Here is a 57,671-nt window from a genome sequence, read left to right as displayed (position 1 = left end):
TGAAGTAGTTAGGAGAGCAAGCGATCATCCCGATGACTATCGGTTATTGATTGAACGTCTAAGCGCGATGATCGCCACGAGCAACCACCTAAAGGAACGCGAGCTACTGGCGCTCGCAACGCAGGTTCCTCAAACAACTGTAACAAATCACGATCTTGTTCAGGCTGCCATCCTGAAAGGAATGGCGCGGGGTCGGTCGGCTAAAAAGCAGTCAGCTTCTCCTCCGGATCAAACTGCTCTGACCAGAGTGATCTTCAATCATCCTTCCACCGACGTTGGAAATGCCGCCCTGAGATTATTAAGGACTACCCAATTGCAGCGAGACGCTGCGCTTGAGGACGCAGTGCGAAAGGCGTCCAGCCTTGCCGTTGACAATAGTCAGCCCGACCTTCGCCGTGCTCTGGCCATAGACTTCCTCGGCCTGCTTAAATCTGCAAAGCAACAAAATGTCTTTCTCGATCTGTTGGCACCAGGACAGCCCATGCCTGTACAACTCGCTGCACTGAGATCTCTAAGCGACATTCCGGGAACTACAGTGTCAAAGGCAATTATCTCACGGTGGTCAACACTCACACCCGAGGTCCACGACGCTGCGGTTGGAACATTTTTAGAAGACGACGACCGTATTGATTTATTGCTTGGCGCTTTGGAAGGTAATAAGATACCCGCATCGGCAGTTGCCTGGCCGAGGCGCGTGGGACTGATGGCACAATCCAACGTGCCGCTCCGCGACCGCGCAAGAAAACTCTTTACCGCAAATGATGAAGCTGAAGTGCGCAGTAGCCTCTCCGATGTGCTTACGTTGAAGGGCGATGCACAGCATGGAAAGGAAGTATATCAGCAGAACTGCGCATTGTGCCATCAGGTGCGGGGACAGATGGGCGTAAGTGTTGGACCAGACCTGGGAACCGTTCACAACTGGTCAGCCGAAGCAATACTATCCAACATCATCAAACCAAGTCAATCGATCTCCAGTGGGTTTGATCTTTGCAGCGTCGAACTTCATGATGGCACAAGTGTGCAGGGTATCGTTGCCAGTGAATCACCTGGTGCAATAACTCTGAAGAATATCGGCAGCGCAGACAGAACCATCAACCGCTCAGATATCAAATCCTTAAAGTCACTAAACATGTCCGTGATGCCCACGGACTTTGCAACTAAGATCGACCACAAGCAAATGGCCGACCTTCTCGCTTTCCTGAAACAAAATCACTAGAGCTATTAAATCATTCAACATCCAACCACTTAAACCACTAAATTGTTTTAAACCCGCAAACAGGAATTCACAATCATTATGAACAAGAGATCCGATTCACTAATTCTTACCTTCATTCTATTCATCGCCTGTTCTCTGGCCGCTCATGCCCAGGATAAAACATTTGCCTGGCCCGAGGGAAAACAGATGGCTCTCTCCCTCACATTTGACGATGGACGGTTTAGCCAGGTTGAAGGTGGTACTGCGCTGCTGGACGAGTTTGGCACAAAGGCGACTTTTTATGTGGTTCCTTCTGCTGTCGAACAACGACTCGAAGGTTGGAAGAAGGCCGTCGCCAGCGGCCATGAGATCGGCAATCACTCATTGAATCACCCCTGCACCGGTAACTTTCCCTGGGCACGGCAGAAGGCGCTTGAAAATTATAGCAGCAAACAAATGAAAGACGAGCTTGTTGAAGCCAACAAAAAGATACAGCAGCTTCTGGGCGTAACGGCGAAACAATTCGCCTACCCCTGCGGACAGAAATTTGTAGGCCGAGGAAAAGAAACCAAAAGCTATGTACCTACCGTTGCAGAATTGTTTCAATCCGGAAGAGGATGGCTCGATGAAGGCCCGAACGACCCGCAGTTCTGTGACTTTGCTCAGCTCACAGGAATGGAATCAGACGGAAAAGATTTCGAAGAAATTCTTTTGCTGCTGAAACAGGCCAGAAACAATAATCAATGGCTTGTACTAGCAGGCCATGAAATGGCTGAAGGCGGAAATCAAACGACGCGGCTATCCATGTTGAGACAACTACTGGCCTATGCTAAGGATCCCGCGAATGGGATCTGGATTGCACCTGTGGGTGAGGTGGCGACGTACGTCAGTTCAAAAAAGGGCCCGTCCAAATAGCAACACGGCAAAGGTCCACGTACACTGCCTCTCGTTGATCGGGATTGCGGTGCATCTTTGATCAACGCGAAAAGGTCCGAAAGCACAGGTAAGGATCTTCCGGACCAGATCAAAAGTCCGATGAAGACTGGACGAGTCCGATTAAAGTCCGATTCGACTCCGATGCAACTCCGATGCGACTCCGATGAAAGTCCGATGGAAGTCCGATGGAAGACCGATGACAGGCCGATGAAGGACAAGTCGTCCGGGCGCCGCAACAAAAAAAAAGGCTGCCTTTCGACAACCTCTTTTAATCGTTGTGATCCTTCGATGGTCAGTGATCAGACTGGGCTGCTTATCGCTAAACCACGAACAATTTTACAACGGCCTAGATCTTACGGGTTCCAACCTCCGCCCAGTGCCTGGTAGATATTGATCACCGCGTTCATTTGACGCATGCGCGTCTCGACCAATTCGAAGCGAGACTCGAGCGCGTCGCGTTGTGTTAACAACACTTCCATATAGTCGGCACGCGCCGACTTGAACAATCCCGTTGAAATGTTAATTGATTCTGTAAGAGCCTGTACCTGCTGCTGCCTCAAAGCATAGCTTTGCTCCAGGTTGCTGATGTTCGACATCTGGTTTGCAACTTCGACGTAAGCATTTAGTATAGAACGCTCATAGTTATAAACGCTCTGTATCTGCTTCGCGTTAGCCGAATTGTAGTATGCTTTGATTGCATTTCTGTTAATAATCGGAGCGATGAGCTCACCTGCTGCCGAATATATTAACGACGACGGAGACTTGAAGAAGAACTGCGTATTGAATGCATTGTATCCCGCTCCCGCTGTTATGCGAAGATTGGGATAAAAGTTTGCACGCGCCGACTTCACATCAAGTTTTGATGCCTCCATTTCCTGCTCCGCACGACGAATATCAGGACGATTCGTTAGCAATTGTGAAGGTATACCCGCCTGGATCACGGGTGGCACGAGCAATGCAAAGTCCTGAGTGTTGCGCTGCACGGGTTGTGGATAACGGCCTACAAGGAAATTAATCCTGTTCTCCGTTTCCACGATGCGCTGTTGTATATCGAACTGTGTACTCCTGTTCTTTAACACTTCGGCCTCGAACCTGCGTACAGCCAGTTCGGTAACCTTCGCTGCCTGCTTTTCAAGCCTTACGATTTCGAGTGCATTTGTCTGGATCTCGATGTTGCGTCTCAGAATCACCAATTGATTATCAAGAGCCATCAACTCGTAGTAAGAGCTGGCGATCTCTGCCACCAAGTGCGTAACCATGAAGTTTCTGCCTTCAACGCTCGCCAGGTAACGGTGTGCCGCTGCCTTCTTTGCATTGCGCAACTTCCTCCAGATGTCGGCTTCCCATGAAACATTTGCTGACAGCATCAGGTCTGGCAACGGCTCAGGAAAAGCCTTGCCGGGAGCAATCTCCAGATTTTCTTCTACCGCCCCGTTGCGGGTATACTTACCCACCTTATCAACACCGGCACCAGCGCCGATGCTAAGGAATGGAAGGTACTCCCCTTTGCGTGCCCGAACTTCGTTTTGCGCAATCTGTATCTCCTGAGTAACAATGTTGAACTCCTGATTGTTGTGCAAAGCAGTATCGATGAGCGCTGTCAGATTGGGATCTGTAAAGAACTCCTTCCAGTTCACCCTTGCTGAGTTCACGCTATCGCGGGAACCGGTTGAATACTGATCAGGCGTCGTAGTACGCTCCTTCCTCGGAACAACGGTAGGGACACAGGCCGATGCCATCAACAGCAAACAGCCGATTAACGATCTGTGCAAATTATTTCTTAGCGTCATCTTCATTGCTTTTAACGTCGTCTTCATTGCTTTTAACGCCAACTTCTTCGGCATCTTCTTCCGTCTCAGACCAATCATCTATAGCACGTACGAGATCACCCGTGAGTGAGTCTTCCTCTTCGTGCTTGATCAATCGTCGTCCGTCCGCCAGACTTCCAAATATGAAGTACAGACCCGGTATGATGATGACACCGAAAATTGTTCCGAACAGCATACCACCCAACGCAGACGAGCCAATGGTACGGTTACCGATAGCGCCGGCACCTTTTGCTATGATCAATGGAATCAAACCAGCCACAAAGGCAAATGACGTCATGAGGATAGGACGAAAACGTACTCTTGCTCCTTCAATAGCCGCATTCAAAATCGTAGCTCCTTCGTGACGCTTCTGAACAGCAAACTCCACGATCAGCACGGCGTTCTTACCTAAGAGACCCACAAGCATGATAAGACCGATCTGTGCATAAATGTTGTTCTCGAGTCCCATCATCTTAAGCATAAGGAATGATCCGAACACACCAACGGGAAGCGACAACACCACAGCAAGTGGAATGATGAAGCTTTCGTATTGGGCTGCGAGCACGAAGTACACGAACAACAATACGACTGCAAATACATAAATAGCTTCGTTACCTCTGATCGATTCATCGTACGACAAACCTTCGAAAGCGATATCGTAATCCTTGGGCAGCGTCTGGGCTGCTACTTCTCGGATGGCTTCAATAGCATCAGCAGTCGTGTAACCCTTTGCCGGCAAACCCTGGATAGCCGCTGAGTTGTACAAATTGAAACGGGTAATTTCGTTCGGTCCCTGACCCTTCTTCAATTTCATGAACGACGAATAGGGTACCATGTCACCGTGATCATTCTTCACAAACATGTTAAGGATATCAGACGGCAACCTTCTGAATTTGGGATCCGACTGAACATAAACCTTGAAGAACTGATTGAACTTGATGAATCCCTGTTCATAAGTACTGCCAATCATGATGTTCAGGTTCTCCATAGCCCTGCCGATCGAAACACCCTTTTGCATAGCCAGTGAGTTGTCAATCTCCAGCTCGTACTGCGGATAGTTCGCGGCAAAGAAGGTGAACAGACCTGTAAGCTCTTTTCGCTTGCGCAGAGCGTCCATGAAGTCCTTGTTGATTTTATCAAATTCCTGATAGTCTGTATCCGTTGTCTTGTCAAGCAAACGCATCGAGAAACCACCAGACGTACCGAAACCTGGAATCGCAGGAGGTTCGAAGAACTCCACGATAGCACCGAGGCCCTTGGATTTCTCTTCAAGCTCTTCCATGATCTCCTTCACCGTATGATGACGCTCCGACCAGCTCTTGAGGTTGATAAGACACGTGCCTGCGTTGGAACCACGACCTTCCGTCATGATTTCATATCCCGCCAGCGACGATACTGATTCAACGCCATCGATCTCCTCGCATATCTTCTGCAAACGCTGTGAAACCTGGTTCGTCATTTCAAGTGTTGAACCGGGAGGTGTTTGAATGATCGCATAGATAGTACCCTGATCTTCATTCGGAATGAAACCCGATGGTACAACCTGATTCTCGTACCAGATACCCACGCAAAACAGCAATAGTACTCCAAACGTCACCACTCTTCTGCTCACGATATGCTTCAGCAAACCGACATAACGACCAGTAAGCTTTTCGAAACCAGAGTTGAAACTGTCAAGCGCTTTAGAAACAAGGTTCTTCTTCTTATGACCGTGAGAGTGACCCTTCAGCAACATCGCGCAAAGCACGGGGGTCAGCGTAAGGGCAATCAGGGCGGAGATCACAATGGCGCTCGCCATGGTAATGGAGAACTGCCTGTAGAATGTTCCCACAGGACCTGACATGAATGAAATAGGAACGAACACCGACACCATCACCATCGTAATGGCAATGATGGCACCACTGATTTCACCCAATACTTTCCTTACGGCATTGTAAGGACTGATCCCTGGTTCTTCTTCCATCTTGGCGTGAACCGCTTCCACGACGACAATCGCATCATCGACCACAATACCAATCGCCAACACAAGTGCAAAGAGAGTTACGAGGTTGATCGATAGTCCGAAGAACTGCATCACAAAGAAGGCACCTACCAGTGATACCGGTACCGCCAGAATCGGAATGAGTGTCGAACGCCAGTCGCCCAAAAAGACGAACACCACGATAGCCACCAGGATGAAGGCATCGCGCAGCGTTTCAATAACCTGCTCAATGGAAGCATCGAGGAATTGTGATACGTCGTAGCTGATTTTATAGTCGATACCAGGAGGGAAATTCTCTTTCATCTTCTCGAGCTTTTCCTTCACGTTTTCGATAACGTCGCTGGCGTTACTACCGTAGTTCTGCTTTAACACGATAGCGGCGGATGCACGGCCATCGAGGTTGGAATAAATATCGAAGAACTCGCTTCCGAGTTCCACCGTAGCAATATCGCGCAGGTGAATGCTTTGACCCTCTGAGTTGGCACGAATGATAATGCCCTCGTATTCTTCAGCCTTATTGTAGCGCCCTTTATAAGTGAGCACATACTCCAGCGACTGAGCAGCAATACCAGAGCTTTGACCGATACGACCGGGACGACCAATGATACTCTGTTCGGCGATGGCGTCCATCACTTCCTCTACGGAAATGTTATAGGCGCGCATCCGTTCAGGGTTAAGCCAAACGCGCATCGCATAACGACGGCTACCGAGGATCTGCGCCCTGGCCACACCTTTCGTTCGCTGTATTTCGGGAATCATCTTCACCGTAGCGTAGTTGAACAGGAACTTCTCGTCCATGCTCTTGTCTTTCGAATAGAGGTTGACGTACATCAACATACTCGGCTGAATGGGTGTGATGATTACACCTTCGCGTTGTACCAGTGGAGGCAGCAGAGGCATTACCTGGTCCACCCTGGTCTTCACGCGAATCACGGCATCGTTCGGATCGGTGCCGGGTTCAAAGATGATACGAAGCGTAGCTTCACCGGCGCTGGTCGCATCCGTAGCTATGTAACGCATGTCCTGAACACCGTTGATGGCCTGCTCGAGCGTGATGAGCGTAGACTTCACCAGTACATCCGCGCTGGATCCTGGATAGGCGATAAAGATATTCACCGTAGTAGGTGCAATATCCGGGAACTGAGATATCGGAAGTTTCTTGATTGCCAATATCCCAACAAAGACGATTACAACCGATATAATGATCGCGAATACCGGTCGGCGTATAAACTGACTAAACATGATTGTCGGTGATTAGTGATCGGTTATTCGGCATATAGATTCAAGTGGCTCAACACGGAGTCAGGTTTCACCATGGTGAAATCAATCCTCTCCGCCTCGCGCACCTGACGCAAGCCTTCCAGCAAAATCTTATCGTCTTCGCTGAGACCACTCTTAATTACAAAAATGTGTGGCAATTCGTCTGCTACGATTATCTCCCTCGAACGGATCTTATTGTCCTTATCAACAACATAAACAAACTTCTTCTCCAGTACCTCGAACGTTGCTCTTTGAGGAATGAGAAGACCGTCCTTAACAACCTTTCTCACTTCAATATTTCCTGTTTCTCCATGACGGAGCAGTCCGGTTGGATTTGGAAATGTGGCGCGATACTGGATGTTTCCGGTTTCATTATTGAAATCGGCCTCTATAGTTTCAACAACTCCCTCATACGGGAATTTCTCGTGATCGGCCATTTCCAGGCTGACCTTCATCGGACTGTCTTTTGCTGCCTTCGATTTGTACGCGAGGTATTCAGCTTCAGGTACGTTGAAGTAAACCCACATCTTGCTGTTGTCAGACATTGTGGTAAGCAGGTCGCCTTCATCTACCAAACTACCGAGACGGACCTGGAAGTGGTCCATGATGCCATTAAACGGAGCTCGTATCTCCGTGAATCCGAGGTGAACTTCAGCCAGTGATTCTTCTGCCTTCGCCTTCTCATACTTTGCTTTGGCAAGCGCCAGTTCATTTGGAGAAACGACGTTGCTGTCGGCAAGTGACTTGGTATTCTGATATTCGATCTCAGCAAACTTTACTTCAGCCTGAGCTTTCTGAAGCTCGGCCTTGTAGAGCATTGGCATGATCTGGAACATTGGCTGTCCCTGCTTTACAAAATGACCTTCGTCTACGAAAATGTGTTGGAGATAACCACGCTCCAGGGCACGCAATTCGATATGCTGAAACGCCCGGATCTGGCAGACATACTGCTTTACAGTAACCGTGTCCTTCTTAAGAGGATTGGTAACCAGAAACTTAACTTCTTCTTCTTTTTCTTCTTTCTTGGATGCGCAGCCTGTGTAAGTAAGCAGTGCACAACATGTCACGAACATGAGGATTCCTCTCATAAAACGCCTAATTATTTTTTAATTGATGTTGGGAAAAAATGGGGTAGCGACCAGATGGTCATTAAGAAACCGAAACATCTTGGGGATCGTACGGCTTCCCTTTAATCAAAGGACCTGGCCTTTGAAGTGACAAAAAAGTGAAATCAGATTCTGAATACCTGAAGCATCAGGTAACGACCCGATGAAGGAAGAGAAAATAAGTCACAATAACGGAAAGCAGACCTGTGCAGGTCATGCTTGTCGGATGATAAGGCAAGAAATACGGAGGTGATACACGCCGGGCCAAAACGGGTAAGAGAACGAAACTCATCTTCGTCTTCTTCGTTCTCGCGACGTTCAAGGACAGGTACCTGGATGACGTGCGTGGTCTTTTCACGACCAATCCACACATGGGTACACCAGGTTTGCTGGTCAGTCAACTGGACATCTGAAGCAGAATGGGCGGGACAGATCACTTCTGCGGAATCTGATCCGCTGTCCAACCCATGCGCATAGGCATTGCGTAGCGTATAAACGCTCGAAACAAGCAAGCATATGGAAAGGAAGTACTTGAGAAGTGTCTTCATCAATGAACCCATAAAACTACACCACGAATGCCAACCACACAAACTCAGTTCCGTGAAAACCACAAGTTATTTACGTATTCGACTCCTATGATTTTTTCAAACGTTGCCGACGCAAACATAAAAACGACGAATGGTCTGATTATCAAGTCAGACGAACATTCATATGGAATTAAGTCTGGTGTCATCATGTTCAATCAAGGTTCTTTCTTTTAATTGCTGTTAACGTTTGCATCCCCATTCTTAACGCACACTTTCATGTGCTACTATGCTCACATTAAACAATTGCCATTATGATGACGAACCAGCCAAAAAGTAACGGAGGAATGGCGATTATTTTAAGATATTTTCACCAGGTCGGGTGCCACTTGAGCCGGTATCGAAACCGGAAATGTTAGCAGAAATTACCCGCCTACTGCTTCACATCTACGTTGCGCTGCCGCAGCAATTTTACCCAGCGTTGAAGCTCCTGCTCATCCCCGATCGGATTTCCAAATATGTACAGGATCCGCAGGTTCGGCATTGCCAGGATCTCCTCGCCAATACGGGTGATGTCATTATTGTTAACGTATAGTTCCTGGATACCCGCGCTCTGGAATACCCACGCCGGAATAGTTGTCAACCTGTTGTACCCAACATCCAGTTTCACCAATGGCAACCTCGACAGGCTGTCCCCCAGATAGGAAAGTTGATTGTCCTGCAAATAAAGCGTTGAAAGATTCGGAAGCCGGCTGAGTTCATCAGGAAGTTGACTTACCTCGTTGTCCCACAGCGACAGTACATTCAGTGCTTTCATTTTTTGTATCGACGGCGGCACCGCCGTGATTTCATTGTGACTGAGGTCAAGATTGACCATCCCGGGAAGACTCAGAATACTCCCGGGTATTTTTTTCAGCCTGTTGTTATAGAGATTAACAACCAGCAACTGTCGGCCTCCGATCTCTCGTTCAATTGTCGCAATTGAATTATAAGACAGGTTAAGGGTGATCAGCTTATTAAAACCACCCAGAGAGAATGGCATGTTCTTTAAACCATTATGCGATAAGTTGATACTCTTCACATTGTCGTTGGTCTTCATCCGGTTATGCCGGACCCGATTGTAGCCAAGATTTACATAGGCAAGGCTGCGCGGCCTGGACAAAGCTCTGGAAAGCGTCTTCAGCCGGTTACCCGACAGGTTCATCTCCTCCAGCGAATCATACTCAGCCAACCCTTTGGGTATGCGGCGCAGGTCGTTGTAGGCCAGGTTTAAAGTTTTTAACGATGACTTGTTTACGTACCGAAGTTTAAAGCGCTTCAGTTCTGACCTGGATATTGTGAGAACTTCAAGATGCGCCAGTTTGCCTAGCCATACCGGTAGTTTTTGGATATGGCAGCCGCTGATGTCCAGTTCTTTCAGATTCACGCATGAGGCGACCTTTGCCGGGATCTCGCTGCCCTCCAGAAGATACAGGCCCAGATGCGTGATGGTGTCGGGTCTGTCAGTACGCATGAGATCATCATAAAACGAATAAACACCGAATTGATAGGACGGAATTATCTTGACCAATAACTTTTCGCCTTTCACATGTAAGGCATTGTTGTCGGATTTGATATCGGCCTTAAGGTTGTCAAGGATTTGCTGCCTGATTGATTCGTATTGGACCGAATCTGCAGCCGTTCTAAAAATCCTTTTCGCAAATAGACGCTGACCGCAGGCGGCAAAAGGCAAGAGCCATGCGAGTATGAAACATACAGCGAAGGAGCGCAGGGTATCAGATAGGTGCATGTCGTTGGCTCTGCCTTTCAGCATAGTGGTGCAACCGCAAAATGTAAAACTCTAAATGTAAAATGTAAAAGTCATGGCTCCACGTCAAAGACGGACTGCCCGGAGGTAAATTAACTAAATATTTAGTTTGAAACAGGATTACACACAATTGTTTCTCACGTCAGTCTGTTGGTAATATCAAGGTGCTCACCAGAGGAGAGCGTGATGAGCGTGGCGCGTTTCAGCGCATGGAATGATCCCATGTCGCTGTCGCTGTTGATGAGTATTGTGCCTACCAGTATTACGTGCTTGCAATGGTATGAAGTCTGGGCTACGAGCTGTTTAATTCGGGCGTCGCTCGCTTCGTAAATGACTTCTGTTGCCTCGAACATTGGTTCCCTGGCGCTTAGGATCCTGTCCTTTTGAGCGTAAAGAATTTGTTCTATCGTGTTCATCTGGTAGTCCAGCTCTGTGACGTGACCGGGTATGATCTCGTTTTTCAATAGCCGGTCCGTTGCTGCCTTTGCCGCACCACAACAGGTACTCCTCCGCTCCTGGCCAAGGCGATGAATTTCGCCGAGTGTACCCTGTCGCGTTATCCCTATGTGCGGACCATAATAGATCAGCACCGCGCCGTTGTCGGGTACGTGACTGGCAAATGCTCCCATCCCGGTAAGGCCGGTGAACGGAAAGCCATCGAGGCCTCCCATTTTGAAGGGACCGAGAAACTCCCGGGCCCGCACCGGGTATTGAATGCTGTTAACGTCGTCGCTGCAAATGCTGTCGGCAAGCATGACTTGTGAAGGCTCGAGTTCAAGATCACCCTCAACAAAATCAACGAGGCGGTTTACGGCATCGATAGTCGTGACGGCGTTTGGGTACCATCCGCGTATGATCTTTAATCTCTCGCTTTTCAGCATAACAGCACTTTAATGTTACGGGAATACTTCTGGTGACGATGTTCTCATCTCAATGTAAGCAAACACTTTCTCTGCCCGGCCTCACAGCACAATATTGTTTTTGGGAACAATTGGTTCCGGAAGGGCGTCATTGAGCATGTCCTTCATATCAATTTCGATCATGCGACTGATCTGGCTAATAGGCACATCGTTGGCGCTACCTTCAAAAGGGTTTACGGAACTCTCTCCCACCGTGTCCAGCGTATGAAAGGCCCAGGTCACCATTGCGGAAAATGGGATATTGAACCAGATAGTATACCCCTCAAGGAATGTGGAATCGCCAAGTCTGTCCAGTTCTTTTAACATGGCAAAAGGAACCGTTACCACAAACAGGAATAAAAGATAGGTGGCTATCGACGAAAAGTTTCTGGGATAGGGAAAGTTTTTGATTCGCTCAGCCCTGCCCTGATTGTCGGTGAATCGCATAGCCAATTGCTGCAACTGGGTCCATTGAAAGTCGTTTATACTTCCACTGCTGCGCAATGAAGAAAGTTCCGCCGACTGCATGGCCATTAGCTGCGTGGCCCGGTTCTTCTTACTCAGAATATATTGTCGATCTTCTTCTGATAAATATGCCTTCAACTCATCTTCCAGCTTACTGTTACGTTCGGGGATTTCATAGTGGCCCTTCAGGAATTCGCGGTTGTTTGCGCGCTGCATGTTCTCCCAGGTACGCGGATCGCGGAGTTGATATCTCAGGGCAGTAAGCCATGCAAAATGAACTCCAAACATGCGTCTGACAATGCCCACATCGTTACGCAGCGAGTCGCGCAGCGTATATCCAAAGCTTCTGCTGTCATTTACAATGGAACCATAAATCTGACGCGCCTCCCATAACCGGGAGTAGCTTGCGTTGTTCTTGAAGCCCACGATAAAGGCAACAGAAGTACCCAGGATGGCAACCGGTGGCCAGGGCAATGCAATGAAAGTGAAGCCCAGTGTATAGATAATCGTAGGTATGGCAGCGAGAATCAGCATCCAGTAAAGATCCCTCCTCGTCCATTTAAGAAACTCTCCAGGGGTAAACCGTTTTCCAGTATGCACGGATTATTTATTTGTTGATTGGTGACTTGCTGATCCCGCCATTGGCTGGACAGGTTTGTTGATTGCAATGGCGGACCACACGTATCTGTTAGATCTCATTGTCATTAAAACAAGATGGGGGCCCGGTAATGCCCAATTCGTTTCCAGAGTTTCAATTTATAAAGGAATGGGGAGAAAAAAAGAACGGAGGCACATGGCCTCCGTCATTAAGATTAAAACAATTTCTCCTGCGGAGGCGTGCCCTTGGCAAGACGGATATAGACCGTGGTCTGACCGCGGTGATGTGTCTGATGCTCGAATGCCTTCGCGATGACCATCGCCTTAGTCATTTCAAAACGATCGAACAGTTTGGTGGTTTCTGCAAGCTGCGCGGGTGTCATCGTCTTGATAGCGGCGATAGCAAAATCATAACCGGCCAATACGAGTTTGGTAACATTGGCTTTTGACTTGTCTGTCGTTTTCTCTGATTCGCCGAATCCGACCGGGCTCTTCTGTCCGGATGCCATAGCTGTGAAACCATAGTTGGCATCCGTAAGGTGAAGCATCTGATCAGCAAAGGAGCGCATTTCCGGAGTAGGCTTCAGCGCGTATCCGGCTTCCGGCATCGCGTCGAGATACTCCTTTGTATAGGCCTTAGCGCGCTCCCAATCTTTTACCATGTCATCGATGGAGCATTGTGCATAAATGGTGTTGACGCTCAAAGTGAGCAATAGTGCGAAAAACACGCGGGTGATTCCTGTAAATTTCCTTGTCATTGGTGGATTATTTGGTTGGTTAGTTTTCATGTTAATTGTCATCTGCAATCCTGATGCTGTTGTTCAGAAATAGGATGTAACAGATGTCCGAATCCGGGCCAATATCAAACTTTATTCATTATCATTTTTTGTATCGGTTTCAATTTGTTAGAATAACGTAGGTCCGTTGCCGGGTGCCCGAATAAACAGCGTGAGCGTGGATGTGAGAGCGAGGAACAGTGTGAGGAACAGTGTGAGAGTAAGGAATAGTCTGGGAAAGTGTGGGACTACTCTGGGCCGACTGTGGAAAAGTCCGATGCGACTCTGGGAAACGTGTGGTAACAGTCTGGAAAAGACCGGTGAGGGATTGGTTATAGATGGGAAGAGTGCGGGAAGGGATGGTAAGAGTGTGGGGAGGGATTGGGAAAGTCCGGTCGGTGAGCGTAAGTAATGCGGTTTGAGTGCGGTTAACGTGCGGCAAGATTGCGGACAGAAAGCGGTTAAACAGCGGAGGACCTGGGGAAAAGACAGATGGCTGGTGCCTCTCTGGTGCCTCTCTGGTGAGGAGAAGGTTGTCCACAACTGCAGTTCTATGCTCCGACTGAACCGTATATTCTTGCCGCAAGAAATGGTTGCGCCTTATTGTGTCTATATTACACGACTATCATTACTCACCCCAATGAAAGTAGTAAAGGCGATATTTAAGTACCTGCTGATCGGCACCGGCATCATCATCATTTCCTCGGTTGTTTTCCTCCTTGCTTACTATCACCTGAAATACAAAAAGCCTGTCGTGGCTTCCGCGGAAAACACCAGCGTACAGCCTGTCCGTGCTGCGGCGACGGATAGTCCGCTGCTCGTTCCTGTGCCCAGGCAGCTAACCTGGAAACAGGGCAGCTTTCATCTGCCCACGCAACTTAAGGTCCAGGCATCTTCCGATGATTCACCTGCCATTATTAACATGGTTAAGAACCGATTGCCTGTTTCTAAGTCACCCCTGGCAGCAACCAACGGCCATCTTCGATTCGCAAAGAGCGAGAAACTAAAAGACCAAGGCTATCACCTTTCTGTTCAACCGGCCTATATCTCCATAGAATACAAATCACTTCAGGGCGCCTTTCACGCACTTACCACATTAAAGCAGCTGGTAACCAAAGATCAGTCCATCCCGGCCGTAACGATAGACGATGAACCTGACCTCGCCGTTCGTGGAGCATTGATTGACATCAGCCGCGGCAAGGTCCCAAAAGTTGAAACCGTTTATGAACTGGTTGATCTCCTTGCCGACTTGAAATTCAATCAACTTCAATTATATGTCGAAGGGTTCTCCTTTGGATACCCTTCTTTCAAACAATACTGGGAAACCACAAACACTCCACTGATGCCGGAGGAGATCCAGGCCATTGATCGATACTGCAAAGAGCGATACATCGAACTTGTTCCGAATCAGAACTCACTCGGACACATGCAGGACTGGCTTAAACAACCTGACCTGAAAGACCTTGCCGAATGTCCCGAAGGATATAAACTACTCGGTCTTATTGAAGTAAAGACTACGCTGTCGCCGACCGATCCGCGAAGTCTTGACCTCGTGAAGAAGATGAGCGAAGATCTTCTTCCCAACTTCTCCTCGAACCAATTCAATGTGAACCTCGACGAACCATTCGAGCTGGGAAAATCGAAGCAACGGCCAATATCCGATCACCGGCAAATTGCTGACCTGTATCTTGGTTATGTAAACCAACTGCATGGCTATGTGAAAACAAAAGACAAGCAGATGATGATGTGGGGAGATGTGATTTCCAAAACACCAGAAGTGATTAGTCAGATACCGAAAGATATCACGCTACTGGAATGGCGATACGAGGCCATACAACCATTTGAAGAGATTTGCGCGCATTATAAGGAGGGCGGTATTCGATATATGGTTTGTCCCGGAACCAGTACCTGGTCGAGCTTTACCGGCCGTACCGACAACATGATGGCCAATGTCTCAAATGCAATTGAAAGTGGAATTAAATACGGCGCAGAGGGAATGCTGATCACCGACTGGGGCGATACGCCGCATCAGCAGTACCTGACCGTAAGCTTCGCAGGACTCACCTATGCCGGGGCGTTGAGCTGGAACTATGCAAGTAAAGACGATTTAAGACTGAGTGAATTTCTCAGCCACCGCGTCTTCAATGATACATCAGGCACAATGGGTAGTCTGGTGCTGGATCTCGGACGCTACAACCAATTCGAAGAGTATCCGATGCTGTCGATGACTACCACAAACCTCGCGTTACGACTGGGCATGATGGATCCTGTTATGCTGGATGCGATCGGAAACAAGATGCAACAGGGTGTTATCGAGTTGTCCCCATTCGATTCCGTCACCAACTCCCGCGTAATGAACATGTTCACTCACCCGAAAGCATATCGGTCGAAATCTTTGCTGTCGTATCTCTCTCAAATGGGTGAAGTCTTAAACCATGTCTCGCTCGACAGACCGGATAGCGCTCTCATTCTCGCCGAGTACAGGAATGCCATTCGTATGATCCGCGCCTCTGCGTTGCTGAAACATTACAACCTGTTTCACCTCGAGGAATCCGACGAACAAAACAGGACGACACTGACGGAGATAAGTACATTGTGCCCGATCATCTTGTCAGAACACGAAAGAGTCTGGATGGCGCGCAACAAAAGCGGTGGATATGAAGGAAGCATAGAAACATTGAAAAAACTCCAGTCTGATGCCGGGAAACAGTTGGAACTTCTGGATGCAAATTTTGTCTCCAGGTGGGGACATCGGCAACTTGATAAAATGATAGCGGCAGCGGCAGCGGTTTATCTGAGGTGAATGGGCTATCAGATGGCTGAAATGATCATATTATTTAAATTCCGTTCTGCGATCAATGACAAAAAGGTCTTTCGACGTTCCAATTATCTATAAAATTCGTGCGTGCGTTTCGCGCGATGAACTGCTTTTTTTCATAGGACGTTTGCAGATCGCGCGAAGGATTTTTAATTCGTTCGCTGCTATTGATCGGTGATCCCTACGGGATCGGAATCCAATTCGTGCTATTGATCGGTGATCTCTACGGGATCGGAATGCAATTCCTGCTATTGATCTGGGATCCCTACGGGACCGGAAATGCAATTCGTGCTATTGATCGGTGATCTCTACGGGATCAGAATGCAATTCGTGCTATTGATCTGGGGTCCCTACGAGATCGAATTCAATCCAATTTATTGACGAAGATATCTATGGATCTACACGCCCTGCATCTTGAGTTCTTCTTCAAACTCGATAGCACGATTCAAATACAGCTTGTCGAGCCTGATGTTGGCGATAAATGCAGAATACGCCAGGGATGCCGACAACCGTTGCAGGTCATTTGCCCACAAAGGTACGTATGTTGGCCCGATAAGCCATCCGCTCTCAAACAAGGGTGCGAGGCGCAGGGTGTCTGCCAGAGTCAGTCGCCCGGAGAACGCGTTACGTATTAACTCGGGCCTGCATTCTTTAATGGCTAGCCGGAAGAATGTGTGTACCTCAAGCAAACCCTGAAGATACATCGCATCCTTTGTAAACACTATACCATCTTTAACGGCACCTCCTCTGAAGACCCTTTGTGTCGAACGAACGGACTCCTCTTCGGTTTGACCTTCCTTGACGAAGAACTGAAAGACGTCTATGAAGTTTGCACCTTCAAGCGCCATCTGGATGGCAATTACGCGCAGTGCAATTCGACGCAGCCGCGCGATATCCATTGAGTTGGTAAACAACTCGGCCATGACAGCAATTCCCTCCTGCGTACGGGTCGTACGTGGTGCACCTAGTCCCAGACATTGCAGATTTCGTTGCTTCTTTCCGTTCAATTGTGTGGCCGAGTGAACGAATGCCTCGTGAAACAGGAGCTGATCCTTGTCGAGCTGAGAGAACAGTGCACTGCCCCGAACGCGAATGCGCGCGCTGCTTGCCAGCGCTTTCGCCGACATTGCCTGATCAATCATGACCTCGACCGTGTCATGGACAAAAAACTCATCTACCTCCGATTTCATCCAGCTGGCAAAATCTTCGGCCGTGATATCCACAATGGGCTTATGAATTGCTGCGTTGCCCAACAAGCTATCCGTTAATTCCAGGAAGAAGCGGGCACTTTCAACAGCGGAGAAGGATTGTGTTTTGTAAACTGAGTCTGGTCGTCCGTAAATTCTTGAGGATAGCTTTGTAAATTCAGGTGTACCTGCTGCCATGATCATTCTGGCAGCGTCAGCGTAACTGGATGCCGTTTCGTACAGGAACTTTTCAACCGGGTCATTCCGATCGCACGTTTCCGCCAGGCCAATTAATGTTTGAACGTTCGTAGTGAGATCCGGAAGATTCAGATTAATGACCGGAAGTGTGCGTCGTCCTGCGCGCCAGTCTTCCAGAAACTTTTCTTCTGTGCCCAATGGCCAGCTGAGTGCTGAGAGCACTTTGATCTTTTTGGCGGCACTGACTATGGCACTGTCAAGGTCTCTGATTTTTGATTCGTCCATCTGTAGTTTGCATTTATGCTATCGAGGTTGAACGATAGATACTCAACAATCTCAAATTCTAGTGCCCGCCATGTTCGCCTTTCTTCAGAAAGAACAAGCTGACAGCTATTAGAAGAATAGCCCCCGGTACCGTCAGGTCCTGGAAGGTAATTGGCTTTGCCTCCAGACGCAGCTCTGCGAGATAGGCCAGGTAGGATATCACCAACGTTGTAAGTACAGCCTCCCACAGGATCACTTTTAGTTCAACAAAGTTTTTCACCTTAAGCCAACCGGGCAGATTGTGAGGCAACGCCTGGTCCGTTTTGTTGTTGAACAACACCATGAGCCCAAACGAAAACACGAAAAGAACGATTGCCAAAAGAAAAAGGTCCACGGCTTTCAGCAACGACAGGGTAGCATACTGGACGCTTCCGTGTTCGCCAGATTCATCAAAGAAATGGAAAGCATGAGTAAAGTCGTATATCCCGAGACCAGTAATGAAAATTCCTGCGGCAAAAACAAATACAACGATAACGATTATAACAATAGTGAGCAGATTAAAGAGCGTCTTCATAGGGGTGCTGTTGCTTTGCTGGCCAGCGTGCCATATCCTAATCCCGGACGACATTCTTCAACCATCTGTTATTTAAAAAGGTTAAAGTTGTGCTGCCGCGAGCGGAACGAATATAGATAAAAACCAACTTCAGTAAGACACTACCTATTCATATGTCTCCAAAAATGTTGATCAAAGTGAAACAGTCGGTTAAGCAAAACCGTCCAGGGAGGAAAGAGCTCCGTGATCGCGCACAGTGTAACAACTCCTTCCAAAGGGAATACATACAATGTCAAATAATTGCCTGTTAACATTTAACGGTGAAATCGCTGCCCCATTATTTGTCGCAAAAGCCTATATTTCGCAAGCAGAAACGTCCCTCTCCGTTTTGGCGCCAAGAACCACCGTGATGTGAGGGACACTGCCCGTTCTGTCCCGTTTAGTATTATGGAAGAGTTCTACCGATCATTCGGACTCGTATCGTGTGGTGTGTCCCTGGCCATGGGCAGCGTTTACCTATATCTGGGTTCCCTGCGAAAATCCGTGACGTATCTTCTTTTTGGCGTTATGGGTTTTTCGTTGTTCATTTTCTTTTTAATGCCCCCGTTGGGTTTTATCCTGGACGACACTCCTCCCTATACATCGGCCCTTCTGGTTAAACGGCTATTCATATTCGCTTACTATGGGATAACTCCCTGGTTTATTATCCATTACAGCGGGTACCCGAAGAAGTGGCCAGCCTACGTGCTTTCGGCGCTGGTGGTGCTCTGTTACCTGCTTATGGCTTTTACACCTGAATCGCCCGAAAAGCCATTTTGGGCCAAGCTTGCAGTTCTTCACTTTGCCGGCATTTTGATTTTGGGGCTCGTCGGCGCACGTCATCTCCATTCCCAGCATCAGGAAACTTCATCACGGTCCTTATATATAATAATGGCTCTCTACGCGATACTCGTAGCGCTTACGGCTGTTAACCAGTTTACAGAGGGAGCCCTGGGACGTTTATTCAACTTTGAATTGTTCTTTCCAATACATTTTCATTCGCTGTTTTTTATCCTCATCATGGGACAGCACCTGGTACTTGATCTGTTCGAAAGGTTCAGGCTGGAAGAACAATTGCATCATGCCGAAAACCGGCTGAAGTCGTTCTTCAACAATGCCCCCTTCATCGTCATGGAGACGGATGAAGCAGGTAAAATATTATCAATCAACAAATACGGAGCATTGCTCCTGGGCTATTCAAATGCTGTTGAGCTTGTGGGTGTGAACTGGTTTGATCATTTCGTTGAGCGCGACGATCGACTCTCGATGGAACAACTACATCAATCGCTCATCAAAGGCGAAACAGAACGAACATCATCGATAAGAACTATCGTCAAAGCCCGGAATGGAGAATCGCTTACTATCAGCTGGGCCACGTTCATCGTGACTGATGAATCGGGTTGCAATACGCGCATGATGGGTGTTGGGCAGAATATTACGGACGAGGAAAAAGCTGAAAAACTTGTCGAGCAATTAAAGAGCGAGCTTGCCAAGGAACAACTTCCGGAACCAAGCAACCTCGCGAATGACGCAAGTGAGATCATAGGATCCAGCAAAGCGCTGACATATGCCTTGCAAAAGGCTGGCCAGGTAGCCACTACTCATGCCCCTGTGTTACTGGAAGGTGAAACCGGAGTAGGCAAAGAGTTGTTTGCCAACTTTATTCATGAGAAGAGTTCCCGCTCCAAAAGAGCCTTTGTTAAGATCAATTGTGGTGCGCTACCCAAGGAACTAATTGAAGACGAGTTATTTGGACACGAGAAGGGAGCTTTCACGTCTGCGGTACAGGTGCGCAAGGGCCGCTTTGAACTTGCCGATGGCGGCACTTTGTTCCTGGATGAAATAGGTGAGCTTCCACTGGACATGCAGCCAAAACTCCTGCGCGTTTTGCAGAGCGGGGAATTCGAAAGGATTGGCGGCCAGAAGACGATCAAAGTGAACGTCCGCATACTTGCCGCCACCAACCGAACCCTTTCTGCCGAAGTTCAAAATGGTACATTTCGCAGCGATCTTTACTATCGCCTGAGTGTTTTTCCCATCACAATTCCTGCACTTCGCCAGCGCAACGAGGATCTGCCGACCTTGATCCAACATTTTATCGCCGTGCACTCCAGGGCGTATAATAAGTCGTTCCAGCAGGTAACACAGGCAGGTATGCGCCGGCTTCTCGATTATGAATGGCCCGGTAATATACGCGAACTCAAGAATGTAATTGAGAGATCTGTCATTTTAAGTGAAGGCAATACCATACGCTTTGACTGGTGGGATTCAAACGAGAATAGCGATGGCGTTGTAAGAGTCGAAGACAACAGTCTGGAGCGCATTGAACGCGATCATATTCTGTCAGTAATAGAGAAGTGTAACTGGAAAATTAACGGTGACAATGGCGCAGCGGTTATGCTGAATATGAATCCTAACACACTGCGCTCAAAAATGAAACGCCTGAGGATTGCCCGGCCCGTTGCTGACGAGCGTCCTCAAGGTGAATAGTACCACCTAAGCCCTTTCGAATCGCTCACGAAATATCGTGAGTATCACGCATCGTCGTTAGCTGACCGTCGTTGCCGGTGTAACATAATTGTGCGTGATCCTTCTCAATAATAAACTAAGTAATTGATTTTCAATAACGAATAAGACTGAATTGGGTTGTACGTGTTTGTTGGTATGGCAATTGGTATAGGCGCAGCGTTGCCTTTGTCCCTGTAACCCTGAACCCCTCACCACCATGGATAAAAAGAGCTACCTTCTAAAGATCTCCGGATCGATCGGTTCGTCCAAACACCGTGAGTTTGAGCAGACCGTTCGATTCGTCTTTAACATGCTACCCGGGAGTTGCTACTCCAGCAATCTGACGCTCGACGTTTTCCATCCGCACCTTTATCACGTTCTCACGCTTTGGCGCTCGGCCACAGATTTGGCAGCCTTCAAAGCGAGCGAGGAGTTCGACCTGATCAAGGGATCATTCAGAACGCTCGGCTACATCGACCGGACGTTTGCCGCCAGTCTCATCGACGAACACATTTTTGAGATCACAGAAGGAGACAATATTTAACCACCCTCAACTTCATATAAATGACCACACCCAATCTGTTAACCTTAATCTCTAACCTCCTATGAAAAGCTTATTACCGCGTTTGCGAACCCTAGTGATAGGGTTGCTAGTGATCACCGGCACAGTTGTGCAGGCTCAGGACGAGGAAGGCACAAAGACCATGGACATCTATGGCTTCATCATGATGGATGCCGGCTACAACTTCAACCAGATAGATCCTAACTGGTTCGATGTTGTACGCCCAACCAAGCTGCCTACCTACAAGAACCAGTATGGCACTGACGGGAATTTTTTCTTTAGTGTCCGCCAGACCCGCCTGGGATTCAAGAACTACTTCGACACCCCACTGGGCCAACTCTTTACGCAGTTCGAATTTGAAATGTTCGGTACTGGTGTTGATGCCGGCCAGACCACGATTCGTTTGCGCCATGCGTACGCCGAGTTAGGTCAGTTCGGTGTGGGTCAGTACTGGAGTCCCTTCATGGACATTGACGTATTTCCCAATACGGTAGAATACTGGGGACCTAATGGCATGGTGTTCTTCCGTAACGTTCAGTTTCGCTGGATGCCTATCAAAGGTGACACACGGTTAACTTTCGCATTAGAGCGCCCCGGTGCCAGCGCAGACCAGGGCGTATATGCCGGCCGTGTTGAGTTGCAGGGTGTAACGCCGCGCTTCCGGGTACCCGATCTGTCTGGTGAATTCCGCAAGGCATTGCCCGTTGGTTACGTGGAAGTTGCTGCGATCACCCGCCTTATTGAGTGGGAAGACAACAACACGGACCAGTATGACCTCAGCGATCGCGCTATCGGATGGGGTGTGAACCTCAGTACAAACCTGAAGTTCGGCGGTGGAAAAGACACCTTCCGCGGATCAGTTGTGTACGGCAAGGGTATCCAAAACTACATGAACGACGCTCCGGTGGATGTTGGTATCGAAAATGATTTTGGTAATGCAACCGCTCCAGTGAAGGGTGTAGCACTTCCTTTGATCGGTATCGTGGCATTCATTGATCACACCTGGAACGAAAAGTTCACAACAGCTGTAGGTTGGTCTATGTTGAGCATCGATAACTCTGATGGGCAAGACGACGATGCATTCCATGCAGGACAGTATGCTGCTCTGAACCTGATGTACTATCCTGTGAAAAACCTAATGGCGGGAATTGAATTCCAATATGGTGATCGCAAGAATTTCCGCGATGACTTTAATCCATCCATATTGAAGACTCAGTTCTCGTTCAAGTATAACTTCTCACAGTCGTTCTACAAGAAGTAATCACCACTCATGACAAACCATCCAACCTATCTATTTCACAATATGAAAACCACATTAGCGATCCTTGCGCTTGCCCCATGCCTGATCATGATGGCAACGATCGGCAAGGCACAATCAAAAAAATCGAAGGCCGCTCCTGCCCCCTCGCCCTACCAGGCAGCCATCGACCACGCCTATGCAAAATACAAAGACACCAAGGAAGGTAAGAATGCTGACTACATCAAGGAGCTTGCAAATGTAGATCCCAACATCTATGGTATCGCAATTGTGACTGTTGATGGACAGACATTCACTGCAGGTGATCTGGATTCCAAAGTATCCATCCAGTCGATCTCAAAAGTATTCACGGTTGCCAAAGTCATCGAAGAACAAGGCGCTAAAGCCGTAATGGACAAGATCGGTGTTGATGCAACAGGTTTGCGTTTTAATTCAATTGTTGCCATCGAACTTCAGAAAGGGAAAGAGATCAACCCATTGGTTAACCCTGGCGCTATTGCAGCCATCAGCTTAATTAATGGCGCTGACTCGGCGGCAAAGTGGAAAAATGTACTGGATACCCACAGTGCATTTGCCAATCGCAAGCTTTCGTTGAATATGCCGGTTTATATCAGCGAAGCAGGGGACAATCTGCGTAACCAGGCGATAGCGCACCTGTTGTATGCCTATGGCAGAATGTATTTTGATCCTGTACAATCCACGGACGTGTACACAAAAGCATGTGCGATCAATGTGAATGCGAAGGATCTTGCGACCATGGCGGCAACACTTGCAAACGGCGGCACTAATCCTCTCTCAAAGCAGAAAATTGTATCACCTGAAACATCGGCATTTACCATGTCGATCATGGCAACTGCCGGTCTATACGATGACTCAGGTCAGTGGTTGTATGCCGTTGGTCTTCCCGGCAAAAGCGGTGTTGGCGGTGGAATCATTGCTGTGTGCCCGGGCAAGTTTGGAATCGCGGTAATCTCTCCCCCGCTTAACGTTGTGGGAAATAGTGTTAAAGCACAAAAGACGATATATGATATCGTGAAGGAGCTTAAAGTAAATCCATATTACGTCGAACCAAAAGCAACGGATGCAACAGCAAAAAAATAAGTCAATCAATCGACACGCTAAAGCATGGCGCACTCCTGCAGGAGTGTGCCTGCTTTTCTGTTTGTTTGTATGCAGTGCGTTCGGCCAAATGGAGTTGCCGAACGATTCATTAAAGGTAGACCCCAACAGCACTGTCTATCCAAACATATCAGCCGGTGAATTCACGCCTGGAAAAGGCTTTAAACTGGTGAGGAATCAGTTTGCCAGTCTTAATTTCAGTGCGTACATGATGGCCAGATACGTCACACAAACACCTGGCGCCGACACCTGGTATGATCACCTTGGCAACGCTCGCGAATTCAAAGGTCGCAACGATATCTATTGGCATCGCGTCATGCTCTGGTTCACCGGTCATCTCGGTACCCCCAAGCTTAACTACATGGCAACAGTGTGGACGGTATTCACCACGCAGCAGACACTGGTCTACGGAAATATTTCATACACATTCAACAAGCACTTTAAAGCAGCCATCGGCATAACGCCTAATCTTTGTATCCGGAGTCTTCAAGGCCCTTTTCCATTCTTCTCGTCCACGGACCGGACTATGACTGAAGACGCGCTCCGGGGTGGATTCACGAATGGCTTTTTTGTCACTGGCGAGATCGTTCCTCGTTTGAATTACACGCTTATGCTCGGTAATAATCTTAGTCAGCTGGGCATCAAAGCGGGCCAACTTACCCGCCACATGTCGAAAGGAATAAACCTCGTGTGGTTGCCTACCACAGGTGAATTTGGACCGCGGGGTGGAAATGGTGACTTTGAAGAACACACCAAACTTTCCACACGATTTGGAGCCAATTACTGCCACAGTCGTGAGAATCGCTTTAATAATATTGACACTCCCAGTCCCGACAATACACAAGTTCGTATGAGCGATGGAGTATTGTTCTTTGAAACTGGCTCATTAGCGCCTGGAGTTACTGTAACAGAGGCAGACTACGACATGGTCGCTGTTGACCTGGGCTTCAAATACCGCGGCCTTGCTGTACATACCGAATTTTACAATCGACTGCTTTCAGACTTCGATGCAGATGGTGATACGCCGCTGAAGCGAATCAACGATAAGGGTTACAAACTGGAAGTTATGTACATGGCCGTGCCCAAGATCTTGTGCATCTATGGCATCACTTCACAAATACGTGATGAGTTCAAACGCAATCCATGGGAAGCGGGACTTGGCGTGAACATTTACCCTTATAAAACACGCAGCTGGCGTATCAATGCACAGGCAATTCATGTTTACAAGGCCGCTGCCGGAGGGGTATTCGGACTCTATACCGCCGGACAGACGGGAATGAATTTCACAATCGGCACGGATATCTTACTGTAACAAGCAAAGGATAATTATGCAACGTAAACTCTACACGCCACTCCTCGTTGTCCTTTTCCAGTGCATGACCTCGTGTTTGATCAGTCATGCTCAGTCCACACGTCAGGCCAGTACGTTTCTTTATAACGACAGCCACTTTCACCTGACCAACTACATCCAGGAAGGCATCACTGTAAAACGTCATCTGGAATTGATGGGTGACAAAGTGAGCCGTTCAACATTATTCGGCATCCCTCTGCAGCAGCAATGGTCGTATGAGAACTCAGGTACCTTTGCTCCTTCTTATTACCTGCAAAGCGATGCTCCACTGTATTACTATTCATTTACAGATGCTTACATCGCGATGCAGTACAAATCATTGACAACTGCTCAGCAGGCGCGGTTTGATCCGATGATCACCGGGTTTAATCCTGCCGATATGTACGCTTATAAACACATCGAACGCGTGCTCAGAACCTTTCCAGGCGTGTTCACAGGTATCGGAGAATTCTCGATACACAAGGAATTTGTATCTTCAAAAGTCGCTGGCGAAGTGGCAAGCCTCAACAATCCTGCGCTGGACAGCATTTTAGCTTTCGCCGGAAAAGTGGGACTATTAGTCATTCTTCACAACGACGTGGATATGCCCATGGCAAAAGACAAGGCAGAACCCGTCTATCTCAATCAGATGAAAGAGTTACTGAAACGTCACAAGTCAACAACAATCATCTGGGCCCATGGGGGATTGGGACGCATTGTGCATCCCGTGGGCTATGGGTCCGGCGCGAATGGAGAACGTACTTCAACACAAATAACCGTGATGGATCAAATATTATCGGATCCCGAATTTTCACACGTTTACTTCGACATTTCGTGGGACGAAGTGGCCAAGTACATTGTAAGCTCGCCACAAAGCATTCAGAACTCGGCCACGTTATTTAACAAATATCCCGACCGGTTCCTGTTTGGTACCGACGTGGTCGCTCCGCCTGATCAACCATTTTACCTGGCTGTACACAAGATGTATGAGCCGCTCTGGAACGCACTGACTAAAGAGACGAGTCAAAAAATCAGACTCGACAATTATGTTCGCCTCTTTGATGCAGCCCGTGGGAAAGTAAGAGCGTGGGAACGAATGAATATTAAATGAACCTGAAAGTCTGTATGATGATACGTTTAGTCTGCGCCGCATCCACTCTTGGTCTGTTGACCCGCGAAACAAAAGCGCAGGGACAGCAATTGTGGCTGGACTATCAGGTGGACTATCCTTTTGCCAATCAATATTTATTTGAAGTAACAACAAGTTATCAGACAAATGCCTGGTCAAGTAATGACTGGCGCAATTATAGCATAACACCAACATTCGAGTGGCAACGTTTCGAATTCCTGGATTTCCTGTTCAACGTGCCTATTGCGTATACGGTTCAAACAGAAGACTTCAACTCTTTCGAACTTGATCCATCGGTTGGCGTACGATATCACATTACACAAAATAAAAGGATCACTTCCCGTCTGATTTTTAAGCTGGAGGAACGTGTGTTTCGGGACATAGAACAGGATGAGTGGGAAACCAGCAACCGGATGAGACTTAAAGGGGAGATACTCATCAGTCTCAATGGCCCTAATCTGTTCCAGGATAATCTATGGTGGACAATACTCGATTACGAAGAGTTCTTTGTGACTGATCAGCAGGTGGATGAGCGGTTTGCCAATCGCCGGCGCGGGCGCCTGGGACTTGGATACCGACTGGACTATCGCAACAGGTTTGAACTGATCTATACACTGCAGTCATCGCGCGATGAGATTGGTGGGGATTACAGTCGCCTTGATAACGTGTTGCAACTGCGATACAAAATGTTTCTTAATCCATCTAAGCCAAAAGTACCTTCTTCAACCGACAATTGAAATCAATGAAATTGAGAGCGATCATTAAGTGTATCACCCTTTCATTACCACTACTTGTGGCACTAATACGGAATGGCCAGGCACAAGTGTATTCAAACAGAGAAGTAGGTAAAAAAAATGCTGATCTGGTTGACAGTCTAAAGGCCGCGGAGTATCCGTATGCCCTTCCTATCTGGGGACAAAAAGCAACCGCGCGTGGATTTAATCTTCCATATTCAGCAGGCATAGGAGTAAATTACCTTTGGTCTAAGGCCGATATTGTGATCTCAAATCTTAAAGTTGGATTTAACAATAATCCGATGCGAGATCTTAGCGAAGTGGTTCGCTTCGATAATTCAGTATCTGAGGCGCAAGGCGTAAACATAAGGCCTGACATTTGGCTATTCCCCTTCCTGAATATTTACGGAATAATAGCTAAGTCCCGACCCTCGACTAATGTTAAGTATGGAATCTATGTACCCGACGCCGACGGTAACTGGAACAATGTGCTTTCCATGAGCAGCCTTGCGGAGTTTGACGCCACCACTCTTGGCTTTGGACTGACACCAACGGTTGGTATTGGTGGAGGTTGGATGGCGCTCGATATGAACTTTACCTGGAGCGATATCGCCGCGCTGGAGAAACCAGCGTTTGCCTATGTCTTTGGTCCCCGGTTTGGAAAGAGCTTTAAGTTAAAACAAAAGGATAGAAACATCGCAGGCTGGGTTGGCGGCTTTCGCCTTAACATCAACACGGGAACAACTGGATCCCTTAACGTTGCTGATGTACTGGATCTTAGCGGGCTGCAGACCCGAGTAGACAATGGAATTGACAAAGTTGCCAATACCCAGACTGAGGTTGACGCATGGTGGAACGGACTTTCAACAATCGAACAAAACAACCCCGTTAACAAAGCCAAGTATGCGACGGCCAACCGTGCGCTGGACACGGCGGGAGCATTTCTTAACAATCTTGATGAAGCATTGAATGATGAGCAACACGCTACGGTACAGTACTCACTTGATAAGAAACCGAAAGATATGTGGAACTTCATTATTGGATCCCAATACCAGCATAACAAACACTGGATGGTCCGTTGTGAATATGGATTCCTCGGCTCACGTCAGCAAATTATTGCAGGTTTGCAATATAGATTTGGATTATAAATAACCATGAACAATAGCTTTAACCATAAATCAACTTCTAAAACAAAAAAACCATGAAACACTTTTTAAAAGCCTCCCTGGTGCTGTTGCTGGCGGGATGCTATCCGCAGGGACCAGAATATGTTGAAGACACCGACGTGGTTTATACAACGCACGATGAAAAGTATACCTTCTCTGATAAGGATACGTATGCCCGGCCGGACAAGATTGTAATGGACGTTAAGATCGACAATGGTGACACTACGTACGAGTACATGCCCGACAAATTCGCCGACCAGATCTTCGACAAAATTGATGATAACATGACGGCGCTCGGATATGATCGTATACCGCTTAATGGCGACACCGATCCTGACCTGCTGCTTACTCCTGCAGCTCTTTCATCAACTACCTATTTCTACAGCTACTGGTATGACTGGTGGTATGGATGCTACTATGGTTGCGGATGGGGCTGGTACTACCCACCCTATTACACCATCAGCAGCTATACAACCGGCTCCATGATCATAACGCTTACAGATCCTCACTCCGCGGAAAACAGTCCCATCAATCGCTCACAAACGGTATGGGTAAGCGCAGGAAACGGACTCGTGAATTACGCCTACGACATTTCACGCGTATTGAAATCGATCGATCAGGCTTTCAAACAATCACCTTATCTGACAACCAAATAACTTTTTAACGATCATGAAACGACTTATCCTCACATTGACCATAGCTGTTGCCGCTGTAACCTTCAGCAAGGCGCAGAACAGTTACGTGGACTTCGCGTACTCGATCGGATTTGGCACCGGCGACATGGGTGACTTCATCAAGAAGGCAAGCTTCAGAGGTATCACCTTTGACTATCGCTATGCGGTACAACCAAACATTGCCATCGGCTTTAACCTTGGATGGAATACTTTCTATGAAGAAAAGGGAAGTGACAGCTACACGGTTGATAATGCTACCCTCACCGGCAAGCAATATCGCTACAGCAACAATGTGCCGATGCTGGCAACGGGAACTTATCTGTTTAGTCCTGATGAGTTCCTCTGCCCGTATGTAGCACTGGGAGTTGGTACTATGTATGCCCGTCGGAATACTGACATGAACCTCTATACGCTGGAGGAGGAAGGCTGGCCTTTCGTACTTCAGCCGGAAGTAGGTCTGCGTCTTCAGGCTGCTGATAACGTAGGAGTGTTGGTTAATCTGAAGTATTTGAACGGCTTCAAAGCTGGTGATTTCGACTCCACTCAGTCGTACTTCACCCTGAATGTTGGTTTCGCGTTCCACTAAGAAGCGCTACAACAGGAGACACCTAAAAACACCCATATGAAACCCGTTAACCATTCACGGCTTGCAGGAGCAGCCGTGCTGTCATTCTTTTGCTCTGTTGGTTTTGCCCAGCAGACTCGTACCGAGCACGATTTGCTCGGTGACAAGCAGATTCCGGCGAATGCCTACTATGGCGTTCAAACAGCGCGCGCATTGGAAAACTTTCCAATCAGCGGCGTGCCTACGAAGTTCTATCCCGACTACGTGAAGGCATTTGCCATCGTAAAACTGGCGGCCGCACGGGCGAACACGGAAGTAGGAAGAATGAAGCCTGAGAAGCTGGCGGCTATTGAAAAAGCCTGTCAAGCCGTGATGGACGGGAAATACCACGATCAGTTCCTGGTCGACATGATGCAGGGAGGTGCTGGTACTTCGGCAAACATGAATGCCAATGAAGTGCTGGCCAACATTGCGCTCGAACTGAGCGGCCACAAGAAGGGTGAATATCAGTTCATCGAACCACACGATGATCTGAACATGGGTCAGTCAACGAACGACACGTACCCTACTTCGATCAAGATTGCGTTGTTGTTACATAATGATAAGTTGATTAAAGTGCTTCAGGATCTGTCTTCGGCTTTCCATAAGAAAGGCGACGAATTCAAAAGCATATTGAAGATGGGACGCACCGAAGGTCAGGACGCGGTGCCAATGACTGTCGGGCAGGAATTCCATGCCTTTGGCAATCAGCTCGACGCGGAAATCGATGCTTTAAAGCGCGTCGAACATTTTCTCTGTAATCAGAACATGGGTGCCACTGCCATTGGAACAGGTATCACGGCATCACCTGGATACGCGGAGAAAGTAGCTGTGCAACTGGCGAAGATTACCGGAAAGCCAATCGTCATGAGCAAGGACCTTATTGCCGCCACCAGCAGCATGCAGGACTATGTCGTTTATAGCTCAGCATTGAAGAGTCTCGGTATCACGTTGTCAAAAATCTGCAGCGATCTTATCTTCCTCGCTTCCGGCCCACGGGCCGGAGTGTTTGAGATCAATCTTCCGGCCTTGCAGCCAGGATCTTCGATCATGCCCGGCAAAGTGAACCCTGTTATGCCGGAGGTTATGAACGAAGTTTGCTTTAAAGTCATCGGTAACGATGCTACAGTAAGCATTGCATCCCATTCAGGTTTGCTGCAGTTGAATGCCTATGAGCCCGTTGTTGCCATTGCCATCATGGAGTCGCAGGGACTCTTCTTCAAATGCGTGCCGTTGTTCCAGAAGAATTGCATTGAAGGAATCACCGTTAACAAGTCAGTGCTTGAGCACTACATGAACAGAAGCGTAGGGATCGTAACGGCACTCAATCCCGTGCTTGGTTACGATAAGACAACAGAGTTAGCGAAGGAAGCGCTCGCCACAAACAAGGGCATCCTGGAGCTTATCCGCGAGAAGAAGTTGCTCACCGAGGAACAGATTAAGAAGGTTATGGACCCGGCAACGATGACTTCTCCAAAGTAATGCATAGCACTTAAAGCTATCTATAAACACACCCAACCAATCAACCTAATTAACACCTACCAGTTATGAAACCTTCTCCCCTATTTGCGAGGATCATTGCCATTGCATTGATCGTCGTGAGCTTCTCTGCTGTTGCGCAGAAGAAAGCCAACGTTGTTATTCTAGCCACAGGTGGAACCATTGCCGGCGCAGCGGGCAGTGGCGTTCAATCCGGATATACTTCCGGACAGGTAACCATCGATGCGATGGTTAATGCCGTGCCAGACATTACCAAATTAGCCACTATCAAAGGCGAGCAAATTTCCAACGTCGGTTCACAGGACATGTCGTTCGAGATCATGCTGAAGCTTGCCAAGCGTATCGGGGAACTTGCCGCTACTGCAGACTGCGACGGTATCGTGATCACGCACGGTACTGACACCATGGAAGAGACAGCGTACTTCCTGAACCTGGTTGTTAAGACCGACAAGCCTGTTGTCCTTGTGGGTTCAATGAGGCCTTCTACAGCGGTAAGCGCAGATGGACCTTTGAATCTCTACAATGCAGTTGCAGTTGCCGCTGATCCCAATGCAAAGAACCGTGGCGTCCTGCTCGTCATGAACGACTGGATCCACTCAGCTCAGACTTTAACGAAGGTGAGCACTACGGCTGTTCAGACTTTCATGTCGCCTATTCGCGGGCTTATTGGAACGTCTGCTTATGGCAAGAATGAATACTATCGCTATCCTCATAATCTGTATGGTGCAAAGAGCGAGTTCGATGTTACCGGCGTGACCAAGCTTCCACGTGTTGACATTATCTACGCAGATGCTGATATGTCGCCTGATCTTATTGACGCTTCGGTGAAGTTGGGCGCAAAAGGCATTGTGATCGCAGGTGTGGGGAACGGTAACATGAACAAAGTTTCGCTTGATGCATGTGCAAGAGCAGCCAAGGCAGGCGTCATTGTTGTGAGAAGCTCGCGGGTAACCACAGGAAACGTGGATCGCAACGTCGAAGTAAACGATGATCAGCTTGGTCTTGTTGCCTCGTATGATCTTAACCCACAGAAAGCTCGAATTCTGCTTTCTGTCGCATTACTGAAGCCACGCAAACCCGCAGAGATTCAGAAATTGTATTACCAATATTAATTCATAATCAAATCAAAGGGCCGCCGGAAGGTAGCCCTTTGATGTAACCCGTCATCTGAAAACGAAAAAGCACCAATGCGTATCCTTAGATTGCCTCTCGTTCTTTTGCTTATGACCAGTGTGGTTATATGCATGCATGCGCAGGAGGCAAAGCCTGTTGAGAAAGTGGTACCCAACGGAAGCGATGGACTTGATCTTACGGTGCCAACACCGGATTCAATAAACACGCGCAGGCCTGAAGTAGTATCACCACAGGAAATCGCTGCACCATTTTCAACATTCCGGATAGGGCTGGGTTTTATTTACGATGGTACTGCGTATAATCCAAACGCCGTTTTTAAACAGCAAATGGATTCATTGAACGTCAAGCTCAATGCGACAACAAAGGTCCGCGACTTTCGGATATTGGGCAGCGGTGTATTCAGGACCAAACGCACGCTGGCCTGGAAATTTGCGTTCATGTATGATGGCTCAGCGAATGCCTGGCTTGTGAGAGAATCCGGATTCACAATTGGTGTACCCGAGCTATGGGGGCACATTTTCATCGGCCGTACCAAGGAGGGTTTTTCTTTGGTGAAAGTCATGAATGGCCATTCGTCATGGGGAAACGAAAGACAAATGGCCCTCGATCCGATTCCCATTCTTGGTGATGGGATCAAATGGTTCGGCTTTGAGCCCAAAACTCGCATATTTTGGAATCTCGGCGCGTTCAATGACGCAATTTCAAAGGGACAGGGCTTCAGTACTTTCGAATGGCAGTATGTAGCACGGATTGGTTTCATGCCTATTTACGACAAAGAGAACAGTCGACTTCTGCACATCGCCGCCAACCTTAGATACGGCAAACCCAATGATGGACAGTTCGCGATCAAATCGCGTCCTGAATCAAACCCGACACCCTTTCTTCTCACTTCGGGAACCTTTGCTGCCGACCGATCGAATCATCTGGGCTATGAGATTTACTATAGCAATAAACGATTCACGGTCGGTTCCGAGGGGATGGTTCACAACTTTCATTCTAAGAATAGCCAAGACCACAGCTTCTATGGAGGCGATGTGGTGCTCAGTTATTTCCTGACCGGTACATCGCGCCCTTACAAAACTGATGGAAGCATTTATGGTTTTACTACCGTGCGGAAATCTGTTTTTAAAGGTGGATGGGGCGAATTTGAGGCCGTACTGCGCGCATCAACATTTAACGTAAATGACGGCGATATTAAGGGAGGCCAGTTTTGGCGTATCACCCCCATGGTTAACTGGTATCTTTCGAGGATCATCCGTATGGAATTTACCTACGGTTATGGTATTTTCGACAGGTTCGGCCTGAGAGGCACCACATCGTTCTTTGAAAGCAGATTGCAGTTAACGGTCATGTAACCAATATTGGATGAAGAACGAGGCTGTTGGCAAATATTTCAAATCCGTACTCATCGATTCATTTCGAATGGAATGCTCTGTGGTATCGTTGCCCGGGAGAACTATTGCTGTGTTCTTCTTTACGATATCGACATTTATCAACGGCTATGCGCAACAATTCAGTTCAGACAGCTGGCTTTCAAAGAAGCACGGCACGATAACCATCATTCCAACGGTTGGCCAGCGGAATTCAATGATCATGAACACCTATTCACTGTTTCCGCGATGGGAGTTCACTATCGCTGCCTACCTCTACAACAACGACAATAATCCACTCACCAATGATGGCTATTCCTCATCATTTTACATGAAGTACATGTTTTATGAGAATGAGTCGGAGACTGGAGGAGCGGCAGTTAAGGCGGGCACTGGTATGTTCCCTGGTTACATGGATGGAGAGGATCGCGTGAAAGATGCATTCAAGACATACTGGATGAATGTGCCCATAACCATTCCGTTTAGCAACAACAAGTTCTCATGGGATATCATGCCCGGCACAAGCGCGACAATAAATTACGGCGATGAAAAAACAACTGCATGGTCGTTTACCTATGCTACGCGTCTTGCCTGGTACCCCTTTGGAACGGAGGGATCAATTGTAGGCGAAGTATTTGGGGCTGAAGGCCAGGCACCAGCAATACCGGAATATAAGATAGGATTGCGATGGGAGCCGACTCCATATGCAGTGTTCGCCATTACGTATGGACAGGAGTTCCGAGGTAATAACGGTGCTGGCTTTGAGCTGGGTGTTATGCTCTTCACTCCACCTTTTGCCTGTCTCGGCGGATGTGGTACCAGCGATAAAAAGGACAAGAAAGAAAAGAAGAATAAAAAGAGTGCTGTTGAAAACACGCAGCAAACCAACAAATGAGTTATGGCTTAGAAGCTTGTGGCTTGAACTGATAACACAAAACTGAAATAAAATACTTTATCCGATAAAGCAGAAGACAAAACAAACCAACCATGAAAAAACTATTTTACACCCTGGCCCTATCGCTGCTCGTGATAGCAGCGCATGCGCAAAAGGATATCAGGCTGAACGGCTATGGTGCCTATGTATTCGATGACAAGTTTGATACGTACTATTCCAGCAATGTTTATGTTAATGGTAAGATTAAAGGCGGCTTTATGTGGGGCGCCGGACTCGAGCTTGGAATCAGAGACGACTATGGAGCGGAGTTATCGTATTACCGCCTCGACACTAAGGCACCTATATACCTCGCCGGCGTTCGCGATAGGACTATCGATCTCGGCGTTAACTACATTATGCTCGGGGGCATGCGATATCTGATGGTCAACAATGAAAAGATTGAACCCTATGGTGGTCTTTTGCTGGGTATGGCTATATTCAACAACAAGAATCCACAGGGAAGTGAAGCGTCCAGTGCAACGAAGTTCGCCTGGGGTGCACGCCTTGGAACCAACATCTGGCTATCTGACCGCGTCGGCTTAAAATTGCAGGCCTATGTCCTCTCTGCAGTACAAGGTGCCGGCGGAGGCTTGTACTTTGGTACTGGCGGTGCAGGCGCAGGCGTAAGCACATATTCGACACTTTATCAATTTGGCTTAGGAGGAGGACTGGCAATCAAGTTGTCTCCGGGCGGAGAATAACAACTCAGACTTGACGAACACTTTTACATTTTACATTTAGAATTTTACATTCTGCGGTTAAACTCAAAGCAGAACTAACTTCAGATGTGAGCAAAAATGTAAAATGTAAAACTCTAAATGTAAAATGTAAAACCTTAACAGTGACTTAAACTCTAACATCCAATCCTATGAAAGTTTTTTATTACGCTCTATTCCTATTTGCTATTGCAGCATGCTCGTCTGTAACAACAAGTTTTGACTACGACAAGTCTGCTGACTTTTCGAAATACAAAACTTATGCTTACACCGAACACACTCAGAAACTTCCTGAGATAAACAGCCTTGATCGCGACAGAATCCTTGGCGCCATTGACGCTGAAATGGCTAAGAGAGGCTACACGAAGTCTGATTCATCACCGGATGTTCTGGCCGATGTATTCATTAAGACTGAAGAAGAAATGACTGCAACGGCAACCAACACTGGCGGCTACGGTCGCTGGGGATACGGTTACGGCTGGGGAGGTGGTACTACTTATGTTGATTACAACAAGTACACCAAGGGTACGCTTTTCATCAGCCTTGTAGATCGCGGCACAGAGAAGATCGTATGGCAGGGTCGCGGCACGAAGACGCTGAATGAAAATGTGAAACCTGAGAAAAAGGAAGCTAACATCAAGTCTGCTGTAACGGCGATCTTTATGAAGTATCCTAAGACTGCCAAATAGTTAAGAACCACACCTTACTCCAACCCAAATGAAATCCAAAATAATCATTGCGCTTGTCATGGGCCTGTGCATTTCCTTCACCGGATATGCACAAACAAGCGATGCCGAAGCTGAAGCCATCATCAACCTCCTTGGCGTTCAAAAGAAAGAAGCCATCAGGCAACTTGTTGCCGTAGAGAAAAAAGACTCTGTAGCATTCTGGAAGCTCTATGACGAATATCAGGTGATCAACAAGAAAGAAGCAAAGAACAGGATTCAACTTTATGAGCGTACAGCGATGGCCTACGCGAAGATGACTCCGACTACTGCTGATTCGCTGGCAACTAAATATTTTGCTAACCGCATGGACCAGGAGAAAGAACTGGAGACTTATTACAAGAAGATCAAGACTGCAACAAATTCAGTTCTTGCCTTCCAGTTTTATCAGGCCGAGATCTACATGCTGACACAAATCAGGGCGCAGATCATGAACCAGATCCCATCTTATGGTCAGCTTGTGATGGCTTCAAAACAAAAGAGGTAGCAGCTCAAAACAGATAAATCAAGCAGGACAAAGAGAATAAGCAACGATATGTACTTATCATTCTACTATTCAATTGATACAGCGTTGCTGGCATTCATTCTTTTTTTGCTGATGATCAGTTTCATTGTGCTCGGACGGGTTCTGTCGAAAGACAGGATCACCTCCGACCACACCAAGAATCCCGGCAATGCAGCGATGGTCACGTCGCTCTATGCATTGCTGGGATTATTACTTGCCTTTACATTCGGCATGTCGGGCGACCGTTTCCGCCAGCGACGAACCATCATCGTCGAAGAAGCCAATGCCATTGGCACTGCGACACTCAGGCTGCAACTCTATGCCGATTCTGTACAGCCCGGCTTCCGCAAGTATTTTGCCGATTACCTCGAAGCACGGATTTCTTATTTTGACGCCGGCACCGACACCGCAAAGATCAGGGAAGCGCTAGTATTATCTCAAACGGCCGCCGACTCCCTTTGGCATATTGCCACTTCCAACTCACGCATCCCTTCAAACCTGGTCGCTTCCAATCAAATGGTCCCGGCGCTGAATCAGATGTTTGACATTGCCAATTCAAGATTCTGGTCGGAATATAACCGCACGCCGGCGTCTATTCTTTCCATGCTTTTCATACTCTGCCTTTCTTCCGCCTTTGTAGCGGGCCATACTTCTGTTGGGGAAGGAAAGTTCGACTGGTTTATGGCCGTAGGATTCTGCGTACTTATTGCGAGCGTCATTTATTTCATCATCGATCTCGACCGGCCCCGAGCGGGCACGGTTACCCTTCAGGACAGCGCACGAGCTATCTCTGACTTAAGATCTTTGCTAAAGCCTTAATGCAGAAGCAGTTTCTGCACCTTTGCTTTCACCTTTTTCGTCCCTCTGCTCCCGTTTTATCCCCATCTATTCCTACTCTGAATTGCTTTCTCTGAATTGCTGATCAGTCGTCACTCTATTTCACTCCCACACTGTTCCTCACTCTGTTTATTGCATCCGATTGCATAATTTGCCATCCATGCGTAATTACTTTCACTATCCCGTACCTCTTAAGTCGAGCATTATAGTATTCTCCCGCGTGTCGAATCACCAAAAACAACTACGCTTTGCGCTCGTCTGCTTTCTGTTGACAATTCTGCATGTTAATTGCGAGGCGCACGATGGCTACGATCTATGGCTGCGCTACTCTCCTCTTCCTGCATCAACAGCAGATACCTATAGAAGCGCGATCAAGGGTTGGTTCATTACCAGTCAGTCACCAACGGCAAACATCGTTAGGGATGAGTTGAACCGGGCATTGCCTGTGATGCTGGGCAATCGCGTGGCTGAGCTTAGGTCCCCAACCACTCAACAACAGGTTGTGTTTGGCACAACGCAGTCGCCATTGCTGTCAGGTCTCGCGTCTGAGCTGGCCGGGTTGGCCGCCGACGGATTCATCATTAAATCAACAACCGTTTATGGAAAACGATCTTGGGTGGTCGTTGGTTCGACTGAACAAGGCATGCTCTACGGTGCATTTCACTTCCTGCGACTTCTACGGACAGGTAACAATCTCTCCGACATCAAAAGCTCACCGCGAACAAAAGTGAGGGTACTGAATCACTGGGACAATCTCGACCGTACGGTAGAGCGTGGCTATGCTGGCTTTTCCATCTGGGACTGGCACAAGCTACCGGACTACATCGACCCCCGCTACTATGACTACGCACGTGCCAATGCCTCCATTGGCATCAATGCAACGGTGCTCACCAACGTGAATGCCAACGCGCTCATATTAACACCACAGTATCTGCAAAAAGTAAAGGCACTTGCCGACATCTTCCGTCCATATGGGATCAAAGTATATCTTACTGCGCGATTCAGTGCCCCCATAGAAATTGGAAAATTACCCACAGCGGATCCGTTGGATGAAAAGGTTCAGCAATGGTGGCGTGCAAAGATCGATGAGATCTATACTTACGTTCCCGATTTTGGTGGCTTCACAGTAAAGGCGAACTCTGAGGGTCAGCCTGGTCCTCAGAACTACGAACGCACTCACGCCGATGGAGCAAACATGCTTGCTCAGGCGTTGAAGCCTCACAACGGTATCGTTATGTGGCGTGCGTTCGTCTACGACAATAAAGTGCCGGTTGATCGCACCAAGCAGGCCTATAATGAATTCAAACCCCTCGATGGCAAGTTTCTCCCAAATGTAATGGTGCAGGTAAAGAATGGTCCACTCGACTTTCAGCCCCGCGAGCCTTTCCACCCTCTGTTTGGTTCGATGCCCTCGACAGCCATTCTCCCCGAATTTCAAATTACACAGGAGTACCTCGGCTTCGCCACACACCTGTTCTATCAGGGACCGCTATTCAAAGAAACTCTCGATGCCAACACATTCGTCAAAGGCAACTCATCACCTGTTTCAGGCGTGGTTGATGGCTCGCTCTTCAATCATCAGATGACGGGTATGGCAGGCGTTGCCAACATCGGCACCGATCGTAACTGGTGCGGCCATCCTGTCGCGCAGGCCAACTGGTATGCCTTCGGAAGACTCGCCTGGGACCATCAGTTATCGCCTCTTTCCATTGCTGAAGAATGGGTGCGCATGACCCTCAGCAACGATCCGCAGGTGGTCAGTACAGTTACCTCCATCATGATGGCTTCACGCGAAGCAGCTGTCAACTACATGACGCCACTGGGACTGCATCACATCATGGGCTGGGACCATCATTACGGCCCCGGACCCTGGATCAGCAACAAGCCCCGCGCCGACTGGACAGCGGTTTACTATCATCGCGCAGATTCACTTGGCGTTGGATTCAATCGCTCTCAGAGCGGCAGCAATGCTCTCGAACAGTATGCACCTCAGGTGAGAGAAATCTTCAACAATCCTGAAACGTGCCCGGAGCAATACCTGCTCTGGTTTCACCACGTCGCCTGGAACAAGCGTATGAAATCGGGACGCACGCTGTGGGATGAGATGTGCTATCACTATCAGCAGGGTGTTGACACTGTGGCATGGATGAAAAGCCAATGGGAATCGTTAAGCGGAAAGATCGATGCCGATACACACGCCCACGTTTCAAAGCTGCTGGCAATTCAACTTAAGGAAGCACGCTGGTGGCGGAACTCCTGCCTGCTTTACTTTCAACAATTCTCGCGCATGCCTCTCCCTTCCGGTGTAGAAGCCGCAGATCAGACTCTGGAATATTATGAAAGTCTTCAGTTCCCTTATGCACCAGGCATAAGACCCAAATGGTAGATGTGCTGTTAATTCACATAAGGTTCGATCGTTTGGATCGAGCCGTCTGAATTGTACTTCAGCTCTGTCATCTTGATATTTCTCAGATGGGTCTTTCCGCCCGACAATTCACTGTCGTGGTAAAACAAATACCACTTGCCTTTGAATTCAACTATGGAATGGTGATTGGTCCATCCGAGCACTGGTTTAAGAATCACGCCTTTATATGTAAACGGCCCGTACGGACTATCCCCGATTGCATAACAGATGAGATGGGTGTCGCCAGTTGAGTACGACAAGTAGTATTTTCCATTGTACTTGTGCACCCAGGCTGCCTCAAAGAACCGCCTTGTGTTGTCGCCACGCAGAAGGTCCTTTCCCGATTCATCAACAATCGATATCTCTTTAACGGGCTCCGAGAACTTTGTCATAGACCCATCAAGCTTAGCCATTCGTGGCTTGATCGCCGGCTGATCATCTACGGGCTCGGCACCACTCTCGTCATAGCTTCCACCCTTCCATCGTTGCAACTGGCCGCCCCAGATTCCACCGAAATACATGTAATGGCTTCCGTCGTCATCCTTAAATACGCAGGGATCAATGCTATAACTTCCTTCAATAGGAGATGCTTCAGCAACGAAAGGACCTGAAGGCGACTTACTTTTTGCCACACCGATTTTGAATACGCCTTCCTTGTCTTTTGCAGGAAAATAGAGGTAATAGCTTCCATTACTGAATGCAGCGTCGGGCGCCCAAAGTTGTTTACCTGCCCACGGAACATTCTTCTTATCAAGGGCAACACCATGGTCTTTCACTTTACCACCGGGAGCATCCAGCGAATACACATGGTAATCGCGCATATCGAAATGATCACCATTGTCATTCTCCTTAACGCCGGCATCAATATCATGTGATGGATAGATGTAAATCTTCCCATTAAAAACATGGGCCGAAGGGTCGGCACTATACTGATCTGACACCAAAGGTTGTGATATAGGTTTCTTACCCTGAAAGAGATCAGATTTGTTGTTTGATTGTGCCTGGATGTCGAAGGAAGAAAAGCTCAGGGACAACAGGGGAACTGACAAAAGGATGGCCTTTGCTCCCGGCATACCGATTTTATTCATGGGTGTAAGTGCTTATGATGACAAACTAAGAAAAATTCAACCGATTGCAAAGAATGACCAAGATGCGGTAGATTTTTTTGTTAGTTTTACCCAAGCCCTCCTAAGCATTCCCACATGCAAGAGCACAAAGACATTACGATATACGACATTGCCGAAAAACTCGACATATCTCCTGCCACTGTAAGCAGGGGCCTGAAAGATCATCCGGCCATCAAGAAGGAAACGAAGAAACGCATTAAGGAGATGGCTGCAAAGTTGGGCTATCAGAACAATACGTTTGCCAGTAACCTTCGATCCAGGAAGACCAACACCATCGGTATTATTATTCCAAGGATAAATAGCGCCTTTATGTCGTCCGTGATCGCCGGTGTGGAGCATGTTGTCAACAGCAAGGGATACAATCTAATTATCAGTCAGTCACAGGAAGACTATGACAAGGAAATCGCCAGCGCCACTACCATGTTCAACAGCAGGGTTGATGGACTTCTTGTTTCACTAGCCTCCAATACCGACCGCATCCAGCACTTTGAATCTCTGCTGCGAAAGAAGATCCCTGTAATTTTCTTTGACAGGGTATTTTCTCATCCTGACTGCACCAACATAGTTATAGACAATGTGCAGGCGGGGTACGATGCGGTGATGCATTTGATTGACCAGGGTTGTAAACGGATTATGTATGTAGGCGGAAGTCTGAAAAGGAACGTTTATGCCGATCGCCTCAAGGGGTATAAGCTTGCACTCTCCGACAAAGGGATAGCCTTTTCGGATAAGTATGTGCACACCGATGTTCTCAGCGAACAAACCGGCATAGATGCCGCCAGAAAGATACTGGAGATGCATCCGCGTCCCGATGGCGTTTTTGCCGCTAGTGATTCGTCTGCCGTTGCATGCATGCAGACTTTACAGGAAGCAGGGATCAGGGTTCCTCACGACGTAGCTGTCGTTGGCTTTAACAACGATCCAATCTCCTGGATAGCAAGACCCAGGCTCACCACCGTGAATTACCCTGGCAATGAAATGGGACAGATTGCAGCGACTACGCTCATCAATGCCATTCACAAATCGCCGGCATCAAGTCTAACCACTTTGGTGCTGAAACATGAATTGATCATCAGGGATTCGTCGAACAGGTCTGCGTTAAAGTGAAGGCCGGTATTGAAACACCAACTCAAAGGCCTGGGCGTAGTATCTATACCTGAAGTTTCTCCCCAACTATTTGAAGTTTCTTCCCTCAGGAAAAATCTTTCCCTGTATGAATTCCGGTTTGCTCTGGGACCGAACATCTGAAGTGGCACTCCTCTCTTCGGCACGTGAAAGCGGTGCTGTGTTCAAATCTTCCCTTCCGTCCCTGGTCATTTGACGCAGCAGTCCTGAGTAGTTGAAGCACCGGCTCACTATTACATGGATCACCTCTCCTTCAATCTGCAGTTTGCCCTCCACCATGAGCAATGACGACTGCAATATTTCAGGTCTGAACTGATTAAACAGCTTTTCAAACACTACGAGATTAGTGCAGCCAGCCTCATCTTCAATAGTGATGAAACAAATGCCGCTCGCTGTTCCCGGTCGCTGGCGAACCAGTACCAGTCCTGCAACTTTAACACGATCGCCATCCTTCATTTGAGAGAGATCTTTTGATCGAACGACACCAAGGCTCTGCAATTGACCGCGAACGAAACTCACCGGATGGGCCTTTAGCGACAATGATGTCGAGGCATAATCATGCAGGACGTGTTCTGATAAAGACATCTTAGGCAATGCATGAATATGCTCATCATTGGAGTTGTTTTCGCCTGCACGAAAGACTGGTGTTGGCTTCTCTTTCACGGATACCTGCCACAGTGCCTGCCTTCTGTCAAGTCCGATTGAACGGAACGCGTCAGCATCAGCCAATAGCTCCAGCGTTGCATCGCTGATTCCATTAGCCCTTAGGTTCTGAATGGTCGTGAAGCCTTGTCCCCGGCACGATTCTATCAGCTGTGCATCGGCTTCACTCATTCCCTTGATCTGTCTGAAGCCAAGGCGCAGCATGCAAAATTTTCCCTTCTTCTCTTCAAGCGCGTTATCCCAGTTACTCAGATTCACGTCGGCCGGAAGCACTTCCACACCATGTTTCTGTGCGTCTATAACAATCTGCGCAGGCTGATAGAATCCCATGGGCAGGCTATTGAGAAGTGCACAGGCAAACACATCTGGATAATAACATTTCAGCCATGATGAAACGTAAACCAGCAGAGCGAAACTTACCGCGTGACTCTCAGGGAATCCATAACTTCCGAATCCTTCCAACTGTCGGAACACCTTGCGGGCATATTCCTCGGTGTACCCGTTCTTAAGCATTCCATTAATCAGTTTTTCCTCAAACGACGAAACCATTCCCTTTGCCTTAAAGGTGGCCATGCTCCTGCGCAGTTCATCAGCTTCGGCACCCGTAAATCCAGCACCAACGATGGCAATCTTCATCGCCTGTTCCTGAAACAAAGGAACACCAAGCGTCCTTTTCAGAATCAATTCAAGCTCCGGTGATGGATACTCTACAGGTTCTTCGCCGTTGCGTCTACGCAAATACGGATGAACCATATCGCCCTGGATCGGTCCCGGACGCACAATTGCAACTTCAATCACCAGATCATAAAAGCATTTTGGCCTTAACCTTGGAAGCATTGATTGCTGAGCCCTGCTTTCAATCTGAAATACGCCAATGGTATCGGCATGACTCACCATATCATAAACCGCCTGATCGTCCTGCGGAATGTTCGCCAGGGTTAGGTTAAGCCCATAGTGATCTTTGGCCAGGGTGAACGCCTTCCTGATACATGTGAGCATTCCCAATCCAAGCACATCAATTTTCAGAAAGCCCAATGCCTCGATGTCATCCTTGTTCCACTCAATGTTGGTTCTGTCTTCCATTCGGGCATTGATTATCGGGCACAGATCAGAAAGTTGTCCTTCAGTAATAACAAAGCCGCCTGTATGCTGACCCAATTGCCGCGGAAATCCAATGAACTGCGCCGTCAGCTCCAGCACTTTGCGCAGCGTTTGGTCATTCGGATTCAAACCATGCTTTGCAATTGTCTCTGAATCAAACCACTCATCTGAAAACTCCCACATCGATGAGGAAAGCCTGTTGATGGTATCCACTGATAATCCCATAGCCTTTCCAACGTCGCGTATTGCTCCCTTGTGGTGCTGCTGTGTTACCGTTGCAACGATGGCCGCTCTGTGCCGCCCATACTTTTTATATATGTATTGAATAACCTCTTCTCTTCTCTCATGCTCAAAATCAACATCAATGTCCGGTGGTTCATTACGAGCAGCAGACAGGAAGCGCTCGAACAACAATTCAAATTTCGATGGATCGACTGATGTAATTCCAAGGCAATAACACACAGTAGAGTTTGCTGCAGATCCCCTACCCTGACATAATATGTTTCTGTCGCGCGCAAAACGAACGAGGTCATACACCGTCAGAAAGTATTCCGCGTAACTCATTTCACCAATGAATGTCAGCTCATGATGAATAGCTGTTGTAACCTTCTCCGGAACATCGTTTCCAAAGATCCGATGTGCTCCTTTCCATACCAGGCGGGTAAGCTCATCCTGCGGATCGCCCTTACCCGTTACTTCGCTCGGGTATTGATACTTCAACTCCGATAGAGAGAACTGACAACTCTCCGCTATCACTGAAGTCATTTCAATAGCATTCGGATACTGCTGAAACAACCGAACCATCTCTTCATGTGGTTTCAGATACCGCTCTGCATTCTGACACAACTTGAAGCCCGCATTCTGAATGGTGCATTTTTCTCTTACGCACGTCACCACGTCCTGCAACTCACGGCGTAGCGGGTGATGATAATGCACGTCGTTTGTAGCCACCACCGGAACTTTCTCCAGTTGGCTTAGCTTGTGAAGCCGATGCAAAAGCTTTGCATCATTTCCGATATACATGCGTGACACGGCCAGATAAAGACTATCTCCAAATGCTGCCTTATACCTCCTGAGATCCGCTACAAATAAGGGATCTAATTCATACAAGTCATTCAACGACGACGGCGGAATGACTATGAACTGAGATCCTTTTCTGAATTCGACAACATCTTCAAAATGCAGATGACATTTTCCTTTTTCAGCCCGCATGTTGCCCCGTGTCAACAGGGCCGACAAGCTTGCATAAGCTTCTTTCGAACGTGGATAGGCCAGTAAAGCCGGACCCTTCATGAGATCAAGCCGGCAGCCGGGTATTAGCCTGATCCCAGATTTCCGGGCTTCCACATGCGCCCGCACAATTCCCGCAAAAGTATTTCTGTCGGTGATTGCAATAGACGAGTAACCAAGAGCTACAGCCTGCTTCACCAGCTCCTCAGGATGTGAGCCTCCTCTCAGAAAGCTGAAATTCGACGTGACCTGTAGCTCCGTATAACGCATCCCCTAGGCAAAAAAACCGTGAATAAACCATTTGTAGTTGCTGTCGTGATAGTGTCCCAAACGGAAGATCCAGTAGCGGACTCCATTTTCATCCTCCAGAATGTAATAGTCCCTATGCTGACCTTGCTGCAGCCACCACTCCTGCTCAATTCTCTCAGGACCATCCGCCTTCACCACGCGATGAATTTTCCCCTCATACACAAACAGCATGGGTGGATAATCCGGAATAGGTGCCGTTACATCAATCAGTTCGGGTGGCGAAAGCAAGTGTGAGGGACGAAGTACATCAGTCCTCCAACTTATAGCAGGACTCTCTGAAACATCAACAGACTTTTTGAACGACCGCTCTGGCCAGTAGTGCTCAGCAGCGACAAATCTGGATACTTCAATTCCACCGCGATCGAGTAAACGATCAACCAATTCATTCAATCTCTCATCATCGAGTCCTGAGCTCTTCTCCCAAATACGTTCCTGTTCAACAGGATTATCCTCAATATCCTTTGCTTCAAGCTCAAACAATTCAATGCCAAGCCCCGGCTCCAGTTGTGATATCTTGTTCTCAAACAACTTCCTTACATGCGCCACATGATGTGTCGGACGATGGGTGCCGATCTTAGTTTCAATAGTCACTCCATCAACACGATAACCTTTGAACACTGCCTGACGAAGTCCCTTCTGCTCTCTTTGCAACTTGCCACACAAGGCAACCAGTAATTCCTCCAGGGCAAATTCAATCCCTGCTCTTGTGGCTACCGGTTCAAGACAAGGCAATCTCTCTATGTACTGAGACGGTAACACTACAGGTACTATTACATCTACCTGGTCGCCGAGCGCTTTATCCAACTGGTCCAGCAATGTTCTTCCAAACCTTCGTCGAAGAACGTTCCTCGGCATATTGATGAACTGAGCAATCCGGTGCAATCCGAGTTTATGCAGTCGTTGAATAGCATCAGTTTCGATTCTGAGTGCCTCCGGAGGAAGCGTCATGAGTATATTCCTGAGTTGATGTGTTTCAACTCTGAGTGTTTCCGTTTCAAAACGGGCCACTGCCCATGCAACGATTGGAGTATCCGCCATCCCCAATCGCACGCCATAACCTCTTGCATTCAACCGTGACTCGATAGCATGCATGTAACATTGCTCTCCTCCCCACAAGTGCGCACAACCTGAAACTTCCAATAAAAGGCCATCATCCGGATCAACAGCTGCAACTGGCGTAAACCGAACACACCATTGAGCAAGTTCAGTAAGAATTCTGACAGAAATATCCGGAATGTCGTCTATGGCTTCTAGATCAGTCACTATAGCCCGCGCATCTGCCAGCACCAATCCTTTATGAATTCCTTTTCGTTCAGCATGAATGTTAGTGGCACTAATAACCATCCGTCCATGATCAGTAGTACGCAGTACAAAGGGCCGGTTGTGAAAAGTTGGATCGCCAAGGGCGAACCAATCAGTGCGCAAATGCGGAAACCAGACAGAAATATAACGTGCCCCCATACCTTCATCAACCAACCCTTCTTGATGTCTGCGGAAGTGAAGTTGCAATACTCAGCTCATCCACATTCACTTCTTCAAATCTTCCATGTCTGTATTGAATGGTCCATTTGCCGGCCATTCCTCCCCGTAGCTTCAACAATTCAACTATCCACCGGGGATGACCGACGCCTGGTAAACTGTCGATCTGAATACTTGATGTCGGACTAATCCGCCATCGGGTAGCCGAGGAAGTAATACCTGGATGGGCATCATTTCTGATCAGGAAGCCCGTTGCCTGACTTTGTTCAGCAGACAATTGAAGCCTCCTTGAAATGGTGAGATCCAAACCTCCTACCTCGGCAACCACAACAGCAACTGCACTGCATTTCAATGCCTCTTCCGTCGCCCACAATACATTGCGTGCCTTTTTTATATCCACAAAGATCACCTGATCCGGTTTTACCCCGAATCCAATTAAGGATGGTGGAAATACCTTCCGTTCTGCACTAACCCACAGCATTACACCATTGCCAGAGAGTATGGATGAAACCATGGCTGCTATAAAGCCAACCGAAGCAGCCATTGAACTCTTGCGATGTTCACGATCCACCAGAAATTCATGCAATACACCTAATGGAAAAGCCCCCGAAGGAAATGCCTCCTCTAATGGTCCCAAAACAGTATTCATCAGTGGGTTTGGTGCCGGCCGAAAACCCTCCATCCGATGGATATCCTGCTTGAGTTGTGCAACTTTTTCCGCTCTCGCTAAAGCCATATCGGCAGATGATCATGGCTCAAATATACTAATTTATTTAGTATATCAACTAATATAGTTAGTGAATATTTATGGGTGTAAATGGCTGAAAGAAGTCCTGAGTCCTTAGTCCTTAGTCCTGAGTATTGGTTTGGAGTATTTTGAGTATTAAGTGATGCGACCTCTTGTTAACAAGACTCAGGCTGAATTCTGCCCTAACTGGTAACTAAAAGACTAAAGACCAAACTCAGGACTAAGGACTAAAGGACTCAGGAGGAACTTCTACTGGTCTCTCAGCACCTTCGTCGGATTCGTCATGGCCGCCCGAATCGCCTGGCCAGATATCGCTACAAGTGAAACCATCATTACCAGCAATCCCGGCACAAGAATCATCCACCATTGCAATTCGATTTTATAGCTAAAGCCTTCAATCCACTTAGACGTCGCGTACCATATTAATGGAAACGCCAGGATGGAACTGATCGAGAGCAGCAGAACATACTCCTTCGCGAGCATAAGCAGAATGTTGCTTATCGAAGCACCCAGTACTTTGCGAACCCCAATTTCCTTTGTTCGCTTAACCATAGACAACGACGCCATTCCCAACAGTCCAAGGCTTGCAATTGTAACTGAGATAAATCCAAATATTCCCAGGAGTTTGGCAAACAGCCTGTCAGAAGCGTATTGGTCTTCGAAAAACGAACTCATAAAGTAGCAGGTAAACGTATCGTTGGGATAATGTTTTTTCCATATCTCCTCCAGAACTGTCATAAACTTTCCCTTTGATGAGGCGAGCTTGAAAGAAATGTAACCATATTCAAACGGATGACGGAAAATAAACATTGCCGGTGTAATCGGTTTGTGCATGGATTCGTGATGATAGTCCTTCCATACACCTACGATGTTATAACGAGCGTTGCCTTCACCAATAAGTGTATTGCCTACAGCGAGAGACGGATTCGAAAATCCGAGCGCTATAGCTGCGGTTTCATTCACAATGCAGGATTGCTTCGACTCGCGAAGTGCAAAATTACGGCCGCCAATCAGTTTCATATCGAATGTCTCCTGGAAGCCTTCATCGATCCACATCACTCCAAAAGATTGCTTCTTCAGATTCTCGGATCCAACTGCGTGAAGAGATTCATCGTGAAATCTTATCTCCTGTCCGGGAATGTTAAATGCCGAAGCACCGCTGATAAACTGAGGATGCTGCAGAACTTCATTTCTGAAAGATGAATACCTCACGTATCGGAGGGAATCAGAATTCGTTGAGGCTGCGCCGCGCAGGCTGATGGTTTGTTCCGTGTTAAATCCGGCATCGAGCTCCCGCATAAAATAGATTTGCTTGCGTGCAACATAGGTAACACCGACAACAGCAACGGCGAGAAAAAGCTGAAACACCATCAATGTTCTTTGAAGGATATGGGCATGACCTTTTCCCGCACCGAGCTTGTTCCTCAACATGGCAACAGGCTTGAACCTGGTGATGAAATAACATGGATAAAATGAAACCAGTGATGTGGCTAACACAAACCCCAGTCCGTACATTAGCCACGTGCTGAGGTTGGGCTGCGCAAAAACAACTCCATCAAACAACAAGGTGTTATAAGGGCCTGTGAGTAGCCAATACGTTGTGGCGCCCAGGGTAAACGTTACGACAGCGACAATTACAGCCTCCATAAAGAATTGCCCGCCAATGATCGTTCTTGAAGCACCGAAAGCCCTCCTGACCCCCATCTCACCGGTTCGTGTGAGCGATTGCGCCAGGGAAAGGTTAATGTAGTTCATCCACGCAGCGAGGAGTACGAAAATGGAAAGCGATACCAGAGTATAAAGCAGTACTTTACTCACGGGCGATTTTGCTTCGCCGGTTAGAGGTTTTAGAAAGTGTAATTCCTCATAAGGTCTAAGTGTATGTCGCGCGGTGTGGCCTTTGAGTTTCAATGCATGCATGTGCTCGTTGGCAATCCTGGTGAGCGCATTGTCTATAGCAGGAATATCCTTCGCTGCAGGAGCAAGACGCACGTACGTGAAAGTCCATGGAGAATCAAAGGTTCCGTCGCGGGGCACCCAGCCATAAAAGCTAAGTGTTGACCAGCTGAGCAGAAAATCATAATCAATTGAAGCCGTTGAAGGGATGTCTTTGAACACACCGGTGACCATAAATGGGAGACGCTCGTTGAAATACAGGGTCTTCCCCATCGGGTCTTTATCTCCGAAATATTGACGGGCAGCCGACTCCGAAATAACAACTGACTTCGGTGGAACCAGTGCCTGGTCAGCATCTCCGGAAACAAGTTCAACAGGAAACACTTTGAAGAATGAACTGTCGACATAGAGCATATCCTGGTCGACGATCTTTACATCTTCAGTAAAAATGTAAGCACGTTCATTATAAACTCTGGTTACCGCTTCGACCTGTGGCACGTATGAATGCACCAAAAGAGCCGTGCGGTCGTGAGTACGGGCGCTCTCAAGTACAGGCTGACCATCCTGGTATTCGAAATAGTCGATGCGATAAATCCGCTCTCCGTCATTATAAAACTGGTCGAAGCCAAGATGATACTGCACGTAGCTGGTGAGAGCAAGGAATACGGCGATGCTCAGTGATAGACCAATCACATTGATGGTTACGAAGCGTTTATTGCGGGCCAGGTTGCGAATAGCGGTTACCCAATAGTGCCTGATCATAATGATTCAATGACAGTAGAACGTCAAATATAGTGGCCGTTTACATTGCAATTCCCATGATGTTTGAATATTTGCGATATTGGTAAAGTGTGCACAGGCACACGAAAATCCCGGAAACTCTTCATGAAGCGAACGTCCTCTTTCATTGCGATTTTCATCATATCTGCTCTGCATGCCTGGGGCCAGGCAACGCCACCACCAGCGACACCACCAGTTGAAATGGAAACAGTCAGTGTCGAGGGGAATAACTTTGTTGTTAACGGGAAGCCTATTGTCTTTAAAGGACTAAACATTTCAGATCCGGACAAACTTGCTACGGAGGGGCGGTGGAATGAACGCCACTTCAGGGAGGTCAAGAACTGGGGAGCAAACATCGTTCGGTTTCCGGTACATCCCACGGCGTGGAGAAAACGCGGTGAAAAGGCGTATCTCGCCTTACTTGACAAAGGGGTGGCTATGGCACGGGCGCAGGGACTTTATGTCATCATCGACTGGCACAGCATTGGGAACCTTCGGACAGAAATGTATCAGGCGAAGAATTATGAAACAACCCGAAAGGAGACTTATGAATTCTGGCGTACAATTGCCCGGCATTACAAGGACAATTCAACAGTTGCCTTCTTCGAGCTCTTTAACGAGCCTACCACTATGGGTGGTGAGTTGGGTACGTGTAGCTGGGAAGAATGGAAATCGATGATGGAGGAAATCATCGGAATCATCAGGGCATGCAAAGCTACAGCCATACCGTTGGTTGCAGGTTTCAACTGGGCCTATGACCTGAAAGAAGTTGCTAACAATCCGGTTAAAGCTGAAGGTATTGCTTACGTAAGTCATCCTTATCCACAGAAAAAACAACCGCCGTGGGAATCACAGTGGACTGAAGACTGGGGTTATGTCGCGAAAAAGTATCCTGTGATGCTGACCGAAATAGGATTCAGCGGTGCGGAAGAAAAGGGCGCACATATACCAGTGATTAGTGACGAGTCGTACGGCGATGCCATTACGAAGTACACATCCGACCGCGGCATATCCTACGTGGTATGGATCTTTGACCCTAACTGGGCACCAATGATGTTCAGCGACTGGAATTATACACCAACGAGACAGGGCAAATATTTCAAGCAGGCGCTGAAGAAGAATTAAGAATTAAGAATTAAGAGTTAAGAATTAGCTACCGGCTGACGCCGCCGGGTTCACGACCTAAGGTCGTGGATACGTCTGCCCGTAAGGGCGGTAGCTAATTCTTAACTCTTAATTCTTAATTCTTAATTCCTCCTCATAACTCACCAACCGTATTCCCTTCCTCGCGATAGCTTCTCTCACCTTCTCACTCGTGAAGATGGTTGTTACATCCTGACGCCCCTCGGCAACGTCAGTGTATCCGATGTGACTGATGGCTTTCAGTTCATCGTCGTTTAGGCCAGGGTGTTCAACAAATACATAAGTCTTTCCATCCTCCAGACCATTTAGCATATTAACAAATGCCTCGATACGTTGCTCTGTGTTCTTTCCCTGCAGTTCGGCGTGTGCGTATGAGAATTGATTTTTAGAAGGGTCCGAATCTACTGTTGACAGATGAAATTCGGCGGCCACACGTGCCACCATAGCCTTCACGTTGGGATCAAAACCGGTAGCACCCATATGACCGGAAATATGCGTTAGACCCGGAATGTATTTTTGGGCCAGTTTGATCTGCGCCCGTAGCTCGCGTTCGATGTCCTCGATTTTCCATGCATGATCGAGCACGGCCTGGCCAGGATAGTTTCGGTTCTTATACAACATCGGATAGAAGTAACCATCCTCATTGGTGATTGAAGGACAAACACTCAATGGTCGCCACTTGATGTTGTCCCATTCGCTGGTAATAGCAAAGTGCAGACCGACATCCGCCCGTGGGTTTTGTTGAAGGAGTTTTACAGCCTCCGGAAACCACGGAGATGGCGCGATAACTTCAATTGATGTCTCTATCCCTTCGCGGTAAGATTTAATGAGCGCGAGGTTGCCGGAATGCGAGAAGCCCATGTCGTCTCCACGCACAATAAGTCTTGGCGGATTCGCCAGCGACTTTCGTATGACACCGCGGCTTGTTCTCTCCTTCTTGTCGAATGAACTGCGGAAAGTAGTGTTGACGTAGTCGTCTTCGAACGTACAGGTGATTACTTCATGATGAGGACTTTCGATATATCGGAGTATGAACTCGACAGTTTTCTCATCCTTCCAGGAATAACTGCCTGCGATTTTGAACGGAGGAAGTCCGACGCGGTTTGCTTTTGCGCCAGCAACCAGGTAGGGGCCGAACTTTTGTGTTTCGTTGTATGCCCACTTGCCCTGACCGAAGTTCAGCTTGTGTACAACGGAGTCGGTATTGAGCACGAGTTCACAGCCACCTGCATTGAAATTTGCAGTCATGCTATTCAGGCGGCGGTCATTGGTGAACATGCTGTAAGTTATGCCATTGACCTTCTGAGCGCTTGCGGGAACTGAGACTCCAACGGGCGGGGTAAGCGCAAGTGACGAAAGCCTTGCCTTCAGTTTCTTTTCTGAGGTCCGGTCGGATGGAATACGCGATGGTGAAAAGCTCGGGAGAATGTACTTCCACACCAAATTGATTTCGCCCTGCATATCGGGCGTCTCCGCGGTAATGGCAATCACTGCGTCCTGTTCCGGCAAGACGAGTATAAACTGGCCATAGGCGCCGTCGCCGCGGTAGCTGTTATGGCGACTGCGCCACATTTGATAGCAGTAGCCCTGCAACCAATCGCTGGAATCCTTGCGTGCCTGAGGTGCTGTTGGGTCCTGAATGATCTTGGACGTTGAGGCCTCCTCGATCCATGACTCCGGAAGAATCTGCTTTCCATTCCACTTGCCTTTCTGAAGGAACATCTGACCGAAACGGGCCATGTCTTCCGTCTTAAGTCTCAGTCCCCATCCACCTGTGTTAATTCCATCCGGATCGGTTTCCCAGTCCATGCCTGAAATGTCGAGCGGAGTAAACAAGCGGGGTTTAAGGTATTCGAGTACCGTCTGCCCGGTCACTTTCTGAACGATTGCCGAGAGCATGTAGGTAGCCAATGAATTGTAAACGAACTTTGTTCCTGGCTCATGCACAACAGGAACCTCCAGGAACGAACGAATCCAGTTGTCGCTGCCTCTTGTAGCACCGGTCGGATCTTTGTCGTGCCCCACACTCATACTTAGCAGATGTTTAATGCGAAGCGCCTTCAGATTGTCTGATGGATTGGCCGGAACATCGTCTGGAAAGAAAGATATGACCTGATCTTCGACAGACAGTTTCTTTTCTGTCACTGCAAAATCAATGGCGGTGGCAGTAAAGCTTTTGCTGCATGAATACAGTGTATGCTTTAAGGTTGGACCATAGGGATTCCACCATCCTTCGGCAATGACCTTTCCGTGCCTGAGAACCATGATGCTGTGAAATTCATGTTTGCTGTTAGCAGCAGCATCAAGGAATGCCAGTAAACCTTTGGAGGAAACACCTTCAGCCTCAGGTGTGCTTCTTGGAAGAGTATATTTGGCGGGCTGCGCTGTCGCAATCAGAATATGCAGCGACAGAATAACGGTAAGTAGGAGGCGCATAGGAGATTTGTTGTCAGGCAATTTATAGTTAATCACAGTTGCGTTAAGACCGTCTGTAAAAATACGCAAGGGCGTATTAGCCCCGGTTCATTGAAGTACTTTGTCGAAGGTTTCCCACACGTAGCGCGTTGCCTTTACATCCTTACCTCCGAAGTGGACAGTCGTTTCATCGGCAGCGACACCGCCGATCGATTCGTAGAAGCGGCATGCGGGATCATTGCCATTTAACACCCAGAGATAGTAGCTGGTCCTTCCTGAATTCAGCAGCACACGCGCAGCCTGTTGCATCAACGACTTCCCGATGCCCTGACCTTTCAGGTCTGGTCTCACATGAAGGTTGTCCACCAGTGCACTGTATCCGATTTCCGGTTGATCCATCACGGCTATAAATCCCGCCGCATGGTCCTGACCATCCGTTGCCAATATGATGAATTCGCGCTCCGAGAGTAAAGGAATTTTCTTCGACCAATAGGCTATCCGCTCCCCAGCCAGGTCGTTGTCGAGGTATTCGTCTGACAATAGTCCCCGGTATGCGATTATCCAGCTGGCTGCATGGAGCCTGGCAATGGCCATTGCATCGTCGGCTGTTGCGGGGCGAAGTATAGGTTTCGTCATGGCCTCTTTCTAATTGAATACAGAACCAACAAGATAGGTTATATAAGCAATACAGTCCATTCAATGTTTAAACACTTGAGCTGCTGATCGAAGTCTTTGGAATTTTATCCGTGAGAAAACGGCCGTCATGGTAAAGGTGAATGAAAGAATTATATATTTAAGAAAGGACTTTGGACCCCCGATAAAGCCCTGGACACAGTTGGAAAATTGGGTATACTATCCGGAGACAATAGCAAGTTGCTCCAGATACGATGTGTTGCCGAAGCCGTAAAAATTCTGCTGACCACTGCATGGTACTCACGAAAGAAGTAATATTCATAACGGGGGCATTTGTAACGCATCAGGGTTGGAATCCCTGGAGAGCGTATTTTGAAGAGCATGGCTATAATACAATAGCCCCACCGTGGCCCTTTAAGGACCTTTCACCCGAAGTGCTGCGCGACCGCCAGCCATATGATACTGACCTTGCCGACCTCACCCTAAGCGAGCTCGTTGAACACTATATGAGCATCGTGCGGGCATTCCCGGAAAAGCCTATTGTAATCGGCCATTCACTGGGTGGACTGATCACACAAATCATCGTGAACCGCGGACTGGCGACTGCCGGAGTTGCCATACATTCTGTGCCTCCGCTGGGTGTGGTTCCGTACGAGTTCTCATTTCTCAGGGCCGGCTGGAAAGCGTTGGGCTTGTTTACCTCGCTGAGAAAGACTTACCTGATGTCGTTTAAGGACTGGCAATACGCATTCGTAAATGGAATGCCGCTGGCTGAACAACAGAAGACCTATCTGGAAAATACAATCCCGGAGTCAAAACGCGTTGCTCGCGGAGGACTGACTAATGCCGCCAAAGTAGATTGGAATAAGCCACACGCGCCGTTATTATTGACATCCGGTGATCAGGACACAATCATTCCCGCACACCTGAATCTGCGAAACTTCAAACGGTATCCGCAGGATGGCTCCATTACAGAATACAAGGAGTTTCCGGGACGAAATCATTTCGTGCTGGGCCAGCCGACCTGGAGGGAAGATGCCGACTTTATTCTCAATTGGCTGAGCAGAGTATAAGCTCAATAATCCCTCGCAACAATTTTTCCCTGTTACGAAATAGTTCACTATCAGCGCCACGCGCGACGCATTCTTAATCAGCGGCGCATATTTAATCATTTGATTAAAACCTTTGATTAATCTGAACTATTTACATCCTTTGCAGTGAGCAGGGACAGAATCAGTTCATGGAATATGGCGAAAAAGAAGAAAGCAACAACAGAAAGTCTATCTACTGAAGAAAAAATCAAGGCCGCGGCCAGCGCTGTCTTTACCCGAAAGGGTTATGCTGCTACGCGTACAAGGGATATCGCTGAGGAGGCGGGCATGAACCTGGCTCTTTTGAACTATTACTTCCGGAGCAAGGAAAAGCTCTTTGAAATTGTAATGGTGGAAAAGATGACGAAGTTCTTTAGCGTCGTATGGGGCGCCCTTGAAAACAAGTCTATGACATTGGAGGAGAAGACTTCAACAGTAGTTGAAAATTATATTGACCTTCTGAGTGAGAATCCGGATCTGCCGATCTTTATTCTAAGTGAAGTCAGGATGAATCCGGCGCAGTTTGCTTCCAGGTTTTCGCTGGCAAAAGTGCTGGAGTCCGATTTCATGAAGCAAATCAGGAAACAGCATAAGGGCCTTCATCCATTGCAGTTTATGATGAACCTTCTTGGTTTGGTCGTTTTCCCGTTTGTGATGAAACCTGTGCTCGAGCAGACAAAGCTACTCTCTGAAAAGGATTTCAAAGCACAAATGGCAGTGCGTAAAAAGCTCATCCCGAAGTGGATGAAGGCGATATTGGCAACAATATAAATCTCGTAATGTCACCAATTTAAAAAACGAGGCCGCGGAGTCGCAGTTTCTGTGACTAAAAAACAACAGTATTCTTTGCCTAATATTTAAACAAATGATTAAATCACACGTTTAACCCAGGCGTAGCATTCAAAAACACAGGCACTATGAAAGCACTTTCAATCCTGGCCATTTCATTTGGTTTGATGGTTATTACGATAAACGCCAGTGCGCAGCTGTCACTGGATCAGTGTTACAGGCTCGCCACCGAAAATTATCCGCTTATTAAACAGCGCGAGCTTATACTTAAATCGCGTGACTATAATCTTCAGAACGCGACCACCGGCTACCTGCCCACTGTTTCGGTAAATGCGCAGCAAACTTATCAGTCTGACGTAACCGGCGTGCCATCGGTTCCCGGTGTTGAGCCTCTCATTCCGCCGGTCAGCAAGAATCAATACAAGGCGTATGGCGACGTCATGTTGCCTCTATACGACGGCGGGGTGGTCCATAGTCAAAAGCAGGCCATAGCTGCTAACGCGAGAGTCGAAGAACAATCACTCGACGTGGAATTATACAAGCTGCACGAACGGGTCAATCAACTCTATTTCGGTATTCTACTGCTGGATGGCCAGCTGGAGCAACAGGTGCTGATACGCGAGGACCTGCAGAACGGACTAAAACTCGCAGAAGCATCGATTGCCAACGGCACAGCATTGAAGAGCAGCGCAGAACTGTTGCGCGCCGAACTGTTGAGGAACCGTCAGGTGGACATTGACCTGATCAGCATGCGCACGGCATATCTGGAAATGCTGGGCCTTCTCATCGGGCAGGAGATTGCCCCAGGCGCCCTGATTAAACCATCTTACCTCACCCCTGGCGATGACGTCAGTCGCCCGGAAATGCAGTTGTACGAATATCAACGCGACATGCTCGATGTTGAGAACAAGCGACTAAACACCATCATAACGCCACGGCTATCCACCTTCGTGCAGGGAGGATACGGACGGCCCGCGCTGAACATGCTCGAGAACAATCCGGATACCTATTACATCGTCGGCTTCAGACTTAATTGGAACCTTACCGGATTTTATAACAGGAGACGCGACAAAGAATTGATCAACGTCCGCCGCAATGGCGTCAATGTTCAACAGGAGGTATTTCTCTTCAACATTGGGTACCAGGGTCGTCAGCAGAAGTCGGAAATCGATCGGTTTGCTCAACTGTCGGCCAGCGACGACGAGATCATTGTTCTGCGCGTCCGGATCAAGGAGACGGCTTATGTGCAACTTGAAAACGGGGTAATTGATTCGAGAGAATACTTAAGGGAAGTGCAGGCTGAAAATCTGGCCCGGCAGTCGAAGGTACTACACGATATCCGGATGCTGTCGGCGCAATACGAACTGCAGACAACGAGGGGAATAGACCATTAATTAAGAATTAAGAATTAAGAATTAAGAATTTCCAGCATCGATAAGGTATCAAGAAAGATCTCTGACAATAATTTCTTACTCATGAATAAGGTCAATAGTTGTTTTATAAGGCTTGGCATAGTTGCT

Annotated in this window: 45 protein-coding genes (2 of these 45 cut by a window edge); 28 read left to right on the top strand and 17 right to left on the bottom strand. The window is 47.9% G+C overall.

Annotated features, from left to right (window positions below):
- Positions 1-1,216, top strand: the 3' end of a protein-coding gene (locus WBG78_RS09175) for a PVC-type heme-binding CxxCH protein (RefSeq protein WP_337326106.1). It extends 1,832 nt beyond the left edge of the window; the window shows 1,216 of its 3,048 coding nt (coding positions 1,833-3,048); its start codon lies off the left edge, out of view; its stop codon occupies positions 1,214-1,216.
- A 78-nt stretch (positions 1,217-1,294) separates the two neighbouring features.
- Positions 1,295-2,110 (top strand): polysaccharide deacetylase family protein, encoded by an 816-nt coding sequence (locus tag WBG78_RS09170; RefSeq protein ID WP_337326105.1) that lies wholly within the window; start codon positions 1,295-1,297, stop codon positions 2,108-2,110.
- A 374-nt stretch (positions 2,111-2,484) separates the two neighbouring features.
- On the opposite strand, the gene WBG78_RS09165 is transcribed toward WBG78_RS09170, so the two are convergent.
- The 8 genes from WBG78_RS09165 to WBG78_RS09130 form a co-directional block, all read right to left on the bottom strand.
- A complete protein-coding gene (locus WBG78_RS09165) occupies positions 2,485-3,948 on the bottom strand; it encodes a TolC family protein (protein ID WP_443092775.1) in 1,464 nt (487 codons plus the stop codon).
- Positions 3,905-7,162, bottom strand: a complete 3,258-nt coding sequence (locus WBG78_RS09160; protein WP_337326104.1) for an efflux RND transporter permease subunit — start codon at positions 7,160-7,162, stop codon at positions 3,905-3,907. The genes WBG78_RS09165 and WBG78_RS09160 overlap by 44 nt, the downstream gene beginning before the upstream one ends.
- 23 nt (positions 7,163-7,185) lie before the next feature.
- Entirely contained in the window at positions 7,186-8,268 is a 1,083-nt protein-coding gene (locus WBG78_RS09155) for an efflux RND transporter periplasmic adaptor subunit (RefSeq protein WP_337326103.1), read from the bottom strand.
- Between the two features lie 143 nt (positions 8,269-8,411).
- The gene (locus WBG78_RS09150) at positions 8,412-8,834 is read right to left on the bottom strand and encodes a hypothetical protein (protein ID WP_337326102.1); all 423 of its coding nucleotides are present in this window, start codon (positions 8,832-8,834) and stop codon (positions 8,412-8,414) included.
- A 409-nt stretch (positions 8,835-9,243) separates the two neighbouring features.
- Positions 9,244-10,623: a leucine-rich repeat domain-containing protein gene (locus WBG78_RS09145; RefSeq protein WP_337326101.1), complete on the bottom strand. Its 1,380-nt coding sequence runs from the start codon at positions 10,621-10,623 to the stop codon at positions 9,244-9,246.
- A gap of 131 nt (positions 10,624-10,754) precedes the next feature.
- The gene (locus WBG78_RS09140; protein ID WP_337326100.1) at positions 10,755-11,498 is read right to left on the bottom strand and encodes a hypothetical protein; all 744 of its coding nucleotides are present in this window, start codon (positions 11,496-11,498) and stop codon (positions 10,755-10,757) included.
- A gap of 81 nt (positions 11,499-11,579) precedes the next feature.
- Positions 11,580-12,581, bottom strand: a complete 1,002-nt coding sequence (locus WBG78_RS09135; protein WP_337326099.1) for a bestrophin family protein — start codon at positions 12,579-12,581, stop codon at positions 11,580-11,582.
- A 212-nt stretch (positions 12,582-12,793) separates the two neighbouring features.
- A complete protein-coding gene (locus WBG78_RS09130; RefSeq protein WP_443092774.1) occupies positions 12,794-13,336 on the bottom strand; it encodes a DinB family protein in 543 nt (180 codons plus the stop codon).
- 658 nt (positions 13,337-13,994) lie between these two features.
- Here WBG78_RS09130 and WBG78_RS09125 point away from each other — a divergent pair.
- Positions 13,995-16,157 carry a beta-N-acetylhexosaminidase gene (locus WBG78_RS09125; RefSeq protein WP_337326098.1) on the top strand — a complete coding sequence of 721 codons (2,163 nt, stop codon included), beginning with the start codon at positions 13,995-13,997 and terminating at the stop codon, positions 16,155-16,157.
- Between the two features lie 413 nt (positions 16,158-16,570).
- On the opposite strand, the gene WBG78_RS09120 is transcribed toward WBG78_RS09125, so the two are convergent.
- Both WBG78_RS09120 and WBG78_RS09115 read right to left on the bottom strand, forming a co-directional pair.
- Positions 16,571-17,842: a flavohemoglobin expression-modulating QEGLA motif protein gene (locus WBG78_RS09120; RefSeq protein ID WP_337326097.1), complete on the bottom strand. Its 1,272-nt coding sequence runs from the start codon at positions 17,840-17,842 to the stop codon at positions 16,571-16,573.
- A 58-nt stretch (positions 17,843-17,900) separates the two neighbouring features.
- Positions 17,901-18,395: a YqhA family protein gene (locus tag WBG78_RS09115; RefSeq protein ID WP_337326096.1), complete on the bottom strand. Its 495-nt coding sequence runs from the start codon at positions 18,393-18,395 to the stop codon at positions 17,901-17,903.
- 426 nt (positions 18,396-18,821) lie between these two features.
- Between WBG78_RS09115 and WBG78_RS09110 the strand changes: the two genes are divergently transcribed.
- From WBG78_RS09110 to WBG78_RS09020, 19 genes are all read left to right on the top strand, one after another.
- On the top strand, positions 18,822-20,903 hold the full coding sequence (locus tag WBG78_RS09110; protein ID WP_337326095.1) for a sigma 54-interacting transcriptional regulator: 2,082 nt from the start codon (positions 18,822-18,824) through the stop codon (positions 20,901-20,903).
- Positions 20,904-21,138: 235 nt separating this feature from the next.
- Complete coding sequence (locus WBG78_RS09105) at positions 21,139-21,465, top strand: hypothetical protein (RefSeq protein ID WP_337326094.1); 327 nt, start codon at positions 21,139-21,141, stop codon at positions 21,463-21,465.
- A 61-nt stretch (positions 21,466-21,526) separates the two neighbouring features.
- Entirely contained in the window at positions 21,527-22,744 is a 1,218-nt protein-coding gene (locus WBG78_RS09100) for a DcaP family trimeric outer membrane transporter (protein ID WP_337326093.1), read from the top strand.
- Between the two features lie 42 nt (positions 22,745-22,786).
- On the top strand, positions 22,787-23,842 hold the full coding sequence (gene glsA, locus WBG78_RS09095; protein WP_337326092.1) for a glutaminase A: 1,056 nt from the start codon (positions 22,787-22,789) through the stop codon (positions 23,840-23,842).
- Positions 23,823-25,172, top strand: a complete 1,350-nt coding sequence (locus WBG78_RS09090; RefSeq protein WP_337326091.1) for a hypothetical protein — start codon at positions 23,823-23,825, stop codon at positions 25,170-25,172. Before glsA ends, WBG78_RS09090 begins: the two co-directional genes overlap by 20 nt.
- A 16-nt stretch (positions 25,173-25,188) precedes the next feature.
- Positions 25,189-26,301: an amidohydrolase family protein gene (locus WBG78_RS09085; protein WP_337326090.1), complete on the top strand. Its 1,113-nt coding sequence runs from the start codon at positions 25,189-25,191 to the stop codon at positions 26,299-26,301.
- Positions 26,302-26,315: 14 nt separating this feature from the next.
- Positions 26,316-27,056, top strand: coding sequence for a DUF2490 domain-containing protein (locus WBG78_RS09080; protein ID WP_337326089.1), 741 nt, complete (start codon positions 26,316-26,318; stop codon positions 27,054-27,056).
- A gap of 5 nt (positions 27,057-27,061) precedes the next feature.
- Positions 27,062-28,201: a hypothetical protein gene (locus WBG78_RS09075; protein WP_337326088.1), complete on the top strand. Its 1,140-nt coding sequence runs from the start codon at positions 27,062-27,064 to the stop codon at positions 28,199-28,201.
- A 53-nt stretch (positions 28,202-28,254) separates the two neighbouring features.
- A complete protein-coding gene (locus tag WBG78_RS09070) occupies positions 28,255-28,875 on the top strand; it encodes a DUF4136 domain-containing protein (RefSeq protein WP_337326087.1) in 621 nt (206 codons plus the stop codon).
- Positions 28,876-28,888: 13 nt separating this feature from the next.
- Positions 28,889-29,479: an outer membrane beta-barrel protein gene (locus WBG78_RS09065; RefSeq protein ID WP_337326086.1), complete on the top strand. Its 591-nt coding sequence runs from the start codon at positions 28,889-28,891 to the stop codon at positions 29,477-29,479.
- 36 nt (positions 29,480-29,515) lie between these two features.
- On the top strand, positions 29,516-30,979 hold the full coding sequence (locus WBG78_RS09060) for an aspartate ammonia-lyase (RefSeq protein ID WP_337326085.1): 1,464 nt from the start codon (positions 29,516-29,518) through the stop codon (positions 30,977-30,979).
- 65 nt (positions 30,980-31,044) lie between these two features.
- Positions 31,045-32,109, top strand: a complete 1,065-nt coding sequence (locus WBG78_RS09055) for a type II asparaginase (protein WP_337326084.1) — start codon at positions 31,045-31,047, stop codon at positions 32,107-32,109.
- A gap of 75 nt (positions 32,110-32,184) precedes the next feature.
- The gene (locus WBG78_RS09050) at positions 32,185-33,486 is read left to right on the top strand and encodes an OprO/OprP family phosphate-selective porin (protein ID WP_337326083.1); all 1,302 of its coding nucleotides are present in this window, start codon (positions 32,185-32,187) and stop codon (positions 33,484-33,486) included.
- A gap of 10 nt (positions 33,487-33,496) precedes the next feature.
- Entirely contained in the window at positions 33,497-34,396 is a 900-nt protein-coding gene (locus WBG78_RS09045; protein WP_337326082.1) for a hypothetical protein, read from the top strand.
- 92 nt (positions 34,397-34,488) lie between these two features.
- Positions 34,489-35,136 (top strand): porin family protein, encoded by a 648-nt coding sequence (locus WBG78_RS09040; RefSeq protein WP_337326081.1) that lies wholly within the window; start codon positions 34,489-34,491, stop codon positions 35,134-35,136.
- Between the two features lie 167 nt (positions 35,137-35,303).
- Positions 35,304-35,840: a DUF4136 domain-containing protein gene (locus WBG78_RS09035; protein WP_337326080.1), complete on the top strand. Its 537-nt coding sequence runs from the start codon at positions 35,304-35,306 to the stop codon at positions 35,838-35,840.
- Between the two features lie 28 nt (positions 35,841-35,868).
- Complete coding sequence (locus WBG78_RS09030; RefSeq protein WP_337326079.1) at positions 35,869-36,363, top strand: hypothetical protein; 495 nt, start codon at positions 35,869-35,871, stop codon at positions 36,361-36,363.
- Between the two features lie 48 nt (positions 36,364-36,411).
- Positions 36,412-37,200: a bestrophin-like domain gene (locus WBG78_RS09025; RefSeq protein ID WP_337326078.1), complete on the top strand. Its 789-nt coding sequence runs from the start codon at positions 36,412-36,414 to the stop codon at positions 37,198-37,200.
- 178 nt (positions 37,201-37,378) lie between these two features.
- Positions 37,379-39,604 carry an alpha-glucuronidase family glycosyl hydrolase gene (locus WBG78_RS09020; protein ID WP_337326077.1) on the top strand — a complete coding sequence of 742 codons (2,226 nt, stop codon included), beginning with the start codon at positions 37,379-37,381 and terminating at the stop codon, positions 39,602-39,604.
- 8 nt (positions 39,605-39,612) lie between these two features.
- On the opposite strand, the gene WBG78_RS09015 is transcribed toward WBG78_RS09020, so the two are convergent.
- Positions 39,613-40,710, bottom strand: a complete 1,098-nt coding sequence (locus WBG78_RS09015) for a glycoside hydrolase family 43 protein (RefSeq protein WP_337326076.1) — start codon at positions 40,708-40,710, stop codon at positions 39,613-39,615.
- A 114-nt stretch (positions 40,711-40,824) separates the two neighbouring features.
- Between WBG78_RS09015 and WBG78_RS09010 the strand changes: the two genes are divergently transcribed.
- The gene (locus tag WBG78_RS09010) at positions 40,825-41,856 is read left to right on the top strand and encodes a LacI family DNA-binding transcriptional regulator (RefSeq protein ID WP_337326075.1); all 1,032 of its coding nucleotides are present in this window, start codon (positions 40,825-40,827) and stop codon (positions 41,854-41,856) included.
- 66 nt (positions 41,857-41,922) lie between these two features.
- Here the strand turns inward: WBG78_RS09010 and WBG78_RS09005 are convergent, their stop codons facing one another.
- The 4 genes from WBG78_RS09005 to WBG78_RS08990 all read right to left on the bottom strand — a co-directional run bounded on the left by WBG78_RS09005 (position 41,923) and on the right by WBG78_RS08990 (position 50,062).
- Entirely contained in the window at positions 41,923-45,138 is a 3,216-nt protein-coding gene (locus WBG78_RS09005; RefSeq protein WP_337326074.1) for an error-prone DNA polymerase, read from the bottom strand.
- Between the two features lie 3 nt (positions 45,139-45,141).
- Entirely contained in the window at positions 45,142-46,638 is a 1,497-nt protein-coding gene (locus tag WBG78_RS09000; RefSeq protein ID WP_337326073.1) for a Y-family DNA polymerase, read from the bottom strand.
- A 7-nt stretch (positions 46,639-46,645) separates the two neighbouring features.
- On the bottom strand, positions 46,646-47,392 hold the full coding sequence (locus WBG78_RS08995) for an ImuA family protein (protein ID WP_337326072.1): 747 nt from the start codon (positions 47,390-47,392) through the stop codon (positions 46,646-46,648).
- A gap of 261 nt (positions 47,393-47,653) precedes the next feature.
- Positions 47,654-50,062 carry an ABC transporter permease gene (locus tag WBG78_RS08990; protein ID WP_337326071.1) on the bottom strand — a complete coding sequence of 803 codons (2,409 nt, stop codon included), beginning with the start codon at positions 50,060-50,062 and terminating at the stop codon, positions 47,654-47,656.
- A gap of 123 nt (positions 50,063-50,185) precedes the next feature.
- On the opposite strand from WBG78_RS08990, the gene WBG78_RS08985 reads away from it, so the two are divergent.
- Positions 50,186-51,205: a glycoside hydrolase family 5 protein gene (locus WBG78_RS08985; protein ID WP_337326070.1), complete on the top strand. Its 1,020-nt coding sequence runs from the start codon at positions 50,186-50,188 to the stop codon at positions 51,203-51,205.
- A gap of 108 nt (positions 51,206-51,313) precedes the next feature.
- On the opposite strand, the gene WBG78_RS08980 is transcribed toward WBG78_RS08985, so the two are convergent.
- Together WBG78_RS08980 and WBG78_RS08975 are read right to left on the bottom strand one after the other, a co-directional pair.
- On the bottom strand, positions 51,314-53,659 hold the full coding sequence (locus WBG78_RS08980) for a ChbG/HpnK family deacetylase (RefSeq protein ID WP_337326069.1): 2,346 nt from the start codon (positions 53,657-53,659) through the stop codon (positions 51,314-51,316).
- Between the two features lie 87 nt (positions 53,660-53,746).
- Positions 53,747-54,274: a GNAT family N-acetyltransferase gene (locus WBG78_RS08975; protein WP_337326068.1), complete on the bottom strand. Its 528-nt coding sequence runs from the start codon at positions 54,272-54,274 to the stop codon at positions 53,747-53,749.
- A gap of 290 nt (positions 54,275-54,564) precedes the next feature.
- Here WBG78_RS08975 and WBG78_RS08970 point away from each other — a divergent pair, with 290 nt between their 5' ends.
- The 4 genes from WBG78_RS08970 to WBG78_RS08955 all read left to right on the top strand — a co-directional run.
- On the top strand, positions 54,565-55,344 hold the full coding sequence (locus WBG78_RS08970) for an alpha/beta hydrolase (protein ID WP_337326067.1): 780 nt from the start codon (positions 54,565-54,567) through the stop codon (positions 55,342-55,344).
- Positions 55,345-55,488: 144 nt separating this feature from the next.
- Positions 55,489-56,133: a TetR/AcrR family transcriptional regulator gene (locus WBG78_RS08965; RefSeq protein ID WP_337326066.1), complete on the top strand. Its 645-nt coding sequence runs from the start codon at positions 55,489-55,491 to the stop codon at positions 56,131-56,133.
- 146 nt (positions 56,134-56,279) lie between these two features.
- Positions 56,280-57,545, top strand: a complete 1,266-nt coding sequence (locus WBG78_RS08960) for a TolC family protein (RefSeq protein WP_337326065.1) — start codon at positions 56,280-56,282, stop codon at positions 57,543-57,545.
- An 81-nt stretch (positions 57,546-57,626) separates the two neighbouring features.
- Positions 57,627-57,671: the start of an HlyD family secretion protein gene (locus tag WBG78_RS08955; RefSeq protein WP_337326064.1), read on the top strand. 876 nt of this gene lie beyond the right edge of the window; the window shows 45 of its 921 coding nt (coding positions 1-45); its start codon is at positions 57,627-57,629; its stop codon lies beyond the right edge, outside the window.

The organism is Chryseolinea sp. T2 (assembly GCF_037203685.1).
Lineage (GTDB): Bacteria > Bacteroidota > Bacteroidia > Cytophagales > Cyclobacteriaceae > Chryseolinea.
This window is presented reverse-complemented; position numbering and strand designations above follow the sequence as displayed.

What these genes read in the sequence shown, in the direction of transcription:
- WBG78_RS09170 (WP_337326105.1), top strand. Translation starts at nt 1,295, where the DNA reads ATGAACAAGAGATCCGATTCACTAATTCTTACCTTCATTCTATTCATC.
- WBG78_RS09165 (WP_443092775.1), bottom strand. Translation starts at nt 3,948, where the DNA reads ATGAAGACGACGTTAAAAGCAATGAAGATGACGCTAAGAAATAATTTG.
- WBG78_RS09160 (WP_337326104.1), bottom strand. Translation starts at nt 7,162, where the DNA reads ATGTTTAGTCAGTTTATACGCCGACCGGTATTCGCGATCATTATATCG.
- WBG78_RS09155 (WP_337326103.1), bottom strand. Translation starts at nt 8,268, where the DNA reads ATGAGAGGAATCCTCATGTTCGTGACATGTTGTGCACTGCTTACTTAC.
- WBG78_RS09150 (WP_337326102.1), bottom strand. Translation starts at nt 8,834, where the DNA reads ATGAAGACACTTCTCAAGTACTTCCTTTCCATATGCTTGCTTGTTTCG.
- WBG78_RS09145 (WP_337326101.1), bottom strand. Translation starts at nt 10,623, where the DNA reads ATGCTGAAAGGCAGAGCCAACGACATGCACCTATCTGATACCCTGCGC.
- WBG78_RS09140 (WP_337326100.1), bottom strand. Translation starts at nt 11,498, where the DNA reads ATGCTGAAAAGCGAGAGATTAAAGATCATACGCGGATGGTACCCAAAC.
- WBG78_RS09130 (WP_443092774.1), bottom strand. Translation starts at nt 13,336, where the DNA reads ATGACAAGGAAATTTACAGGAATCACCCGCGTGTTTTTCGCACTATTG.
- WBG78_RS09125 (WP_337326098.1), top strand. Translation starts at nt 13,995, where the DNA reads ATGAAAGTAGTAAAGGCGATATTTAAGTACCTGCTGATCGGCACCGGC.
- WBG78_RS09120 (WP_337326097.1), bottom strand. Translation starts at nt 17,842, where the DNA reads ATGGACGAATCAAAAATCAGAGACCTTGACAGTGCCATAGTCAGTGCC.
- WBG78_RS09115 (WP_337326096.1), bottom strand. Translation starts at nt 18,395, where the DNA reads ATGAAGACGCTCTTTAATCTGCTCACTATTGTTATAATCGTTATCGTT.
- WBG78_RS09110 (WP_337326095.1), top strand. Translation starts at nt 18,822, where the DNA reads ATGGAAGAGTTCTACCGATCATTCGGACTCGTATCGTGTGGTGTGTCC.
- WBG78_RS09105 (WP_337326094.1), top strand. Translation starts at nt 21,139, where the DNA reads ATGGATAAAAAGAGCTACCTTCTAAAGATCTCCGGATCGATCGGTTCG.
- WBG78_RS09100 (WP_337326093.1), top strand. Translation starts at nt 21,527, where the DNA reads ATGAAAAGCTTATTACCGCGTTTGCGAACCCTAGTGATAGGGTTGCTA.
- glsA (WP_337326092.1), top strand. Translation starts at nt 22,787, where the DNA reads ATGAAAACCACATTAGCGATCCTTGCGCTTGCCCCATGCCTGATCATG.
- WBG78_RS09090 (WP_337326091.1), top strand. Translation starts at nt 23,823, where the DNA reads ATGCAACAGCAAAAAAATAAGTCAATCAATCGACACGCTAAAGCATGG.
- WBG78_RS09085 (WP_337326090.1), top strand. Translation starts at nt 25,189, where the DNA reads ATGCAACGTAAACTCTACACGCCACTCCTCGTTGTCCTTTTCCAGTGC.
- WBG78_RS09080 (WP_337326089.1), top strand. Translation starts at nt 26,316, where the DNA reads ATGATGATACGTTTAGTCTGCGCCGCATCCACTCTTGGTCTGTTGACC.
- WBG78_RS09075 (WP_337326088.1), top strand. Translation starts at nt 27,062, where the DNA reads ATGAAATTGAGAGCGATCATTAAGTGTATCACCCTTTCATTACCACTA.
- WBG78_RS09070 (WP_337326087.1), top strand. Translation starts at nt 28,255, where the DNA reads ATGAAACACTTTTTAAAAGCCTCCCTGGTGCTGTTGCTGGCGGGATGC.
- WBG78_RS09065 (WP_337326086.1), top strand. Translation starts at nt 28,889, where the DNA reads ATGAAACGACTTATCCTCACATTGACCATAGCTGTTGCCGCTGTAACC.
- WBG78_RS09060 (WP_337326085.1), top strand. Translation starts at nt 29,516, where the DNA reads ATGAAACCCGTTAACCATTCACGGCTTGCAGGAGCAGCCGTGCTGTCA.
- WBG78_RS09055 (WP_337326084.1), top strand. Translation starts at nt 31,045, where the DNA reads ATGAAACCTTCTCCCCTATTTGCGAGGATCATTGCCATTGCATTGATC.
- WBG78_RS09050 (WP_337326083.1), top strand. Translation starts at nt 32,185, where the DNA reads ATGCGTATCCTTAGATTGCCTCTCGTTCTTTTGCTTATGACCAGTGTG.
- WBG78_RS09045 (WP_337326082.1), top strand. Translation starts at nt 33,497, where the DNA reads ATGAAGAACGAGGCTGTTGGCAAATATTTCAAATCCGTACTCATCGAT.
- WBG78_RS09040 (WP_337326081.1), top strand. Translation starts at nt 34,489, where the DNA reads ATGAAAAAACTATTTTACACCCTGGCCCTATCGCTGCTCGTGATAGCA.
- WBG78_RS09035 (WP_337326080.1), top strand. Translation starts at nt 35,304, where the DNA reads ATGAAAGTTTTTTATTACGCTCTATTCCTATTTGCTATTGCAGCATGC.
- WBG78_RS09030 (WP_337326079.1), top strand. Translation starts at nt 35,869, where the DNA reads ATGAAATCCAAAATAATCATTGCGCTTGTCATGGGCCTGTGCATTTCC.
- WBG78_RS09025 (WP_337326078.1), top strand. Translation starts at nt 36,412, where the DNA reads ATGTACTTATCATTCTACTATTCAATTGATACAGCGTTGCTGGCATTC.
- WBG78_RS09020 (WP_337326077.1), top strand. Translation starts at nt 37,379, where the DNA reads ATGCGTAATTACTTTCACTATCCCGTACCTCTTAAGTCGAGCATTATA.
- WBG78_RS09015 (WP_337326076.1), bottom strand. Translation starts at nt 40,710, where the DNA reads ATGAATAAAATCGGTATGCCGGGAGCAAAGGCCATCCTTTTGTCAGTT.
- WBG78_RS09010 (WP_337326075.1), top strand. Translation starts at nt 40,825, where the DNA reads ATGCAAGAGCACAAAGACATTACGATATACGACATTGCCGAAAAACTC.
- WBG78_RS09005 (WP_337326074.1), bottom strand. Translation starts at nt 45,138, where the DNA reads ATGCGTTATACGGAGCTACAGGTCACGTCGAATTTCAGCTTTCTGAGA.
- WBG78_RS09000 (WP_337326073.1), bottom strand. Translation starts at nt 46,638, where the DNA reads ATGGGGGCACGTTATATTTCTGTCTGGTTTCCGCATTTGCGCACTGAT.
- WBG78_RS08995 (WP_337326072.1), bottom strand. Translation starts at nt 47,392, where the DNA reads ATGGCTTTAGCGAGAGCGGAAAAAGTTGCACAACTCAAGCAGGATATC.
- WBG78_RS08990 (WP_337326071.1), bottom strand. Translation starts at nt 50,062, where the DNA reads ATGATCAGGCACTATTGGGTAACCGCTATTCGCAACCTGGCCCGCAAT.
- WBG78_RS08985 (WP_337326070.1), top strand. Translation starts at nt 50,186, where the DNA reads ATGAAGCGAACGTCCTCTTTCATTGCGATTTTCATCATATCTGCTCTG.
- WBG78_RS08980 (WP_337326069.1), bottom strand. Translation starts at nt 53,659, where the DNA reads ATGCGCCTCCTACTTACCGTTATTCTGTCGCTGCATATTCTGATTGCG.
- WBG78_RS08975 (WP_337326068.1), bottom strand. Translation starts at nt 54,274, where the DNA reads ATGACGAAACCTATACTTCGCCCCGCAACAGCCGACGATGCAATGGCC.
- WBG78_RS08970 (WP_337326067.1), top strand. Translation starts at nt 54,565, where the DNA reads ATGGTACTCACGAAAGAAGTAATATTCATAACGGGGGCATTTGTAACG.
- WBG78_RS08960 (WP_337326065.1), top strand. Translation starts at nt 56,280, where the DNA reads ATGAAAGCACTTTCAATCCTGGCCATTTCATTTGGTTTGATGGTTATT.